31 protein-coding genes, 4 tRNA genes and 2 pseudogenes are annotated in these 42,218 nt (G+C 72.3%); 20 read left to right on the top strand and 17 right to left on the bottom strand.

The window, feature by feature from the left end; all coding sequences use genetic code 11:
- Window positions 1-299 (top strand): annotated as a pseudogene (locus G6R25_RS03915) (hypothetical protein); the annotation flags it as partial.
- 249 nt (window positions 300-548) lie between these two features.
- Window positions 549-770 carry a HipA domain-containing protein gene (locus G6R25_RS03910; RefSeq protein WP_163551849.1) on the top strand — a complete coding sequence of 74 codons (222 nt, stop codon included), beginning with the start codon at window positions 549-551 and terminating at the stop codon, window positions 768-770.
- A 62-nt stretch (window positions 771-832) separates the two neighbouring features.
- Here G6R25_RS03910 and G6R25_RS03905 read toward each other — a convergent pair whose 3' ends face one another.
- The 5 genes from G6R25_RS03905 to G6R25_RS03885 all read right to left on the bottom strand — a co-directional run bounded on the left by G6R25_RS03905 (window position 833) and on the right by G6R25_RS03885 (window position 8,154).
- Window positions 833-2,989, bottom strand: a complete 2,157-nt coding sequence (locus G6R25_RS03905; RefSeq protein WP_163551847.1) for a 3-hydroxyacyl-CoA dehydrogenase NAD-binding domain-containing protein — start codon at window positions 2,987-2,989, stop codon at window positions 833-835.
- Window positions 2,990-3,024: 35 nt separating this feature from the next.
- The gene (locus G6R25_RS03900) at window positions 3,025-4,278 is read right to left on the bottom strand and encodes a thiolase family protein (RefSeq protein WP_163551845.1); all 1,254 of its coding nucleotides are present in this window, start codon (window positions 4,276-4,278) and stop codon (window positions 3,025-3,027) included.
- A 221-nt stretch (window positions 4,279-4,499) separates the two neighbouring features.
- Window positions 4,500-6,062 carry an HRDC domain-containing protein gene (locus tag G6R25_RS03895; RefSeq protein WP_163551843.1) on the bottom strand — a complete coding sequence of 521 codons (1,563 nt, stop codon included), beginning with the start codon at window positions 6,060-6,062 and terminating at the stop codon, window positions 4,500-4,502.
- A 229-nt stretch (window positions 6,063-6,291) separates the two neighbouring features.
- Window positions 6,292-6,951 carry a DUF3000 domain-containing protein gene (locus G6R25_RS03890; protein WP_136447913.1) on the bottom strand — a complete coding sequence of 220 codons (660 nt, stop codon included), beginning with the start codon at window positions 6,949-6,951 and terminating at the stop codon, window positions 6,292-6,294.
- Window positions 6,952-7,767: 816 nt separating this feature from the next.
- Window positions 7,768-8,154, bottom strand: a complete 387-nt coding sequence (locus G6R25_RS03885) for a DUF3817 domain-containing protein (RefSeq protein ID WP_163551841.1) — start codon at window positions 8,152-8,154, stop codon at window positions 7,768-7,770.
- A 375-nt stretch (window positions 8,155-8,529) separates the two neighbouring features.
- Between G6R25_RS03885 and hemE the strand changes: the two genes are divergently transcribed.
- From hemE to G6R25_RS03865, 4 genes are all read left to right on the top strand, one after another.
- Complete coding sequence (hemE, locus tag G6R25_RS03880) at window positions 8,530-9,771, top strand: uroporphyrinogen decarboxylase (RefSeq protein WP_163551839.1); 1,242 nt, start codon at window positions 8,530-8,532, stop codon at window positions 9,769-9,771.
- 188 nt (window positions 9,772-9,959) lie between these two features.
- Window positions 9,960-11,375 (top strand): protoporphyrinogen oxidase, encoded by a 1,416-nt coding sequence (gene hemG, locus G6R25_RS03875; protein ID WP_163551857.1) that lies wholly within the window; start codon window positions 9,960-9,962, stop codon window positions 11,373-11,375.
- 51 nt (window positions 11,376-11,426) lie between these two features.
- A complete protein-coding gene (gene hemQ / locus G6R25_RS03870) occupies window positions 11,427-12,122 on the top strand; it encodes a hydrogen peroxide-dependent heme synthase (RefSeq protein ID WP_163551837.1) in 696 nt (231 codons plus the stop codon).
- A 969-nt stretch (window positions 12,123-13,091) separates the two neighbouring features.
- Window positions 13,092-14,750: a sugar transferase gene (locus G6R25_RS03865; protein WP_235947359.1), complete on the top strand. Its 1,659-nt coding sequence runs from the start codon at window positions 13,092-13,094 to the stop codon at window positions 14,748-14,750.
- Between the two features lie 25 nt (window positions 14,751-14,775).
- Here G6R25_RS03865 and cysC read toward each other — a convergent pair whose 3' ends face one another.
- Window positions 14,776-16,626: an adenylyl-sulfate kinase gene (cysC, locus tag G6R25_RS03860; protein ID WP_163551835.1), complete on the bottom strand. Its 1,851-nt coding sequence runs from the start codon at window positions 16,624-16,626 to the stop codon at window positions 14,776-14,778.
- A 35-nt stretch (window positions 16,627-16,661) separates the two neighbouring features.
- Here cysC and G6R25_RS03855 point away from each other — a divergent pair, with 35 nt between their 5' ends.
- The 3 genes from G6R25_RS03855 (at window position 16,662) to G6R25_RS03845 (ending at window position 19,835) form a co-directional block, all read left to right on the top strand.
- Window positions 16,662-17,474, top strand: coding sequence for a 3'(2'),5'-bisphosphate nucleotidase CysQ (locus tag G6R25_RS03855; protein WP_163551853.1), 813 nt, complete (start codon window positions 16,662-16,664; stop codon window positions 17,472-17,474).
- A gap of 202 nt (window positions 17,475-17,676) precedes the next feature.
- Window positions 17,677-18,591 carry a sulfate adenylyltransferase subunit CysD gene (cysD, locus tag G6R25_RS03850; RefSeq protein ID WP_163551833.1) on the top strand — a complete coding sequence of 305 codons (915 nt, stop codon included), beginning with the start codon at window positions 17,677-17,679 and terminating at the stop codon, window positions 18,589-18,591.
- Complete coding sequence (locus G6R25_RS03845; RefSeq protein ID WP_163551831.1) at window positions 18,591-19,835, top strand: sulfate adenylyltransferase subunit 1; 1,245 nt, start codon at window positions 18,591-18,593, stop codon at window positions 19,833-19,835. The genes cysD and G6R25_RS03845 overlap by 1 nt, the downstream gene beginning before the upstream one ends.
- Before the next feature lie 44 nt (window positions 19,836-19,879).
- Here G6R25_RS03845 and G6R25_RS03840 read toward each other — a convergent pair whose 3' ends face one another.
- The 3 genes from G6R25_RS03840 to G6R25_RS03830 all read right to left on the bottom strand — a co-directional run bounded on the left by G6R25_RS03840 (window position 19,880) and on the right by G6R25_RS03830 (window position 23,469).
- Window positions 19,880-22,144 (bottom strand): hypothetical protein, encoded by a 2,265-nt coding sequence (locus tag G6R25_RS03840; RefSeq protein ID WP_163551829.1) that lies wholly within the window; start codon window positions 22,142-22,144, stop codon window positions 19,880-19,882.
- A gap of 5 nt (window positions 22,145-22,149) precedes the next feature.
- The gene (locus tag G6R25_RS03835) at window positions 22,150-22,428 is read right to left on the bottom strand and encodes a hypothetical protein (RefSeq protein WP_163551827.1); all 279 of its coding nucleotides are present in this window, start codon (window positions 22,426-22,428) and stop codon (window positions 22,150-22,152) included.
- Window positions 22,429-22,614: 186 nt separating this feature from the next.
- Window positions 22,615-23,469: a pyrimidine reductase family protein gene (locus G6R25_RS03830; protein WP_163551825.1), complete on the bottom strand. Its 855-nt coding sequence runs from the start codon at window positions 23,467-23,469 to the stop codon at window positions 22,615-22,617.
- 430 nt (window positions 23,470-23,899) lie between these two features.
- On the opposite strand from G6R25_RS03830, the pseudogene zapE (G6R25_RS31235) reads away from it, so the two are divergent.
- Together zapE (G6R25_RS31235) and zapE (G6R25_RS31230) are read left to right on the top strand one after the other, a co-directional pair.
- A pseudogene (zapE, locus tag G6R25_RS31235) lies at window positions 23,900-24,229 on the top strand (AFG1/ZapE family ATPase); the annotation flags it as partial.
- A gap of 65 nt (window positions 24,230-24,294) precedes the next feature.
- On the top strand, window positions 24,295-24,663 hold the full coding sequence (zapE, locus tag G6R25_RS31230) for an AFG1/ZapE family ATPase (protein WP_336500551.1): 369 nt from the start codon (window positions 24,295-24,297) through the stop codon (window positions 24,661-24,663).
- Between the two features lie 336 nt (window positions 24,664-24,999).
- Here zapE (G6R25_RS31230) and treZ read toward each other — a convergent pair whose 3' ends face one another.
- The 3 genes from treZ to glgX form a co-directional block, all read right to left on the bottom strand.
- Entirely contained in the window at window positions 25,000-26,763 is a 1,764-nt protein-coding gene (gene treZ / locus G6R25_RS03820; protein WP_163551823.1) for a malto-oligosyltrehalose trehalohydrolase, read from the bottom strand.
- A gap of 250 nt (window positions 26,764-27,013) precedes the next feature.
- The gene (gene treY / locus G6R25_RS03815) at window positions 27,014-29,449 is read right to left on the bottom strand and encodes a malto-oligosyltrehalose synthase (protein WP_163551851.1); all 2,436 of its coding nucleotides are present in this window, start codon (window positions 29,447-29,449) and stop codon (window positions 27,014-27,016) included.
- 37 nt (window positions 29,450-29,486) lie between these two features.
- Window positions 29,487-31,697, bottom strand: coding sequence for a glycogen debranching protein GlgX (glgX, locus tag G6R25_RS03810; protein WP_163551821.1), 2,211 nt, complete (start codon window positions 31,695-31,697; stop codon window positions 29,487-29,489).
- 125 nt (window positions 31,698-31,822) lie between these two features.
- Between glgX and G6R25_RS03805 the strand changes: the two genes are divergently transcribed.
- The 4 genes from G6R25_RS03805 (at window position 31,823) to G6R25_RS03790 (ending at window position 34,537) form a co-directional block, all read left to right on the top strand.
- Window positions 31,823-32,257, top strand: a complete 435-nt coding sequence (locus tag G6R25_RS03805) for an NfeD family protein (protein WP_136447335.1) — start codon at window positions 31,823-31,825, stop codon at window positions 32,255-32,257.
- Window positions 32,258-32,349: 92 nt separating this feature from the next.
- Entirely contained in the window at window positions 32,350-33,294 is a 945-nt protein-coding gene (locus tag G6R25_RS03800) for an SPFH domain-containing protein (protein ID WP_163551819.1), read from the top strand.
- A 200-nt stretch (window positions 33,295-33,494) separates the two neighbouring features.
- Window positions 33,495-34,028, top strand: a complete 534-nt coding sequence (locus tag G6R25_RS03795) for a DUF3145 domain-containing protein (RefSeq protein ID WP_165699159.1) — start codon at window positions 33,495-33,497, stop codon at window positions 34,026-34,028.
- Window positions 34,029-34,243: 215 nt separating this feature from the next.
- Window positions 34,244-34,537, top strand: coding sequence for a DUF4193 domain-containing protein (locus G6R25_RS03790; protein ID WP_136447338.1), 294 nt, complete (start codon window positions 34,244-34,246; stop codon window positions 34,535-34,537).
- A 140-nt stretch (window positions 34,538-34,677) separates the two neighbouring features.
- On the opposite strand, the gene G6R25_RS03785 is transcribed toward G6R25_RS03790, so the two are convergent.
- Window positions 34,678-35,265, bottom strand: a complete 588-nt coding sequence (locus G6R25_RS03785) for an isochorismatase family protein (protein ID WP_163551817.1) — start codon at window positions 35,263-35,265, stop codon at window positions 34,678-34,680.
- Between the two features lie 188 nt (window positions 35,266-35,453).
- On the opposite strand from G6R25_RS03785, the gene G6R25_RS03780 reads away from it, so the two are divergent.
- Together G6R25_RS03780 and G6R25_RS03775 are read left to right on the top strand one after the other, a co-directional pair.
- Complete coding sequence (locus G6R25_RS03780; protein ID WP_163551815.1) at window positions 35,454-36,263, top strand: DUF3097 domain-containing protein; 810 nt, start codon at window positions 35,454-35,456, stop codon at window positions 36,261-36,263.
- A 106-nt stretch (window positions 36,264-36,369) separates the two neighbouring features.
- Window positions 36,370-37,218, top strand: coding sequence for an N-acetylmuramoyl-L-alanine amidase (locus G6R25_RS03775; protein WP_163551813.1), 849 nt, complete (start codon window positions 36,370-36,372; stop codon window positions 37,216-37,218).
- A gap of 159 nt (window positions 37,219-37,377) precedes the next feature.
- Here the strand turns inward: G6R25_RS03775 and G6R25_RS03770 are convergent.
- The 3 genes from G6R25_RS03770 to G6R25_RS03760 all read right to left on the bottom strand — a co-directional run bounded on the left by G6R25_RS03770 (window position 37,378) and on the right by G6R25_RS03760 (window position 37,648).
- Window positions 37,378-37,449 (bottom strand) — tRNA-Val (locus tag G6R25_RS03770).
- 12 nt (window positions 37,450-37,461) lie between these two features.
- Window positions 37,462-37,533, bottom strand: a tRNA-Cys gene (locus tag G6R25_RS03765).
- 42 nt (window positions 37,534-37,575) lie between these two features.
- Window positions 37,576-37,648: transfer RNA gene (locus G6R25_RS03760), tRNA-Gly, on the bottom strand.
- 254 nt (window positions 37,649-37,902) lie between these two features.
- On the opposite strand from G6R25_RS03760, the gene G6R25_RS03755 reads away from it, so the two are divergent.
- Window positions 37,903-38,988 (top strand): chorismate-binding protein, encoded by a 1,086-nt coding sequence (locus G6R25_RS03755; protein ID WP_473246876.1) that lies wholly within the window; start codon window positions 37,903-37,905, stop codon window positions 38,986-38,988.
- 170 nt (window positions 38,989-39,158) lie between these two features.
- On the opposite strand, the gene G6R25_RS03750 is transcribed toward G6R25_RS03755, so the two are convergent.
- Window positions 39,159-39,590, bottom strand: coding sequence for an SsgA family sporulation/cell division regulator (locus tag G6R25_RS03750; protein ID WP_009739629.1), 432 nt, complete (start codon window positions 39,588-39,590; stop codon window positions 39,159-39,161).
- 436 nt (window positions 39,591-40,026) lie between these two features.
- Between G6R25_RS03750 and G6R25_RS03745 the strand changes: the two genes are divergently transcribed.
- Window positions 40,027-40,098, top strand: a tRNA-Val gene (locus G6R25_RS03745).
- A 1,548-nt stretch (window positions 40,099-41,646) separates the two neighbouring features.
- A complete protein-coding gene (locus G6R25_RS03740; RefSeq protein ID WP_136449423.1) occupies window positions 41,647-42,216 on the top strand; it encodes an HIT family protein in 570 nt (189 codons plus the stop codon).
- Window positions 42,217-42,218 lie beyond the last annotated feature (2 nt).

The raw sequence follows: 42,218 nt of genomic DNA, 5'->3' as shown, positions 1-42,218 counted from the left end.
ACCGCAACCGGGCCCTCACATTCCTCACAACCCAGAGTAACCAGTCAGCACGGAAAGTGATCTTCGCGCGGCCCTGGGTTCGCGCGGAGGTGCTTCGGGCCTACTGTCTGAACGACGATATGATCGACCTGTTCAACGGCGGACGACGTGAGGATTTTCTGGACGCTCGACAGGGAAGGATTGATGTCATCTTGAGTGCATTCGTCAATCGGATGACTGAATGGTCTTTCGAGGACACTCCGCCGCTCGACTCCCTCGCTCTGGACGAGCTGGATGAGCTGACTGAATCGGACGAGTAGGCCAGTGACGCCGACGGAGCATCACCATGAGGTACTGCTGTACGGGGGGCATGTCGGTGTCCTCCGTCAGCGCGGCGACCATACGATGTTCACCTTCACCGAGGAGTATTTGACCGACGCGTCCCGTCCCGTCCCGTCCCGTCCCGTACTCGGGCTGCGGTTCGAGGAGGATCTCCGCGGTCGGTACGCGGCCGCGCTGCGCCTACCGCGCTGGCCTACCGCGGCCGTGACCTGTAGGCACTCCAGGAGATGGCCCGCCGGTTGGCCTTCAACGTCCTGATCGGCAACGGAGACGCGTGCCTGAAGAACTGGTCGCTGATCTACCTGGACGAACGTCGGCCGACTCTCTCGCCCGCCTACGACCTGGTCTCGACCGTCGTGTACGGCAGGCAGGGCGGGCATCTGGACGATCTTGGCCTCAGGCTCGGCGGCAGTAAGCGGTTCGACTCGGTGTTCCGCGCTCGGCGCTGACATCGGGGAATGGATCGACCGGACGCGGGCGGGGCTGACCTCGCCCCGGTAGGTCGCGGGGGTCAGCGGGGCGGGGTGGCGACGCCGGGTGGGGCGAAGCGTTCGCCGGTGACGGCCTCGCTGATGCCGGTGCGGTCCAGGTAGGGGGTGATGCCGCCAAGGTGGAACGGCCAGCCGGCGCCGAGGATCATGCATAGGTCGATGTCGGCGGCCTCGGCGACGATCTTCTCGGCGAGCATGAGATGGATCTCCTCGGCGAGCGCTCGCAGGGCGGCCTCGCGCACCTCGGTGGCCGTGGGGGGGTGGGCTCCTGTGGGGGGCTGCGCCGCGGACCGAAGCGCCGCGGCGGCCGCGGGGTCGACGATCTGGGTGTCATCCGGGCTGGTGGTGTAGACCGAGCCCCGGCCCGCCTCGACTAGGCGGGCGAGGCTCGTCGGCGCCCGGAACCGGTCCGGGAAGGTGGCGTGCAGCGTCTCTGCGACATGCAGCGCCACCGGCGGGCCGACCAGCGACAGCAGGACGAGCGGTGACATCGGCAGCCCCAGGGGATCCAGGGCGTGGTCAACCTGTTCGATCGGCGCGCCCTGCTCCGCCGCGCCCAGCACCTCGCCGAGGAAGCGGGTGAGCAGGCGGTTCACGACGAACGCCGGCGCGTCCGCGACGAGCACGGCGTCCTTCTTCAGTTTCCTGGCGACGGCCAGCGTCGTCGCGATCGTCGCGTCGTCGGTGCGGGCGGCGCGGACCACCTCGACGAGCGGCAGCACCGACACCGAGTTGAAGAAGTGCAGGCCGGCGACCCGTTCGGGATGGGTCAACCGCGCGGCCATCTCGGTGACGGACAGCGCGGAGGTGTTCGTCAGCAGCACCGTGGTGGGCGCCACCATGGCCTCCAGCTCGGCGAACACCGCCTGCTTGACCGCCAGATCCTCGAAGACGGCCTCGATGACCAGGTCCGCGTCGGCAAAGGCGTCCTTGGTCAGGGAACCGGTCACGTTCGCCTTGTATCGATTGGCCTGGTCGGCGGTGATCCGCTGGCGCAGCAGCAGGTTGTCGATCTCTCGGTGGACGTTCGCGACCCCGGCGTCGAGCCGTTCGGCGTCGATGTCGGTGAGCACGACCGGCACCTCGAGGCGGTGGGCGAAGACGAGCGCGAGCTGGGCGGCCATCAGCCCGGCTCCGACGACCCCGACCTTGGTGACCGGGCGGGCCAGCGCCGGATCGGGCCCACCGACCGGCCGCTTCGCCCGCTTCTGCACCAGGTCGAAGGCATACAGCCCGGCGGCGAGCTCATCGCTGACGGACAGGTCGGCCAGCGCCTGCGTCTCGGCGGCGAAGCCGCTGTCCCGGTCGGCCGTCTCGGCCAGCGCGATCAGGTCCAGGGCCCGGTAGGCGGCCGGCGCTGCGCCGTGCAGCTTGGCATCGGCGAGGGCCCGGCCGCGGGCGACGGCGTCGGCCCAGGCGGCGCCCCGCTGCACCGGGCGGCGCTCGGCCGCCGGGTCGATCTCCCCGCGCAGCACCCGACCCACCCAGGCCAGCGCCTCCTCCAGGAAGTCGGCCGGCTCCAGCAGCACGTCCCCGATGCCCAGGTCGAACGCCTTGGATCCGCGCAGGGTGCGGTTCTGGCTGAGCGCGTTGTCGATGATGACGGACACCGCCGCCTCGGCGCCGATCAGGTTCGGCAGCAGCTGGGTGCCGCCCCACGCCGGCACCAGGCCGAGGAACACCTCCGGGAAGGCGAGCGCGGGAATTCCCGCCGACAGCGCCCGGTAGTCGCAGTGCAGGGCCAGCTCTAGCCCGCCGCCCAGCGCCGCCCCGTTGACCAGCGCGAAGGTGGGGACCCGGCGACCGCCGAGGCGGCCTGAGGCGAGCCGGGCGAAGGCCTCATGCCCGAGCCGGCCGAGCGCGTCCAGCGACGGGCGTACCCGGTTCGCCTCGGTGATCGACGACCGGAAGCCCAGGTCCGCCCCGACGCTGAAGATGAACGGCTTGCCGGTCACGGCGACCGCGGCGACCGGGGGATCGTGCGTCTCGATCTCGGCGACGGCGGCGAGCAACGCACGCAGCCCGGCCGGGCCGAAGGTGCTCGGCCGGGTGTGGTCGTGGCCGTTGTCGAGGGTGATGAGGGCGACCGGGCCGGCCGCCTCGGGCAGCGTCACGTACCGGGCATGCGCGGCCGTGACGACCTCGTCCGGATAGTCCAGGGTCACCTCGGTGGTCATGCGGCCCCCTCCTGGGACTGGGATCTCGCGGGACGTCAGCTCGTCGCGGTCGCGGTCGCGGTGCCGCCGGTGGCCGCGGAGTTGCCCGCGGCGTCGTGGTGGGGGTTCTCCCAGACCGTGGTCGCCCCCATGCCGAGGCCCACGCACATCGCCGTCAGGCCGTAGCGGACCTCGGGATGCTCGGCGAACTGCCGGGCCAGCTGGGTCATCAGCCGCACCCCGCTGGACGCCAGCGGATGGCCCAGCGCGATCGCGCCGCCGTACCGGTTGACGCGGGGGTCGTCGTCGGCGATCCCGAAATGGTCGAGGAAGGCGAGGACCTGCACGGCGAACGCCTCGTTCAGCTCGAACAGGCCGATGTCGTCGATCGTCAGGCCGGTGCGGGCCAGCGCCTTCTGGGTCGACGGGATCGGACCGACGCCCATCACCTCGGGGGCGACGCCGGCGAACCCGTAGCCGACCAGCGTCATCTTCGCCGGCAGGCCCAGCTCGGCGGCGACCTCCACGGCGGCGAGCAGGCATCCGGTCGCGCCGTCGTTGATCCCGGCGGAGTTGCCCGCCGTGACCCGCCCGTGCGGGCGGAACGGGGTACGCAGCTCGGCCAGCCCGGCCAGGGTCGTCGTCGGGCGCGGCGGCTCGTCGGCGGTGACCAGTTCCCAGCCGCTGTCGGCGTGCCGGGCCGCCATCGGGACCAGGTCGGGCTGAATCTGACCGTTCGCGTAGGCCTTGGCGACCTTCTCCTGGGAGGCCAGGGCGTAGGCGTCGGCCCGCGCCCGGGTGATCGCCGGGTAGCGGTCGTGCACGTTCTCCGCCGTTGAGCCCATGACCAGCGCGGCCGGATCCACCAGCCGCTCGGCGACGAAGCGTGGGTTGAGGTCGGCGCCCTCGCCCATCGGATGGCGGCCCATGTGCTCCACCCCGCCCGCCACCGCGACGTCGTAGGCGCCGACCGCGATCGAGGACGCCGTCGTCGTCACCGCCGTCACGGCGCCGGCGCACATGCGGTCGACGGCGTAGCCGGGCACCGACTCCGGCAGCCCCGCCAGCACCCCGGCGATCCGGCCGATGGTCAGGCCCTGATCGCCGATCTGGGTGGTGGCCGCGATCGCCACCTCGTCGACGCGCTCTGGTGGCAGCGATGGGTTGCGGCGCAGCAGCTCCCGGATCACCCGGACGATCAGGTCGTCCGCCCGGGTCTCGGCGTAGACGCCCTTGGCCTTGCCGAACGGCGTGCGCACGCCGTCGACGAAGACCACGTCGCGGACCGAACCGCGGGCTGAACCGAACACGGTGGCCTCCCCACCGGCGGCGCTTGGCCGCCGGCACCTCGCCGCGAGACGCCGACTGCTCGCGCCGGCCCGATGGGACCGCGCTGACGGTCAGCACCGGCGCGGATACCGCCGGCACCGGCTAGCCTACGGCAGTGGTTACCGGCTGGTAGACCACTCGCGTCGTCTGCCCCCGGTGTCGCGGTACGGCCGTTGGCGCACCGCCAGCGCGGATGGGATGATCAGCCGGGGCCGGGGCCGGCTGGGGTGGATCCCCCGGGGCCCGAGCCCGGCGCGGCCGGGTCGGTGGGACCGCTGCCCGCCGGGGGGGCGCTGACCGAGGAACCACCGCCGCCGTCCGTCGCCGACGCGCCGACCGGAGAGCCGGGGGTGGCCCGCCCGGCCGCCCCGCGCACCGACCGGCCGGCGCCGGCGCGCCCACCGCGGGAACGCGGGCGATCGGCCCCGCCGGCCCCGCCGGCCCCGCCGGCCCCGCCGGCACCCCCGCCGCGCCCCGCCCGCCGCCTGCCGGCGCGTTCGGCGGCGGGCGGGGCTGCCTCGTCCGCCGGATCGGGTTCCGGGTCGGCGAGCGCGGAGTTCAGGGCCGTGCGGGTCAGCTCCCGCTGCCAGGCGCGGGCGCCGCCGGCACTCAGTGCCTCCTCCACCGCCGACTCGGTCAGCGGATCGGGCGGGGACCAGGCGATCCGCCGGGACAGCGCGGGTTCGAGGAGGTTCTCCACCGGCATGGTGTGAGCGGCGGCAATCGTGGACAGCTCCGCCCGCACCCGGGCGAGCCGGGCGGCGGCCACCGGGTCGCGCTCGGCCCACCGGTTCGGCGGGGGAAGGCCGTCGCCGCTGGGACCGGCCGGCGCCGGCAGCTCGTCGTCGGGCAGCGCCGCGGCGCTGCGCAGTGCATCCAGCCAGGTGTTCGCGGTCCGTCGGATCCGCGGGCCGGAGAAGATGGGCAGGCGGATCAGCGCCGCGGTGTCGGCGGGGGCGTTGAGGACCGCGTCCATGATGGCGCTGTCCGGCAGGACCCGGCCCGGGGCCACGTCTCGGGTGCGGGCCACCCGGTCCCGGGCGGTCCACATGGCCCGCACCGCCGCGAGCTGGCGGCGGGAACGCGCCCGGTGGATGCCGCTGGTCCGTCGCCATGGCTCGGCGCGGGGCTCGCGGGGCGGGGTCGCGACGATCCCGGTGAACTCCTGCCGGGCGAACTCGATCTTGTCCTGTTCGATGAGCTCGGCTTCGAGCGCGTCACGCAGCTCCACCAGCAGCTCGACGTCGAGCGCCGCGTAACGCAGCCAGGGCTCGGGCAGCGGCCGGGTCGACCAGTCCGCCGCGGAGTGGCCCTTCTCCAGACCGTAGCCGAGCACCCGCTCGACCATCATGCCGAGGCCGACCCGCTCGTAGCCCAGCAGTCGGCCGGCGAGCTCGGTGTCGAACAGCAGGCTTGGCCGCAGCCCGAGTTCGGCCAGGCAGGGCAGGTCCTGGCTGGCGGCGTGCAGCACCCATTCGGCGTCACCCACCGCCTCCTGGATGACGCTCAGGTCACCCAGTGGGACGGGATCGACGAGCAGCGAGCCGGCTCCTCGGCGCCGGATCTGGACCAGGTAGGCACGTTGGCTGTACCGGTACCCAGAGGCCCGCTCCGCGTCGAAGGCGACCGGGCCCGTCCCGGTCGCCAGCCGTTCGGCCGCTGCGGTGAGCTCGGCGGCGTCGACGATGACGGGAGGGACGCCGTCCACAGGCGCGAGTAGCGGGATGGGCTCGCGGGCGCTGCTGGTGCTGGGCTCTCCCTCCACCTTTGCGCTTACACCCCCGCTGACCTGCTGTGTTGGTTCAGGAACCGTCGACGTCACGATCGGCGATCGTACGTCTGAATCCTCGCGGAGGCAGCCGCGCTGTACAGCGAATCGCGCTAATTATACGCATCGTGACACCACTACCGGGTACGGTGGTCGGCTCCCGGTCCGAACGGGGTACCGCGGGTCCGGTCGGTGTGGTGGCACAACCGGGCCGCGGCCGGCGGCTTCAGCCCCGTCGCTGGGGGAGTGACACGACGCCGGACAGTGCCGGTGGCAGGCCGGCCATGGCGGCCAGGAGATCACCGAAGGCCAGCAGGTGGGCGGTTGCCCCGGCGGGACTCCACGCGGGCCGTGCCGGCTCGGAACCGGCCGGGCCCCCGTCGGCCGGGTCGTCGCCGAGCTCGGTCTCGGCCCAGTCGGGTGACCAGGAACAGCGCAGCTCGACGTCGAAGCTGTCCCCGTCGGCCCGAAGGACGCCGAACCGCCGTGACGTCGTCGTCGTCACCGCACCGCCGAGCGCGCGGAACTGTGCGCCGTGCGCGTCGAGGGACTCCCGCAGCCACGACCAGGCCACGTCGGCCAGCAGCGGATCGGCGGCGATCTCCGGATCGACGCTCGCCCGGGCGTAGCAGACGAAGCGGGTACTGCCCTGCCAGGCGGGCTGTCCGTCCGGGTCCATCAGGACGATCAGCCGCCCGGCGGCGAGGTCGGCGGCGTCGCCGGTCAGCCCGCCGGCGAGGGCAAAGGCGTAGGGCGCGAGCCGGGTCGGGGCGGCGACCTCGTGCACGCTGATCTCCGGGCGCAGCCGCGTCATCCCGTCACGCAGGGCGCCGGTGCTGGCGAGAAAGATCGGCGGGCTCGCCTCGTACGTCTGCGCCGCCCCCATGACGGCAACGTTAGGGCGTCGGCCTTGATCGCGCTGGGTGGACGCCGGAGCGTGCTGCTTCGGCCCGGTTGCGTGCGGTCGGGTGCCGATGAGGCGATGGCTGGAGCGGTGTGCCGCCGCATCCCGCAGGACCGGAACCTCCCGCGACCCGGGTGATGCCTCCGTCGGGACGGGCTCGCCGTATGCCCCGGGACAGTCCGGGGCGGCGCCGTAATCGGGACGCGGGGCGGGATTGTGCAGGCTCACGCCAGAATCCGGGCGGCGGCGCGCCCGCGATGGTCTCGCGCCGCCGCGCCGGCCTCCCTGGCCGGTCTCGGGTGCGTCGCCGGTCTGGCCGCCGGGATCTGCCCCACGGACGGGACCGGCCCCACAAGCACCGCGGCACCGCACTCTGTGCAGGCCCACTCCGGGCAGTCCGATCCGTGCCCGTCCGCGCACGGTGGCTGCTCGAACGGCCGCTCGTCACCGCACTCGGCGCAGGTGAGAACAATGTGATCGTCGGTGCCCACCCGGACCAGTTCCACTCGAACACCACTCCCCGCGCACGGCTGCTGCGTGTTGCGTACCCTCGGATGCGGCGGGCGCCTGCACCACGGATCCTGCGCCCCCGCGACTGCCGGCCGAGGCGGAACGCCGACAACGCGCACCCTCTGCCCTCATTCCGACTGGACTGACGGTGCCATGGGACGGACAGATGTCCGCGCATTCTCTCCGGCGTGTCGCGTGCGCCCGTCTCGATGGGGAGTGGGTGGGTGATCCCCTTTCGGGGGATTTGCCCCACTTCGTCGCGGGGGACATGCGTGCGCCGGTGAGGCGTCAGCTCCGGCGAGCGGTGGTCTGGGAGACCGGCCGCGTGTCCGGGCCTGCCGGTGCGGTCGGACTGCCTGCCGCGCCGGCGTCGCCCCGCAGCCAGTGCCGCTCCACGAAGAACGGCGCCACCGGCAGCACGGAGGCGATCAGGGCCAGCACGGTGCGTCGGCGGGGCCAGCGCCCGACGAACGCCAGGTAGCCGATGAGGGCGCAGTAGGCGAGGAAGAGCGTGCCGTGGATCGGGCCGAGGATCTTCACCCCCTGGGGATGGTCGGCGCCGTACTTGATCCCGGTGGCGATGAGCAGCAGGAGGAACGACGTCGCCTCGGCGAACGAGACGGCGCGGGCAGCGGTCAGGATCCGGTAGCCGCCGTGCGGGGACCTATCGGTCATCGGTGAATCCTCAATCGTCGTCGTGTGTGGTGATCGTCGTGTGGTGATTGTCGTGTCGCGGGTGGAGCGCACCGTGGCGGCGAGGTGCGCACCGCCCGGGACACGCCGACCGCTCACCTGGGCAAACAGCGGATTTCGTCACACCTGGCCCGCCTGCGGTCACACCTGGCCGGCCGGGTCGGCCGGGTCGGTCCAGGTCAGCGGGCACCGGCTGGACCAGCAACTTCTTCTACTGAAAGTAGAAGATAGCTGACGTCGGATGCCCCGATCGGCCCGGACCGTGACCACGCCGACGCCGGTCATCACCCGCCCGTGCCGATCGGGGTGTCCCCGGTCACACCGGCGCAGGTGCGGTGGACATGCAACGATCGAGTCATGTCTGTCGTCCACATCGACGCCGGGCCCGGGTCCGGGTCGGCCAGCGTCCAGACCGCGCCGAGCGGCGTCGCGGTCGCCTCGGCGCGGGTCGCGCCCCCGCGGGACGGCGACAAGCCCTATCGTCCCGGCGGGTCCGCCGGGACGATAGGGCTCCCACCCGCCGACGCCGCGTTCCGTGCCGGTGCGGCCGGCCTGCACCCCGGTGCCGCCCGCCGGCCCGGCCTCGCCACCACCGCTCCGTTCCTGCGAGCCTGCCGGCGGGACCAGCCCGAGACCACGCCGGTGTGGTTCATGCGCCAGGCCGGCCGTGTGCTGCCCGAGTACCGGGCGCTGCGCGCCGACGTGCCGATGCTCGACTCGTGTCGCGATCCGGCGATGATCACCGAGATCACCATGCAGCCGGTGCGCCGCTTCCGGCCGGACGCGGCGATCTTCTTCTCCGACATCGTCGTGCCGCTCGTCGCGATCGGTCTCGACATCGACATCGTCGCCGGAGTAGGGCCGGTCGTCGCCGAGCCCGTGCGTGACGCCGCCGCAGTCGCGACGCTGCGTGCGCTGGAGCCGGACGACGTCCCCTACGTCACGCAGGCGGTCCACAGCCTGCTCGGCGAGCTCGGCGGCACCCCGCTGATCGGATTCGCGGGCGCGCCGTTCACCCTCGCCAGCTACCTTGTCGAGGGCGGCCCGAGCCGCAACCACCTGCGCACCAAGGCGCTGATGTACGGCGAGCCGAAGCTCTGGCACGACCTGCTCGACCGGCTGGCCGTCATCACCACGGCCTTCCTGCAGGTCCAGATCGACGCCGGCGTCGACGCGGTGCAGCTGTTCGACTCCTGGGCCGGTGCGCTCAGTGAGGACGACTACCGGCGTTACGTGGCGCCGCACAGCGCGCGGGTGCTGAGCGCCTTCGCCGACGAGGTGCCGCGCATCCACTTCGGGGTCAACACCGGCGAGCTGCTCACCGCCATGGGCCAGGCGGGAGCCGACGTCGTCGGGGTCGACTGGCGGGTCCCCCTCGACGAGGCCGCGCGCCGGATCGGGCCGGGCCGGGCCGTGCAGGGCAACCTCGACCCGGCGGCGGTGTTCGCGCCCGAGCCCGTGCTCGCCGCCAAGGTCGGCGACGTCCTCACCCGTGCTGCGAAGGCGGAGGGGCACGTGTTCAACCTCGGGCACGGCGTCCTGCCCGAGACGGACCCGGGGGTCCTCGCGCACATCGTCGACCTCGTCCACGCCGGTTGAGTCACCACCGGCATCCGGCCGATGCCCGGTTGCCGGTCCACCACCATCGGGGCCGGAGTCCCCACCTGATCGAGATCCGTCGCCGAGGCGCGGCCCACCTCCGGTCGAGCGTGACGCGATGGTGAATCCTGGGGGACGGCACCAATTATCGTGAAGGGCGGCAGGTCATCGTGAAGGGCGGCAGGAACGTGCGGGTTGTCATCGTCGGTGGGGGAATCGCCGGGCTCGCCGCGGCACACGCCCTGGCCGGCCACGCTGAGGTGACCGTCCTGGAAGCGGGGGAACGCGTCGGCGGCAAGCTGCGCACCACCCCGATCGAGGGCCTGAACGTCGAGGAGGGCGCCGAGTCGTTTCTCGCCCGCGTCCCCGACGGTCTGCGGCTGGCCAGGCAGATCGGCCTCGGCCACGACATCGTGCATCCGGCGACGACCCGCGCGTCGCTGTGGATCCGGGGCCGGCTGCGGCCGATTCCGCCGAACACCATGCTCGGCGTGCCGACGGACGCGTTCGGCCTGGTCCGCTCCGGGGTGCTGTCGCCGTGGGGGCTGTTGCGCGCGGCGGCCGACCTGGTCCTGCCGCGCACCCACTTCCCCGACGACCCGACCGTGGGCGGCTTCGTCGGCGCCCGGGTCGGGCGAGAGATCGTCGACCTGCTGGTCGATCCGCTGCTCGGCGGCGTGTACGCCGGGCGAGCCGACGCGCTGTCACTGCGGGCCACCGTGCCGCAGCTCGTGCCGATTCTGGCCGAGGACCGGTCGTTGCTGCTCGGCGCCCACCGGGTGCGAGCCCGCACCGCCCCGGCCGCCTCCGCGCCGACGACGCCGCTGTTCGCCAGCCTGCGCGGCGGTCTGGGGTCGTTCGCGGCGCGGCTGGCCGAGCGGTCCGACGCGACCGTGCGCACCGGCGTGCTGGTGCGGGCCGTGGAACGCGGCGCCGAGGGCTGGCGGGTTGTCTGCGACCGGGTCGGCGGCGGTGAGAAGCCCGAGCCGCTGACGGCCGACGCAGTGATCCTCGCCGTGCCCGCCGGGGTGGCCCGCTCGCTGCTGAGCCCGCTGGCCCCGCACGCGGCCGCCCCGCTCGCCGGCGTCCCCTACGCCTCGGTCGGCCTGGTGACGCTGGTCTACCGGGACGCCACCCCACCGCCCGGCAGCGGGATCCTGGTGCCGGCACGGGCGGGCACGTCGGTGAAGGCGGCCACCTTCCTGACCACGAAGTGGCCGCATGTGGGCGCAGGCCGGCTCACGGTCGTGCGGGCGAGCGTCGGGCGTGCCGGCGCCGAGCAGGACCTGCAACGCGGCGACACCGAGCTCGCCGGCGTGGCGGCGGCGGAGATCGCCCAGATCACGGGGCTGTCGGCGCGTCCCATCGCGACCCGGGTGAGCCGGTGGGGCGGTGCGCTGCCGCAGTACCTCCCGGGCCATCTGAACCGGATCGCCAGCGTGCGCCGGGCGCTGCCGGCCGGCCTGGCACTCGCCGGCGCCGGCTACGACGGCATCGGCATCCCGGCCTGCATCCGCTCCGGGGAGGCCGCCGCCGCCGCGGTACTGCGTGCCGCCCGGACGGCGCAGGGCAGCCCGGCCGATCCGGTGGGTCCGGGAGTCTGAGGAACAACCCGGTCGGCCGGCCCGGTCGGCCGGGATGAGGAGGAGACGGGTATGCCGGAGTCCACGAAGTCCGTTCAGGAGCTCAACGCCGAGCTCCTCTACACCGGGTGGTCGGTCTTCGCCGCCGACCGCCCGCTGCCCGCCGATCGGACTTCTCTGATCGACGAGGCCGACGCCCTGCTCGAGGGGGCCCTGGCGAAGGACGTCTACACCCGCGGAACGTACGAGATCTCGGGCTACCGGGCCGACGCGGATCTGATGGTCTGGTGGACCAGTCCGGATCCCGACCTGCTGCAGGAGACCTACCAGCGGTTCCGCCAGACGGCGCTGGGCGGTCACCTACGGCCCGTGTGGTCGGCGGTCGGGCTGCACCGCCCGGCGGAGTTCAACCGCAACCACATCCCGGCGTTCGTCCGCCGGGAGGACCCACGCGCGTACATCTGCGTCTATCCGTTCAACCGGTCCCTGGAGTGGTACCTGCTGCCGGACTACGAGCGACGCGGACTGCTCGCCGAACACGGGATCATGGGCCGCGAGTTCGAGGACGTCCGGGCCAACACGGTCGCCGCGTTCGGCCTGGGCGACTACGAGTGGCTGCTCGCGTTCGAGGCCGACGAGCTGCACCGCATCGTGGACTGCATCCGCCATCTGCGGGCGAGCGCCACCCGTCGGCACACCCGGCTGGAGACCCCGTTCTACAGCGGTGCCCGGAAGTCCCTGGCCGACATCGTCGCAGCCCTGCCCTGACCGGTGTGGCGGGCGTCGCTGGCCACCGGGCTCGGCGTGCGCCCGCCCGCCAGCCCCCGCCCGGCTGGGCGATTGCAGCAGCCGGCGCCTGCCTGGGCGCCCCCACCCGTCCGGCAGACGCCGACCGTCCCGTGCTGTGCCCTCCGGCGTCGCGCAGGCGCGAGCCGCAGTACACAGTTCCTTCCCACCCCGACGGCGCCCATACGGGCCGGGCAGCCGACTGCTCCCCGGCCGGAGCCGAAGAGTCATAACGCATAGTAGCAGTACGACCACTGCTTGTATACGCAGCGTGTGGCCGGCGTGTGCTGTCCGGAATATCGATATCCACGATTGAACGCGGGAATTTCGCTACGGCGGGTTACCGGCGATCGACCTCGTCTCTGCTACCTTGAGTCGCCACAAACGGACGGATGACGCTGCCGCAACGCTTGGCGGTCACGGCGCCGCCCCGCATCTGCTCCGCGGGCCCCCGGTCGATCGGCTGAGGAGAGCCGGTAACGTGACCCGTGACCAGGAGTGCCGGCCGCGTCGGTGTCCCGCGGTCCGGTTCGCTTCGGTGTGCACCCCAGTAGAACGCCGGGCAATGCGCGAACAGCCGGCCCGTTGTCCGGGGTGGCCCACAGTCAGTGGCGGGGGAAGATCGCTGGAGGTCCGGTCGATGCATCACCGATGGTTGAGCTCACGGCCGTCTGAGCGAGGCATACCGCGAACCGCGGCAGGATTCTGTCGACCCGGACCACACCCGAGATCCGACGTGTTGTGGCGACCGTGCGGCGACCGGCGATCGGCGCAGCGCGGGGCATCAGCATGACTGCGACTATCGGAACATGCCGGACGACCCGTACAGTTCGGGCGAACCTTACGGTTCGGTCGATTGATGCGGTGTGGGCGACGGCGCGGCGCCCAGGACCGCCCTGGTGGCGTCATCCCGCGGGTCACGTACCTGGGGGGGCACGAGTGACGGAGACGATGTCGGGGGACGCCCGTGCCTCCGCCGGGTCGAACTTCGTCCCGCGGTCCCGGCCCGGCCTGGCGCCGGCCCGGCCCGACGCCGCTGCGTCGGACCCATCGGCCCCGCCATCGGGCGGCCAGCCCGTCTGGACCGGGTCCGGGTCCGGGACCGGCGGACGCCACAGCGTCGCCCGCGCACACTCGGTCGCGGCGCTCGAGACCGTGGCCTACCGTGCGCAGGTCACCTGGGAGCGCCGCTACGTGCGGCTGCTGATCCTGTTCGACGCGGCGGCCTGCGTGGTCGCCGCGGGGCTGGCGTTCTTCGTGCGGTTCGGCGACCTCGTCGACTTTGAGACCAAGCCGGTGTCGATCAAGCCGTACATCCTCATGACGGTGCTGCTGCCGGTGGCGTGGGTGCTGGCCATGTCGCTGAACCGGGCCTACGAGACCAGGTTCCTCGGCAGCGGGTCGGAGGAGTTCCGCCGGGTGGTCAACGCCGCAGCCAGGTTCACGGCCGCGCTTGCCATCATCTCCTACGCGACCAAGGCCGAGATCGCCCGCAGTTACGTCCTCATCGCGTTCCCCGCGGCGACCGTGTTGTCGGTGGCCGGTCGGGTCATCGGGCGCGGCATCCTGCATCGGATGCGCCGTGCCGGGCGTTGCCTGCACCGGGTCCTCGTCGTCGGTGCCGGCGAGTCCGCCGCCACCCTGGTCCGCCTGGCCCAGCGCGACCCGACGTCGGGCTGGTCTGTGGTCGGCGTGGTGCTCGACCGCTCGCCCGGCCGGCACAGCCACGACCGGCCCGAGCGCAGCGGATTCGACCTGCTCGGGGTGCCGATCGTGGGCACCTCGGAGATCCTGCACACCGCGATCACCGCCACCCACGCCACCACCGTCGCGATCTGCCCGCAGATGGACGGTGAGACCCTGCGCCGGGTGCTGTGGACGCTGGAGGGCAGCGACGTCGACGTGCTCGTCTCCTCCGCGCTGACCGACGTGACCGGCCCGCGGATCTCGATTCGCCCGGTGGCCGGGCTGCCCCTGCTGCACATCGACGAGCCGGAGCTCACTGGGACCCGCCGGGTCATGAAGGGCGTGTTCGACCGCTGCGTCGCCGGCACGGTGATCCTGCTGTTCCTGCCGGTCCTGCTCAGCCTGGGGCTCGCGGTCCGGCTGACCAGCCGCGGGCCGGCGCTGTTCAAGCAGACCCGGGTCGGCCGCGGCGGCGAGCACTTCACGATGTTCAAGTTCCGGTCGATGTACGTCGACGCGGAGGCGCGCAAGGCCGAGCTGGAGTCGCACAACGAGCGCGCCGAGGGCCTGCTGTTCAAGATGCGTGACGACCCTCGGGTCACCCGGGTCGGGAAGTTCCTGCGCAAATGGTCCCTCGATGAACTGCCGCAGCTGATCAACGTGCTGAACGGCGGCATGTCGCTGGTCGGCCCGCGCCCGCCGCTGCCCTCGGAGGTCGCCCGTTACGAGGACGACGTGCACCGCCGGCTGATGGTGAAGCCAGGCCTGACCGGCCTGTGGCAGATCAGCGGCCGGTCGGATCTGGAGTGGGACGAGTCGGTCCGCCTCGACCTGCGCTACGTGGAGAACTGGTCGCTCGCGATGGACTTCGTCATCCTCTGGCGGACCGTCTTCGCCGTCCTTCGCCGCGAAGGCGCCTACTGACCCGCGGGCCCCGCGCAAGGTTGCACTACGTGAGGTCGATCCAGCCGGCGACGCGCAGGTGGTCGAGGACGCGGTCGACGGCCTCGTCACCGGAGAGCTCCGCCGTGTTCACCGTGACGTCGGCGTCGGCGGGTTGCTCGTACGGGTCCGACACACCGGTGAACGCGGGGATGACGCCGGCTCGAGCCTTGGCGTACAGGCCCTTGCGGTCGCGCGCCTCACAGACCTCCAGCGGCGTCGCGACGTGGACCAGGACGAAGCCGCCGCCGGCCGTGCGGACCATCTCGCGGACCTGCGCGCGCACCGCCGCGTAGGGGGCGATCGGCGCGCAGACCGCGGTGCCGCCGGCCCCCGCCACCGCAGCGGCGACGAACCCGATGCGGCGCACGTTCGTGTCCCGGTCCGCGGGGGAGAAGCCCAGGCCCTGCGACAGCTGGGTGCGCACCACATCGCCGTCGAGCAGGGTTATCCGCCGCCCGCCCTGCTCGAGCAGCCGGCAGACCAGCAGCCCGGCCAGGGTCGACTTCCCGGAACCGGACAGCCCCGTGAAGAAGATGGTCAGCCCGCGCTGCGAACGTGGGGGGATCGCCCGGGCGAGCTCCGCGGCCACCGCGGGCGGGGTCAGCTCGGCGGGGATCGGACCGCCGGCGTCGAGCAGCGAGGCCAGTTCCTGGCGGCCCGGTGCGCCGATGGCCGGGCCGATCAGGCTGCCGGACAGTCCGTAGTTGCTGGCCAGATGCGCGCGCTGGGCGTCGAGCCGGGCCAGGTCCTCGGTGTCGCCGTTTGGCGACGGCTCGCCGCCCGTAGCGCCGATGTCCGTTTCGAGTGGAATCCCCACACGCGACAGGCTCGCCGATTCGATGCCGACTGGCCCGGTGCCGACCGGCCCGGTGGGCGGTGGGCGGCGTGCGCGGCCGGCGGGTGGCAGGACCGTCGCGCTCATACCGGGTTCCCGAGGGGTGGCCAGCAGCGGCGAGGGGATCGCCGGGACGAGGACCAGCAGGCTGCGGCGGCGCGGCTGGTGGTCGGCACCCGGGCGGTGATAGGGGTCGGGCGCCGGCTCATGCCGGCGGCCGGCGGCACCCGCCGCGATCGCGTCGGAGGCCACCGCGTCGGAGGCCAGGGTCGCCTCGCTCGGGCGCAGCGGCGCGTCGACGGCGTCGAGCGCGGCCTGCAGGCAACGGACCCGCAGGTGGTGCCCGGCATCCGCCGGGTCGGCGCCGCCCACCGGGGCGAGCACCACGCACCGCTTGCCCTGCCTGGTCAGGGCCCTGATACGCCCCACATCCGCGGTATGCAGCAGGCCGTCGGCCCAGACCGCCCACGTCGCCCCCGCTCCCACCTGCGGGCCGGTCCAACCTCGGGCGCGCAGCTCGGCGCGCAGCTGGTCCGGGGTCAGCCGCAGCGCGGGATGGTCCGGGTGGTGGGGCAGGCGCAGCCCTTCCAGGGCGCCGACCAGGCGCACGGGGGACCCGGCTGGAGACGGCAGCAGCGTGCGCAGATGCAGGGCGGCGATCATCACTCCTTCCAGGTCACGGAGGGCAACGGTCACACCTGCCGCCAGCGGGTCGGCTGCGGCAGCCGGGACGGCGAGGGTCGGGACCGGCACGCCGGCGACCTCCTGTTCCGCCGGGTAGCCGGGATTCGGGCCGAAGGCGCCGACGAGCAGCAGTTCCAGCTCGGCGAGTTGCAGCGGCGTCAGGGTGAGTGACGGCCAGCCGAGCGAGGCCGTCACCAGCTCCGCGGCGTGCTGCGGTGTCACCAGCGCGAGCAGTGCATCGGCGGTGGAAGGTCCGCCCGCGGGGCCGGCGGCCCGCGCTGGGCCCGGCTTCGGGACGCGGTGGGGATCGGGATCGGGATGGGAGGTGGCGCTCACACCCGCGACCGTAACGGGTGACAGACTCCGTCCCGATGAACACCGACGACACCCGCCGGCCGGCCACCGTCCCCGTCGACATCGCGACCGACGAACTCGACGACGACGTCCTGGCCCGGCGACTGGCCACGGATGCCGGCAAACTGCTGCTCAGGATTCGGGAGGAGGTCGGGTTCGCCGCTCCCGCCACCCTGCGCGACGCCGGTGACGCGCGTTCCCATCAACTTCTGATCCGGGCACTGACCCGCCACCGCCCGCAGGATGCGGTGCTGTCCGAGGAGGGTGTCGACGACCCGGCCCGGCTGTCCGCCGAGCGGGTCTGGATCGTCGACCCGCTCGACGGCACCCGCGAGTTCGCCGAGCCCGGGCGGACGGACTGGGCGGTGCACGTAGCGTTGTGGCGCGCCGGCGAGCTCATCGCCGGGGCCGTCGCCCTGCCGGCGCTGAACGTGACGCTGTCGGGCGGCGGCGGCGGCCAGCCGGCCCGGCCCGCCGCGGCGCGCCCGCCACGGATCGTCGCCAGTCGCACCCGGGCGCCCCGCCTCGTCGGGGAGGTAGCCGAGGCCCTGGGCGCCAGCGTCGTCCCCATGGGGTCGGCCGGTGCGAAGGCCGCCGCGGTCATCCGCGGCCAGGCGGAGATCTACCTGCATGCCGGCGGGCAGTACGAGTGGGACTCGGCGGCCCCGGTGGCGGTCGCGCGGGCGACGGGGCTGCACACGAGCCGCCTCGACGGCACCCCGCTGCGGTACAACCAGCCCGACCCGTCACTGCCCGACCTGGTCATCTGTGATGCGACCCTGGCCCCGGCGGTGCTCGCGGCGATTCGGGCGGCCGATCCGCAGCGGTGAGGCCACCTGCGGTGGCCGCCCGGTGCCGACGGTGGTCCGGGTGTGCACGGACCGCGATCATTGGTTCTGGCGTCGTGTCGCGGGTGTGGGGCATTGGGAGAATTGGGCCTTGGGTGAGCTGGTTAACGTCGGTGAAACTGTCGGCGGGGCGGTCGGGTCGGCTATTTTGGACGGATACATCGGCGAGACGAGGGGTTTTCGCGTGCCTGTCACGGGTTACGAGCTCACCCACCTGCAGATGCTCGAGGCCGAGGCCGTCCACATCTTCCGCGAGGTGGCGGCGGAGTTCGAGCGTCCCGCGCTGCTGTTCAGCGGCGGGAAGGACTCGATCGTCATGCTGCGGGTGGCCGAGAAGGCGTTCTGGCCCGCGAAGCTGCCCTTCCCGTTGCTGCACATCGACACCGGCCACAACTTTGACGAGGTGCTGGCGTTCCGGGACCGCCGCGCGACCGAGCTCGGCGCCCGCCTGGTGGTCGGCTCCGTGCAGGCGGCGATCGACGGCGGCGAGCTCACCGAGGACACCCGGCCCGGGGCGTCGCGCAACCAGCTGCAGACGCCGGTGCTGCTCGACTCGATCACGGACAACCGGTTCGACGCCGTGTTCGGCGGCGCCCGGCGCGACGAGGAGAAGGCCCGGGCCAAGGAGCGGGTTTACTCCTTCCGCGACGAGTTCGGCCAGTGGGATCCCAAGAACCAGCGTCCCGAGCTGTGGTCGCTCTACAACGGCCGGCACCGCCCCGGCGAGCACATCCGGGTTTTCCCGCTGTCGAACTGGACCGAGCTGGACATCTGGCGCTACATTGCCCAGGAGTGCCTGGAGATCCCCTCGATCTACTACGCGCACAGCCGCGAGATCTTCGAGCGTGACGGCATGCTGCTCGCGGTCACCCCGCTGACCCAGCCGCGCGTCGGCGAGGTCGTGGTGCCGCGCCAGGTCCGCTACCGCACGGTCGGTGACATCACCTGCACCGGCGCGGTCGAGTCGACTGCGGCGACCGTCGACGAGGTCATCGCCGAGGTCGCGGCGACGCGGATCACCGAGCGGGGCGCGACCCGCGCCGACGACCGGGTCAGCGAGGCGGCGATGGAGGACCGGAAGCGGGAGGGGTACTTCTGATGGCCGAGCTGCTGCGCGTCGCAACCGCGGGGTCGGTCGACGACGGGAAGTCGACGTTGATCGGCCGGCTCCTCTTCGACACGAAGTCGCTGTTCACCGACCAGCTCGCCGCCGTCGAGCGGACCAGCCGGGAGCGCGGCGACGGCTACGTCGACCTCGCGCTGCTCACCGACGGTCTGCGGGCCGAGCGGGAGCAGGGCATCACCATCGACGTCGCCTACCGCTACTTCGCCACCCCGCGGCGGTCGTTCATCCTCGCGGACACCCCCGGGCACGTGCAGTACACCCGCAACATGGTCACCGGTGCCTCGACCGCCGACCTCGCGCTGCTGCTCGTGGACGCGCGCAAGGGCATCGTCGAGCAGACCCGCCGGCACGCGTTCCTGGCGTCGCTGCTGCGGGTACCCCACCTGGTGCTCTGCGTGAACAAGATGGATCTCGTCGACTTCGATCGAGAAGTCTTCGAGAAGATCAAGGAAGATTTCCGGCGCTTCGCCGCGAAGCTGGAGATCGTCGACGTCACGACGATCCCGGTGTCCGCGCTGACCGGTGACAACGTGGTGTCCCGCTCGCCGAGCACGCCCTGGTACGACGGCAGTTCGTTGCTGCACCACCTGGAGGAGCTGCACATCGCCTCCGACCGCAACCTGATCGACGTGCGGTTTCCGGTGCAGTGGGTGGTCCGGCCGCGCAGTGAGGAGCTGCAGGACTACCGCGGCTACGCCGGCCAGGTCGCCGGCGGCGTGATCAAGCCCGGCGACGACGTCATCGTGCTGCCGTCCGGGCTGACGTCGCGGGTCGCGGGGATCGACACCTACGACGGGCCGGTCGACGAGGCGTTCCCCCCGATGTCGGTCACCGTCCGCCTGGAGGACGACCTCGACGTCTCCCGCGGGGACATGATCGCGCGGCCGAACAACCAGCCCACGGTCGGGCAGGACCTCCACCTCATGGTCTCCTGGATGGTCGACGCGCCCCTGCGCCGGCGCGCCCGGGTCGGGATCAAGCACACCACCCGGTCGGTGCGGGCGATGGTCACCGACGTCTCCTACCGCGTCGACATCGACACGCTGCACCGCGACGAGGCCGTCGACTCGCTGGGCCTCAACGACATCGGCCGGATCGCCCTGCGGACGACCTCGCCACTGTGCTATGATCCGTACCGCCGTAACCGTAACACGGGCAGTGTGCTGCTCATCGACGAGATGAGCGGAACCACCCTCGGCGCCGGGATGATCCTCTAATCGAGCGGTGGACCCGCCCGTTCTCCCGCCGGATTGTCGGATGGTCAACCGTTCGGCCGCAGTGCTTCGTCCGGCGGGATCCGCGCCTCGCCGAGCGCCGCTGCCCCGGCGAGGATGGGCAGCCGGTCGTTGTTGGCGACCAGTGCCGGACTCTCCAGCCAGGCCAGGTACGCGCCTCGTTGGGCCGGGGTCATCGCCGCGGCCGGTCGGGGATTGCCCGCCGCGTCGAGGAAATCCGTCGCCGGACCGGTGATGTATCCGTCGGCGTGCGGATCCCCGGTGTACACCCGGCGCCGCCCGTCGCTGCCGGTCACCGTGATCGGTCGTAGCGGGTCCCCGGCGCGGCGAGCCCACAGCAGGCGGGCGCTCGCCTCGTAGGTCGCGGCCCACTGCGAGCCGACCCGCGATGCCTCCCGCAGCCGGGCGAGGATCCACGCCGGTCGGGCGGTGGACACGTCGCGGTAGCGCTCCCGGACGAGGGCCTCGACCATGTCCACCGTGATCCCGACACCGAGATGGACGAAGGTGGCGGCCGGATCGGTCGGGTCGGTCGGGTCGATCGACGTGGCCACCGTGCCGAGCAGGTCGAGGATCACCGCCTGCCGCCGGCGGTGGGCTGACCCGGCTTGCGCATGCTCGCGTAGCACCGCGTCGGCGGCGTCGCCGAGGGCGCCGGTGAAGAACGCCTGCGCCCGAGCACCCCGCAGGTAGCCCAGCGTCCGCGGGCTCGACGGGTAGCCGCCGGCCCCGGTGTTCCAGCCCCGCGTGCGCCCCGCCACCCGCTCGTCGAGCCCGATCGCGTAGGCTGCGGCGTCCAGACCGAGCAGCCCGGCGAGCGTCCCGCCACGCAGGCATTCCCGCAGCAACGCCGGCCACCCCGCGACCGGGACCTCCCGGGCGGCGGGTGCGGCCGTCGGTGGGGAGACCGGCCCGGGAACGACCGCCGTCACCGCGTCGTACATCTCCTCCCGGTACGTCCGCAGCGCGGGGACGAGGGCGGCGCGCAGATGCAGCGGCAGTGCCGACCCGTCGGCGGCGTTGACGGCGCCGGCGAGGCGGGCGACGAAGTCCGCCGAGCCGAGTGGATCCGCCCGCCGCGCCGCCAGACCGCCGGCCGCGGCGATCAGCCCGGACCAGGCCCGCCCGGTCGCGTCGTCGAGCCCGACGGCCACCGGCAGACCCAGCTCCGCGATGGCGGCGCCACCCAGGACCGCCTCGACGTACCGCGTGGCGAACCGGGCCGCCAGCGCCGGTTCGGCGGCGATCGCGGCCAGCAACGCGCCCCGGTACCCGCGGTCCGCTGTCGCGCTGAGCACCGTGCCCACGACCCGACCGGGCGCCGGCGCGGGGGCGGGGGTCGGTCCACGCGGGGCCGCGGCGGCGGTCGGCGGTGCCCCGGGCTCCGGTGGCCCGATCCCGGGGCCGAAGGCCAGCCGGCCCAGCCGGTCGAGCAACGCGCCGTCGACGCGGCCGGCCGCCAGCAACGGGGTCAGCAGCACGGTCTCGGCGTGGTCGAGGCGTCCCCGGGTGTTGAACCGGCCCAGCCAGGAGTCGTCGAGCGACCGGCCGCGGGTGTAGGCGGCAAACGTCCGGCCGAGAACGCCCTCGGCGTCCCGCCGGTCCACCCCGGACGGCGGTGCCGGCCGGTTGACCATCGGCCCGCGGGCCCGTCCGGAGACGATGGTGAGCAGCTGCGCGAGCCCGGCCGGCCCGAGCGCGTCGTAGAAGCCGGCGATGAAGTCGGGGTCGTCGGCTCGCGCGCCCAACCGGTCCAGCGCTTCCTGCAGGCTGGCCGATGGTGCTCCGCTGCCGGACAGCAGTGACCGGGCCGTGGCTCGGCCTGCGGGTCGGCCAGCGGCGAGCGCTGCCGCTCCTGCGCGCGCAGTGCCGGGAACGACCTCGGTCTCGCCCTTGGCGATGGCCCCGGTGTCGAGGACGGGTCGGACGTCGAGGAGCGCCGGTGCGCGGTGCACGGCCGGCAAGATGACTACTGCCGTCGCCACGAGTGACCGCCCCGCGTCGTCGGCGCCCTCCGCGAGCGCGAGCCGGCGGCGCAGCATCGCGGCGTCGGCATCGAGCTCGTCGCCGAGTCGGGCCAGTCGAGCCGCCCAGCCAGCCGGGCCGCCCACCTGCGCCAAGGCGTGGGCGACCGTCCGCGCCCCGGAGTGCAGGGCCTCGCCGGCAGCCCGCACCGCGGCCGCAAGCGGGCGGAGCCGGACGGGATCGAAGACCACCCGGTCCCCGCCCACGCCGGGCCCGGGGGGTAGGGCCACAGCGGCGAGGTGGACGCCGGCACCGAGGCTCGCCACCGGTGTCAGCCGATCGCCCGCGGCGGGGCACCGGGCGCCGTCGACGCTGCGCTCGGGCCCGAGCGGGCCTGCTCGCACACCAGCAGGCAACGGTCGAGCAGGGCGGTCGCCTCGGCGGCGAGGTGCCGCATCCGGCCGGCCCACAGCTGCGCCGCCCGGCCGTCCCACGCGCCGGCGCCGGCGGCCGCGACCCGGTCCAGGGCGGCCGTCACCTCCCGCCGGGTGCGCGCCACCGTGGCGAGCGCGCCGGCCGCCGTCGCCCGGGTTTCATCGGGGATCGTCATCGCATACCACCGCCGTCGGGTCAGGTTCGGTGCGGCGACGCTAACAACGCGGCGGTGGGTCGCGCTGCTCCTCATCGGATCCTGTGGACGACGGCTGTGGGAATCGCCGACCTGTGGATAAAACGCGGCCACCGCCGGCTCCGCTTCGCCGGGCATGGACGGTCTCGGGCGCGGAACTCGACGTCGCTACGAGTCGCGCGGGCCGCGCAGGTAGCGCAGGAAGAGGTTGCCGTCCTCGATGAGCGCCTGAACCAGGCGCATCGTGGTCGGTTCGGGCCACGGCGGGCCCTCCACGATGCCCATCCGACCGGGCCCGGCCAGCAGCGGCGCCACGGTCAGGCACAGCTCGTCGAGCAGGCCGGCACCGGCCAGCTGGGCGTGCAGCAACGGGCCGCCCTCCGCGAGCACTCGGGTCATCCCCCGTTCGGCCAGGGCCGCGAGGGCCGACGCCGGGTCGACGGTCGAGTCACCGCAGATGACGACCTCGGCCACCGCCGCGAGCGCCTGCCGCTTGGCCGATGGGGCGGCGTCGCAGGTGAGCACGACGGGGCGGACCTCGGCGTCGAACAGCCGGGCGCCGGGGTCGAGGCCCGCGGTCGCGGTGACCACAGCGATCGGGGGGACCGCGGCGAGCCCAGCGGCCCGCCGCCGGTCCCGCCGTTCGGGCGTGACGATCACCGGCCCGTAGTTCTCATGGCGGACGGTGCCGGCGCCGACGAGCACGACGTCGCTGAGCCAGCGAAGCAGCTGGAAGACCCGCCTGTCCGCGTCGCCGCCCAGCGGTCCGGACCGGCCGCCCACCTCCGCGGCCCCGTCGACGGAACTGACGAAGTTCGCTCGAACGTAACTGGTCTGCCCCGCGCCGGGCGGGTAGGCATAGGCCTCGTCGAGGTCGACTTCGGCCGCCTTCGCGACGACCTCGCCGCCGACGGTCGGATCGTCCGCCGCCGCGGCGATGGCACCGCCGGCACCCGGCGTGGCGAGCGGCGCGGGCGTGCCTGGCCTGTCGGAGCAGCCGGGAACCGGCAGGATGCGTCGCACCGAGCCGACTGTAGCCGTCCGGCCTGCTCGCCCCGACCGGTCCGGGCACTGTGAGTTCGGTCCCGGCGGCGTGCGGCGGGCGGCCCGTCCCGGACTGCTTCGTAGGCTGGTGAGGTGGTGCAGCGCCTCGTCGACCGGAGGCCGCAGGTGCGGCCGGACGATCTGATCGCCGCGCTCGTCCCGCCGCCGCGCTTCGACGCCGTCCGTTTCGCCGGCTATCTGCCCGACCCCGCGGAGCCGAGCCAGAGCGCCGCGGTCACCGCCCTGTCCGCGTTCGCCGACCGGGTGAACGCGACTCCCGGCGGAGGAGGCCGTTGCGCCGCCGGCGCCCGGGGCGCCTGGTCGGGGCTGTTCGGGCGGAGGGCTCGCGGGGCCCGATCGGGTGGTGCAGGCCGTGAGGCGGGGACGGCCCTGCCGGGGGTGTACCTCGATGGCGGGTTCGGCGTCGGCAAGACCCACCTGCTCGCCTCGCTGTGGCACTCGGTGGCGGGCCCGAAGGCATACGGCACCTTCGTCGAGCTCACCTCCCTGGTGGGGGCGCTCGGCTTCGCGGCGACCGTGGAGGCTGCGGCTGGTTGCCATCGACGAGTTCGAGCTCGACGATCCGGGCGACACGGTGCTCATGTCGACCCTGCTGACCCGCCTCGCCGACGCGGGTGTCGCGCTGGCCGCGACGAGCAACACCCAGCCGGAGGATCTCGGCGCCGGCCGGTTCGCCGCCGCCGATTTCCTGCGCGAGATCCAGGGCCTGGCCGCCCGCTTCGACGTCCTGCGCATCGACGGCAGCGACTACCGTCACCGGGGACTGCCGGCACCGCCCGCACCATGCCCGGCCGCCGAGGTCGCGGCGTTTGCCGCCGCCTTCGAGGGGGGGCGAGCGAGGACGGGTTCGCCGCGCTGTGCGCGCATCTGGCGGGGCTGCACCCGTCGCGCTATGGGGCGCTCGTCGACGGGGGGCTGGTCGCCTTGCACGGCGTGGCGCCGGTCGCCGACCAGGCCGTGGCGCTGCGGTTCGTCGCGTTCGCCGACCGGCTCTACGACCGGTCGATTCCGATCGTCGCCTCGGGCGTCGGGCTGGGGGAGTTGTTCGGCGCGGAGCTGCTCGCCGGGCCGCATCGTAAGAAGTACCAGCGGGCGGTGTCGCGTCTCGCGGCGCTCGCCCGCGACGGCGCCCGCCTCACCGCCGCCGCCTGAACGCTGCTCCCGCCTGAACCCCGCCGGCTGTGCCGGCTGCACGCCCGCGTCCGGCTCGACCGGGAAGATCAACTAGAAGTCTTGCGCTTTCCCCAGGGATGGCGGCCTCGCAGCAGTCCGGAGCCGGCGGTCCGGCGGCGCCGGACGGACATCGGGGACCGGACCGCCGCGATCGTCGGCTGATCCTGCGACGATGGACGCATGGGAACCTACGTCGTGCTGCTCGTCATGGTGTTGCTGGTGGGACTGGCGGTGCTCGGCGGGCTGTATTTCCTGCTGTCCCGGGACCGTGTCCGCCGCTGACCGCCGCTGACCGGCGACGTCGGGCGGCGCCGCTCAGCCGGCCGGCGGCAGCAGTCGGGTGATGACGACGGACTCGCCGTCGAGCTCGACGCGGCCCGGCATGTAGGTGAAGCCGGGCGCCGAGGCCGCCGGCGCGTCGAAGGGCACCCCGTCGAGCGGCACCGCCTGCCGCTGCGACGACAGGTTGACGACGATCGCCACGTCCCCGCGGCGCACCACCAGCCAGCGGGCCTGTTCGTCGTAGGGGCACTCCACCGACGACCACGCCGGGTCCGTCAGCGCCGGCAGCTTGCGGCGCAGCCCGATGAGCCGGCGGTGCCAGTCCAGCAGGCTGCCGTGGCCCGGGCGGGTCGGCTCGGACCAGTCCAGCTTCGACCGCTCGAACGTCGCCGGGTCCTGCGGGTCGGGGACGTCGTCGGGCCCCCAGCCGTGCTCGGCGAACTCGGCGCGCCGCCCCTCGCGCACCGCGTCGCCGAGACCGGGCGCGGTGTGGTCGGTGAAGTACTGCCAGGGGGTGTGCGCCCCCCATTCCTCCCCCATGAACAGCATCGGGGTCAGCGCCGAGGTCAGCAGCAGGGCCGCGCCGATGCGCAGCAGACCGTCGTTGAGCTGCGCCGACGACCGGTCGCCCACCGCCCGGTTGCCGATCTGGTCGTGGTTCTGCAGGAACGTGACGAACCGGTAGGCCGCCGTCGTCGGCGGCATCGGCCGGCCGTGGGAGCGGCCGCGGAACGTCGAGTAGCCGCCCTCGTGCACGAAACCCTTCGTCAGCGCGTGGGCGAGCGTCTCGATCGACCCGAAGTCGATGTAGTAGCCCTGCCGTTCGCCGGACAGCGTCGCCCACAGCGCGTGGTGGGCGTCGTCGCACCACTGGCCGTCCAGGCCGTACCCGCCGGCCTCGGGGGCGACGACCAGCTTGGGATCGTTGAGGTCGGATTCGGCGACGACGAACAGCGGCCGGCGCACCTGCGCCCCGAGCCGGTGCACCGACTCGGCGATCTCCTCGAGCAGGTGCATCGCCCGACTGTCCTGGAAGGCGTGCACGGCGTCCAGGCGCAGCCCGTCGCAGTGGAAGTCCCGTAGCCAGGACAACGTGCTGTCGAGGATGAACGCGCGGACATCGTCGGAGCCGGGGGCGTCGAGGTTGACCGCCGGCCCCCACGGGGTGATGTACCGGTCGGTGAAGTACGGCCCGAACTGCGCCAGGTAGTTTCCGTCCGGGCCGAGGTGGTTGTAGACGACATCCATGATCACGCCGATGCCGCGGGCGTGCGCCGCGTCGACGAACCGCTTCAGCCCGTCCGGCCCGCCGTAGGGCTCGTGCACGGCGAACAGGCCGACCCCGTCGTAGCCCCAGCCGTGGTGCCCCGGGAAGGCGTTGACCGGCAGCAGCTCGACGGCGTCGATGCCGAGCTCGGCGAGGTGGTCGAGCTTGCCGATCGCGGCGTCGAAGGTGCCCTCGGGGGTGAACGTCCCGACGTGCAGCTCGTAGAGCACGCTGCCGGCCAGCGCGATGCCGCGCCAGCTCGCGTCCGACCAGTGGAACGTCGAGTGGTCGACCAGCCGGGATCGGCCGTGCACCCCCGCCGGCTGCCAGACCGAGCGGGGATCGGGCAGTTCCTCGCTGCCCCCGTCGAGTACGAACGCGTAGTCCGTGCCGTGCTTCGCGGAGGGGACGTTCACCCACCACCAGCCCCGCCGCCCGGCGGACATCTCATGGGTGGCGTCGCCGGCGGAGTCCGCCACGACCAGGCTGACCGTCTTCGCGTCCGGGGCCCACAGCCGGAAGGTGCTCATAGCTCCTGTCTACCTTCCACCGCCGCCTGACATGCCGTGTCCGTGACAACGGCCCCCACCGAAGGTGCCCGCACGACCCGGTTTCACCGGGTGAAAAGGCCCCCTGTGACCAGCCTCATGGCGGCGGGCGCACCAGGTGGGATCCGTGATCGGCCTCGTGGCGCATGCCCCGGCCCCGCCCCGTGTAGACGCCCGGCGGCGGCGGAGGTCGGTTCGCCGGAGGGGCCCGTTCGCGCCGGCCGGTGCCGGATCAGGAGCGGATGAGGAGGCTGACGGGGAAGTCGCGCAGCAGGCGCAGAACGTAGGCGGTGCCGCCGTCGTGGCGGCGGCCGGTCAGGACGTCGGTCCAGCGGCCCTCGGGCAGCGGGATGGTGGTGTCGCGCCAGCCGCCGCTGCGGCGCAGGCCGAGGACCAGGCGGGGCGCCACGGTGACCACCGACTCGGAGCGGGCGAAGGCGACCGCGTTCTCCGCGGCCGAGCCCGACGCCCACAGGGGGCGGTAGGTGGCCCGGTCGCCGAACCACTCGGGGTGCTCGCGGCGGGTTCGCAGCGTCCGGGTGACGACGAGCAGCTTCGCGGCGCCGGAGTCGTCGAGCACCGGTGGGCGCCGCGGCGTGCCGGTGTCCACGCCGGGCTCGGCGAGCAGCTTCGTCCGGTCGCCGTAGTTGACCGGGCGGCGGTTGTCCGGGTCGACCAGGGACAGGTCCCACAGCTCCTGGCCCTGGTACAGGTCCGGGACACCCGGGACGGTGAGCTGGAGCAGCTTCTGGGCCAGCGAGTTCTGCCGGCCGAGCTCGACGAGGGTGCCGATGTAGCCGGTGAGCACGGCGAGGAACTCCTCGTCCTCCAGCACCGACTCGATGTAGTTCGTCAGCGCGGCCTCGTAGGCGGGGTCCTGGTCGGTCCAGCTGGTGTAGACCTTCGCCTCGCGGACGGCCTTGAGCATGTACTGGGTCGCCCGCTCGGTGGGCAGCGGCCAGGCGCCGACGAGGGTCTGCAGCAGGAAGTAGGCGGTGGAGCGGTCCGGCCAGCCCTGCTCGGTGTCACGGTGACGTTCGCCGAGGCGGACCAGGCTGCCTGCGACCTCCGCCCAGCCGCGTGGATCCTCGGAGAGGACGGCGAGGCGGGCGCGGACGTCCTCGGAGCGCTTCGTGTCGTGCGTCGACAGGGTGGTCATCGTCAGCGGCCAGCTCCGCTGCACCGCCAGGTTCGCCTCGTGGAACTCGGTGACGGCGCTGCGCGGATGCCCGGTGGTGAACGCCGGGAAGCGCGCCGGGTCGCCGCCGACCTCGTTGAGGGCGATGAGCCGGGAGTAGCGGTAGAACGCCGTGTCCTCGATGCCCTTGGCCATCACCGGGCCGCACGTCTGCTGGAAACGCGTGACGAACTCGGGCGGACCGCCCAGGGCCAGGTCCTCGATCAGGTCGACCTCGGCGGAACGACCGGGCAGGTAGGACCGGGCCTGCTCGCAGGCCCGCACCACGTGGCCGCGGGCCTCCAGGCTCGGCGTGCCGTCCGGGCGGATGTAGGCCCGGTAGACGTCGAAGGCGGCCAGCACCTCGCACAGCGCTTCCCGCAGCCCGGTGCGGGTGAGGTCCGCGCGGGCCTCTCGGGCTTCCCCGAGGGCGAGCGCGGTCAGCCGGTCCACCTCGGGTTGCAGCACGCCGGCGAGCACGTCGAGCTTGGCGGCCCGCGCCTCGGCCTCGTAGTCGGGATCGGCGCGGGTGATCTCCTGGTAGAGCACGGCGAGTGGATGCCCGGCGACGGGGTCGAGGAACAGCCGGGTCAGCCGGGCGATTCCCTCGTAGCCGGTGGTGCCGTCGCAGGCCCAGGTGTCGGGCAGGGCCTCGTCATGCTCCAGGATCTTCTCGACGACGGTCCACACCCCGCCGGAGGCGTCGGCGAGCCGACGCAGGTAGCCCTCCGGGTCGGCCAGGCCGTCCGGATGGTCGATGCGCAACCCTTCGAACGTGCCCGCCCGGACCTGTTCGATGAGCAGCCGGTGGGTCGCGGCGAAGACGTCGGGTTCCTCCTGGCGCAGCCCGGCGAGGGTCGTGATGTCGAAGAAACGGCGGTAGTTCAGCTCGCTCGCGGCGACCCGCCACCAGCACAGCCGGTAGTACTGGGCGTCCAGGGTGGCGGCGACGTCGTCGGGGTCGGCGGTGCCGGGCGAGGTCGGCAGCACGTGGTCGTAGTAGACGACGACCCACGCGCCCTCGGTGTCCTGCTCGACGGAGATCTCCCCGGCGGCCAGGCAGTCCGCGAGGCCCGCGCCGAGGATCGGGACCAGCACCCGGCCCGGGTTGTCGGGCGCGGCCCAGTCGATGTCGAACCAGGAGGCGTAGGGGGATTCGGGCCCCTCGCGCAGCACCGACCACCAGGCCGAGTTCGCCGTCTCCGGGGTGACGGACATGTGGTTCGGGACGACGTCGACGACGATCCCGAGGCCGGCCTTGCGGCAGGCGGCGGTCAGCCGGCGCAGGCCGCCCGTCCCGCCGAGCTCGGGGTTGATCTGGCCGTGCTCGACGAGGTCGTAGCCGTGCGTCGAGCCGGGGGCGGCCTCCAGCACCGGCGACAGGTACAGGTGCGACACGCCGAGCGTGGCCAGGTAGGGAACGATCACGGCCGCGTCGGTGAAGGAGAAGTCGAGGTTGAGCTGGAGCCGGTAGGTCGAGGTCGGCACCACCCGCTCGACTCTGGGCCCGCCCGGTGGGGGGGTGGGCTCAGTCGACACGGCGCAGCACGACCGTCGAACGGGCGTCGATCTCGATCGGGTCGCCGGTCTTGACCACCTTGCCCACGTCGGCGGGGTCCAGGGCCGGGTGGGCCGGGGGGATGACCTCCAGAGTGGCGTCGATCTCCGCGGTGGACTTGCGGGTGTCGACGACCATCTCCCAGGACGCCCCGAAGCTCGGTGCCGGCACGCGGAAGGCGACGGGCTCGTAGTGCGCGTTGAAGTACAGCAGGAAGGAGTCGTCGGAAATCGGCTGGCCGAGCGCGTCCGGGTCCGGGATGCCGTCACCGTTGAGGTAGACGCCCAGGGAACGGGCGGTGCCGGACTCCCAGTCGATGTCGGACATCTCGGTGCCGTCCGGCCGCAGCCAGACGATGTCCTTCTTGGCCGGGTCGTCGGTCACGGCCGGGTCGTCGCCCGCGGCGCCGCGGGCCGTGGCGCCCTGCCCGCGCAGGGAGATCCCCTGGAAGAACCGGCGGCGCCGGAAGATCAGGTGATCTTTGCGCAGCCTGGACAGCAGGCCGACGAACTCGACCAGGTCGGCGTTGCGCTCGGTGTCCGCCCAGTCCAGCCAGGAGAGCGGGTTGTCCTGACAGTAGGCGTTGTTGTTGTCGTGTTGGGTGCGCCCCATCTCGTCTCCGGCGACCAGCATCGGCACCCCCTGGGACAGCAGTAGCGTCGTGAGCAGGTTACGGGTTTGCGTGGTCCGTAGAAGCAATACGTCCGGGTCGTCGGTCGGCCCCTCGACTCCGCAGTTCCAGGAGCGGTTGTCGTCCGATCCGTCCCGGTTGTCCTCCCCGTTGGCCTCGTTGTGCTTGTCGTTGTACGAGACGAGGTCGCGCAGTGTGAAGCCGTCGTGGGCGGTGATGAAGTTGATCGACGCCCAGGGGCGCCGCCCGCTGTTCTCGTACAGGTCGCTCGACCCGGTCAGCCGGGAGGCGAACTCGGCGATGCCATGGTCCTGGCCGCGCCAGAAGTCACGGACGGTGTCGCGGTACTTACCGTTCCACTCCGTCCACAGCGGGGGGAAGTTCCCGACCTGGTAGCCGCCCTCGCCGAGGTCCCACGGCTCGGCGATCAGCTTGACCTGGGAGACGACCGGGTCCTGCTGGACCAGGTCGAAGAACGACGACAGCCGGTCGACGTCGTAGAACTCCCGTGCCAGCGTCGCGGCCAGGTCGAAGCGGAAGCCGTCGACGTGCATGTCCGTCACCCAGTACCGCAGCGAGTCCATGATTAGCTGTAGGACGTGGGGGTGGCGTACCCGCAGGCTGTTGCCGGTGCCCGTGTAGTCCATGTAGTAGTGGGGGTCGTCGTCCACGAGCCGGTAGTAGGCGGCGTTGTCGATGCCGCGGAAGCACAGCATCGGCCCCATGTGGTTGCCCTCGGCGGTGTGGTTGTAGACGATGTCGAGGATCACCTCGATCCCGGCCTCGTGCAGGTTCTTGACCATGCCCTTGAACTCCTGCACCTGCCGGCCGTGCCCGCCGGAGGCGGAGTAGTCGTTGTGCGGGGCGAGGAAGGCGATCGAGTTGTAGCCCCAGTAGTTGCGCAGGTTCTTGCTGACCAGGTGCTCGTCGTGGACGAACTGGTGCACGGGCAGCAGTTCGATCGCGGTGACGCCGAGCTTGCGGTAATGGTCGATCATCAAGGGGTGGGCGATACCGGCGTAGGTGCCGCGGTACTCCTCGGGCAGCCCGGGATGGTTCTTGGTGAGCCCGCGGACGTGGGCCTCGTAGAACACCGACTCGTTGTAGGGCGTGCGCGGCGGACGGTCGCCGTTCCAGTCGAAGAACGGGCTGATCACGACCGACTTCATCATGTGCGGGCCGGAGTCGGCGTCGTTGACGCCGTCCGGGTCGCCGAAGGTGTATGGGAACACCGCCTGGTCCCAGGCGACCTCGCCGTCAACGGCCTTCGCGTACGGGTCGAGCAGCAGCTTGTGCGGGTTGCAGCGGGTGCCGTGGGCCGGGTCGTAGGGGCCGTGGACCCGGTAGCCGTAGCGCTGCCCCGTGGGCAGGTAGGCGTGCCAGACGAAGGCGTCGACCTCCTTCAGATCGACCCGGTCCTCCTGGCCCGCATCGTCGAACAGGCAGAGCTGGACCCGGTCGGCGATCTCTGAGAAGAGCGCGAAGTTCGTCCCCGACCCGTCATATGTGGCGCCCAGGGGATAAGGGCTGCCCGGCCATACCTGCGACATACGAACGAAGCCTACGGCCAGGAGGGACGCTCTGATTCGGGGGCGCACGAAATGTGAGGTCAGAGCCTCGACGATCATTGAGGTTTCATTGATCGGTTGCTGATGGCCGGGCCTAGCATGGAGTCATGGCCGACTGGGCGATCTGGGTCGTCGTCGCCGGCGCTCTGCTCGTCGGCGAGCTGTTCACGCTGGACCTGACGCTGGTGATGTTCTCGCTGGCGGCGTTGGTGGGCGCGGCCGTCGCGCTGCTGGGCGTCGACGCGGCCTGGCAGATCGCCGGGTTCGTCGTGGCGGCCGGCGGCCTCGGCCTCGGGCTTCGTCCGGTGGCCCGCCGGCACCTGCAGCGAACCCCCGAACTGCGCACCGGCACGGACGCGCTGGTGGGGGAGCGGGCGCTGGTGCTGGAGCGGGTGGACGGGGAGGGCGGCCGGGTGAAGATCAAGGGGGAGGTCTGGTCGGCCCGGTCGTACCCGACCACGACCGTGCTGGAGGTCGGCAGCGAGGGGCGCGTCCTGCGCATCGACGGAGCGACCGCCATCGTGCACCGATTCGAGATCTGACTCCGCGGCCCGGCGTCCCCGGCGTCCCCGGGGTCCCCGGGGTCGGTGGGGTCACGGCAAGGCCCACGGGCCCGACAGAGAAGGGGTACGTCATGGCAGGTGTCATCGTCGCCGTGGTGGTCGCGGCGGTAGTTTTGATCTTTTTGGTGCGGGCGGTGCGCATCGTCCCGCAGGCGCGGGCGATGGTGGTGGAACGCCTCGGTCGGTACCACCGCACCCTCACTCCGGGGCTGGCGATCGTGGTCCCGTTCGTCGACCGGGTGCGCGACCGCATCGACCTGCGCGAGCAGGTGGTCAGCTTTCCGCCGCAGCCGGTGATCACCGAGGACAACCTCGTGGTCGGGATCGACACGGTGATCTACTTCCAGGTCACCGATCCACGGGCGGCCACCTACGAGATCGCCAACGTCATCCGCGCCATCGAGCAGCTCACCGTCACCACGCTGCGCAACGTCATCGGCGGGCTGAACCTGGAGGCCACCCTCACCTCCCGCGACCAGATCAACGGGCAGTTGCGCGGCGTGCTCGACGAGGCCACCGGCAAGTGGGGCATCCGGGTCAACCGGGTGGAGCTGAAGGCCATCGACCCGCCACGTTCCATCCAGGACTCGATGGAGAAGCAGATGCGGGCCGAGCGGGACCGCCGCGCGGCGATCCTGACCGCCGAAGGTGTCAAGCAGAGCGAGATCCTGCGGGCCGAAGGGGAGAAGCAGGCGGCGATCCTGCGGGCCGAAGGCGAGCGTGAGGCGCAGATCCTCACCGCCGAGGGCGAGGCGAAGGCCATCGGAACCGTCTTCCGGGCGATCCACGAGGGCGACGCCGATCAGAAGCTGCTGGCCTACCAGTACCTGCAGACGCTGCCGCAGATCGCCCAGGGGCAGGCGAGCAAGCTGTGGATCGTGCCGAGCGAACTGACCGGCGCGCTCAGCGGCCTCGGTGGCCTGCTGGGCGCCGCCGCACCCGCACCCGCCGCTGCACCCGCCAGCGGCGGACCCAACGGGGCCGCACCGCAGCGGCCGGAGCCTGCCTCGGGTTGAGCTATCCGGATGAACCACCCCCCGGTCGGGGAGGGTGGTTGCTCCGGGCCGGTCTTCCGCCCAATTAGTCTTCCTTCCGGAAGGGGGTGGGGCTAGTCCGCGGAGCCGGACCATGGGACGATTTCGGCAAGCTATCCGGGGGCGAGTCGACAGGCGCAGGGGAAGGCGTTCCTCGTCGACGGAGGTCCCGCGTGGTCGCAATGTCCTCGACAGCTCGTGAGCTGTCATCCGGCTCGTCGTCCTTCGCCGTGCCGGGCAAGCTGGCGGTGCTCGCCTGTCCGCCGGCGCTGTGCCCGCACCTGGAGTTCGGCGCGTCCGGAGTGTTGTCGTCGCCTGTGTCGCTGACCTGGACGGCGCAGCCCGGCATGCCCGGATTCCTCTTCGCCGGGCTGGAGTGGCGCGCGTCCCCGGGCACGGCGGGCCGGGTCGCCGGTGCGCTGCGCCGGCTTGGGCACGTCACCTTCGAAACCGTCGAGGGGCCCTCACCCGGGTGTGACGCCGAGCGCTATTCCTATACCCCCGATCTCGGCCTGCACCGGGCCGCGATCGCCGCGAACGGCGATGTGGTGGTCGGCGAGGCCGCCCTGCGGGCGCTGCTGGAACGGGGCGAGGCTCGCGAGACCCTCGCCCGGGGCCTGCACCGCCTGCTCGGGACGGCCTGGGACGATGTCCTCGAGCCACTGCGCCGAGGCGCCCACGGAGCCCCGGTCACCTGGCTGCGGCGCACCGGCTAAACGACCCGCGCAGCCCGGCCCGCAGCCGTGTCGGGCCGCACCGGGTTGGGTGGCGCTGCGGATGGTCAGGGCCGCGCGACGCATCGACGCGGAGATGGTTGCGAGGGTGTGGCGAAGCCCACACCAGGGTAGCGCGGGTCTGACGGGCACATACCCCGGCGGTCGTGCGTTGTGGCTTGCGCACGACCACGCACAACCTTTCTGGGAGTTATTCAGTGGCCACCGATTACGACACACCTCGTACGGCTGACATAGAGGACGCCTCGGAGCAGAGCCTCGAGGCCCTCAAGGCGCGGCGGGCGGACGCGGCGACTGATCTCGGTGACGATGTTGATCCGTTCGAGACCGAGCTCGGCCTGCCGGGTGCCGACCTGGCCGGAGAGGAACTCAATGTCCGGGTGCTTCCGCGGCAGGCCGACGAGTTCACCTGCACGCAGTGCTACCTCGTCCACCACCGTAGTCAGCTCGTGGACGAGCGCCGCATGATCTGCCGAGACTGCGCGGCCTGAGGAGCCGCGTTCGGATAGTTCCACCGCATGGCCTCTGGCGTGGGCTCGCGACACGCCACGGCCGTGGCGGCGGCATGTCCGCCGGCAGCACCCCGTCGCCGATCAGTCGCGACGCACCCTGCGCGACCGGCCAGGATGCCTCAGGCGACGAGCACGCCTGCGTCCCGCATCGCCGCCACCGCCCGTTCGTCGTCGCCTGGGTGGAGGTTGACGAATCTGGTGTGGGCCAGCGGCAGCAGTACCGTCAGGCCCAGTAGGCGTGCGTCCAGCGCGCTTTCCCGGACGCAGTGGTCGCCGGCCAGGCCGACCATGACGAGCGTCGAGACGCCCAGTCGAACGAGCCGCTCTTCGAGCACGGTCGCTGACCGATGCCCCGAGGCCGGGTCGCGCACAGAGAAGGCGGAGTAGCCGTCGGCCCCGTCCACCCCTTTGCGGATCACCTCGCCGGTCACGACCAGATCGGGGTGGAACCCGGCGCCGGTCGTGCCCGCCACGCAGTGCGGCGGCCAGACACCGCCGTCGGTCACAAAGTGCGGGGTGCGCGCGGGATGCCAGTCCTGGCTGTAGAATACCGGGGACCCGGCGTCCACCGCGGCGGAGACCTCGGCGTTCACCCCGTCGATGATCTTCTCGCCGCCGGCGACATAGAGACTACCCGCCGGGTCGGCGAAGTCGTTCTGAACGTCCACGACCAGCAGGGCGACTCTCGGTCCGTAGCGTGCGGTCACCGTGGTGCCTCCCGTTGCTCCAGACAGCTCCTCCACTCGCGCCACCAGGCCGGGGTCGGACCGACCGGACCACCGCGAGCCAGCGCTGGGCCAGGGGCGCCGTGTGCGGATATGCCCCCACTGTCGTATCTCGACACGCCCGCGTCGATATCCCTGATCATGACGATCTGGCGGCCTAGGTTCGGAGCATGCGCAGCCGCGACTATAGCCGGGATGTCCTGGCACCCGCCGCCCGCACTCGCCCGGCTCCGCCGCCGGAGGTCGAGCTCGAACCCGACCTGGTGGTCGAGGAGGTCGCGACCGGTTTCTGCGGCGCCGTGGTCGGCGCCGAGCACAGCGCGGTGACGTTGGAGGACCGGCACGGCGCCCGTCGGGTGTTCCCGCTCGAACCCGGCGCCTTTCTGCTGGAGGGGCGCCGGGTCACGCTCGTGCGGCCTCGCCGCGCGGCGCCCGCCGCCCCCTCGCGTACCGCCTCCGGCTCGCTCGTCGTCGCCGGTCACCGGGCCCGGGTCGCCCGTGCCAGCCGCATCTACGTGGAGGGTGTGCACGACGCCGCCCTCGTCGAGCGGGTGTGGGGCGACGACCTGCGCATCGAGGGGGTGGTGGTGGAGAGCCTCGATGGCGTCGACGAGCTGCCCGCCGTGGTCGAGACCTTCCGGCCGGGGCCCGGCCGGCGGCTGGGCGTCCTCGTCGACCATCTCGTCCCCGGATCGAAGGAGAGCCGCATCGCGGCCGCCGTCGTCGGCGAGCATGTGCTGGTCACCGGGCATCCCTACATCGACATCTGGCAGGCGGTGAAGCCGGCGTCGATCGGCATCCGGGCCTGGCCGACGGTGCCCCGCGGGGAGCCGTGGAAGGAGGGGGTGTGCCGGGCGCTGGGCGCCGCTGAGCCCGGCGACCTGTGGCGCCGGGTGCTCGCGTCCGTCGACAGCTACACCGACCTGGAGGTGGGCCTGCTTGGCGCCGTGGAGCGACTGATCGACTTTGTCACGGCCTGACGGCTGCCCGCGTTGTCCCGCGCCGCCCCGTTCGGGCCGGATTCGGGCGTTCGCATACGGTGAGTGCGGACGGGGCAGCTCGACCCCTTCGTGGGCGGGAGACACGATGCCGGTGTGGATCAGGCCGACGCTTGTCCAAGCCGTCTGCGTGGTTGCCGTCGCCCTGGTGGCCGGGTTCGGTCTGCGGTTCGCGTTGACCGGCTCGGACGGGAACGGCGTCGGTGCCTCCACGCCCGGTGTCTCGCCCACCGTCGTCGCCGCGACGGCGCTCGCCGGCCGCACCATCGTGCTCGACCCGGGGCACAACGGCGGGAACAGCCGGGCGGCCACAGCCATCAGCCGGCCGGTGCCCGCCGGGGGCTTCGACAAGGAGTGTGACACCGTCGGTGCCGAGACCGACGGTGGCTATCCGGAGCACGCCTTCACGTTCGATCTCGCCCAGCGGGCGGCCGTGATCCTGCGCTCGCGCGGCGCCAGGGTCGTGCTGACCCGACCGGACGACGACGGGGTGGGCCCGTGCGTCGACGAGCGGGCGAGGATCGGCAACGACGCCGCAGCGGCCGCGGTTGTCTCCATCCACGCGGACGGGGGGCCCGCCCAGGGCCGCGGGTTCCACGTGATCGCGCCCGCGCTGAGCCCCGACCGGACCAACGCGGCGATCCTCGCCTCGTCGAGCCGGCTCGCGGGGACCCTGCGGTCGGCGTTCGGCCATACCACCGGCCAGCCACTGGCCGACTATCTGGGAAAGGAGGGGATGACGATCCGGTCCGATCTCGGTGGGCTGAACCTCTCCCGCGTCCCGAAGGTGTTCCTCGAATGCGGAAACATGCGCAACCGGACCGACGCCGCGGAAATCATCGATCCAGTCTGGCGGGCCCGGGCGGCGAGTGGCCTCGCCGACGGTGTGACCGCGTTCCTCCTGGCCGAGGGTGCACCGTCGGCGGTGCCGCGCTGAGGTGGCCGGTGGTGGACGTGCCGCAATAGGATTGCCTGTGCCGCAGCGGATCCGCGCGGGCGGGCGTCTCCCGGGCCGGCGGTGCAGCCACGCACGGACATGAAAACGGCCACTCCGCGGAGTGGCCGTTCGAAGCAGATGAAACGCTGTTCTGCGGGGTGGGCGATACTGGGATTGAACCAGTGACCTCTACCGTGTCAAGGTAGCGCTCTCCCACTGAGCTAATCGCCCGCAATGGATCAGAGGCGGAGGCGGGAATCGAACCCGCGTACAGGGCTTTGCAGGCCCTTGCCTAAACCACTCGGCCACTCCGCCGCGGGAGGCCGCTGGTACGGACCTCAAGCCCCTCTGTTCCCGAGCGGACGACGGGATTCGAACCCGCGACCCTCACCTTGGCAAGGTGATGCTCTACCAACTGAGCCACGTCCGCGCTGCACCGGCGTTTCCGGCGGTGCAGCTAGCACTCTAGCGGACGAACGGCCTCTGCGTCGAATGGCCCGCCAGACGTCGCGAGAATGTTGCGTTGGGTCAAGGTGCCCCACGTGAACATCGGGTTTCGCCCACGGCACGTCCACCACGCCGGTCGACGCTCGCGCCGGCCCGCTCCGAGGCCCCCCTCGCACCGTCGCCGGCCGGCGGGTCGTGGGGGAAGGCGGTAACATGATCGGAATGAGCCGGACGAACGTGGGCGCTCCGGAACCGATCGCCCGCGGGTCCACGGCGGTCCCGCGGTCCAGGTCACCCTCGTACCTGCTCGCCGGCGACCGGCTCGCCACGGGAGTCGTGGAAATCAGTGACGATCCCACGGTGTTGGAACGCGGTGGTTTCTGGGCCGTGGTCGTCGACTTCGAGGGAGCGCTGCGCTGCGTCCGGTTCGCCGACGTGCGTTCGGTGCCCGCCGCCGGTCCCGCGGCCCTGCGCCGCGGCCCGTGGCGTGGCCCGGACCCGCGGTCCTGGACGACCAGCCTCGATCACGCCGCCTACGTGGCGGGCGCGGTCGCCATCCGGGAGCGCATCGCCGCCGGTGACGTCTACGAGGTGAACCTCTGCCGGCTGCTGTCTGCGCCGCTGCCCCCCGCCGGTCCCGGTGGCGGACCGGTCGAACCCGACCCCGCCGCGCTCGCCGCGGTCCTCGCGGCCGGGAATCCGGCCCCGTACGCGCTCGCGCTGGACGTTCCCGAGGCAGGCCTGCGGATCGCGGGGGCCTCGCCGGAGCTGTTCCTCGAGCGGGACGGCGATGTCGTGCGCTCCGGGCCCATCAAGGGCACCGGGCGGACCGTGCGCGATCTTCGGGACAAGGACGTCACCGAGAACATCATGATCGTTGATCTGGTGCGCAACGACCTCGGGCGGGTGGCCCGGACCGGCAGTGTCACCGTGCCGGCTCTGTGCGCCGTCGAACATCATCCGGGCCTGGTCCACCTCGTGTCGACGGTGCGCGCCCGGCTACGGCCCGGGATGGGTTGGCCGGAGTTGCTGGCCGCCACCTGTCCGCCCGGCTCGGTCTCCGGGGCGCCCAAGTCGAGCGCGCTGCGGATCATTCGCGAGCTGGAGCCGGGGCCGCGCGGTCCCTACTGCGGCGGGATCGGCTGGGCGGACGCCGACAGCGGCCGAGGATGGCTCTCGGTCGGCATCCGCACCTTCTGGTTCGATGCGGACCGGCTGTGGTTCGGCACCGGCGCCGCCGTGACCTGGGGCAGCGACCCGCAGGGGGAGTGGCGCGAGACCGAGCTCAAAGCCCACCGGCTGGTGGGGTTGGCGAGCAACTGAGACGAGGGGGAGCTCCATTCACGCGCAGCATCCACCCGCCCGGCCAGGCGGGTGGATGCTGCGCGTGAATGGGATCCAGAACTGCCTCAGGTACAGGAGGCGATCCCCCTGTCGATACAGTGCCCGCACCGGCCTGCCGGGGTCGGGCTACGATCCCGACCCCGGTGAGATCACCGCTCGGGGCCGCCCCAGATCAGTAGGGCGAGTTCCGCATCAAGATCGATGATGTCGCTCTCGCCGCCGAGGGGCACAGCGGAATACGTCCGTCGCAGGAAGGCCAGCACTTCGGAACGCGGCATCTCGAACAGCGCGTGCCCCGAAGGACTGGACAGGGACAGGCAGACGATCCGCCCACCGGACTGGGCGGCCGGCCACACCTGCACGTCACCGTCCCCGGCCGGACGGCGGACGCCGTCGCTCAGGAGTTGGCGTGCGAAGGTCCACTCCACGACCTCGTCGGCTCCCGTGCGGAAGCCGATGCTGATCGCATACGGGTCGGCCGGCTCGTACCGGACCGTCGCGGCGACCGGCACCGGAGCGCCGCCGGGGACGACGAGTCGAAGGGCGAGTTCGGCGGTGATCGAATCGTGACGAATAGTCATCGGGCGGCCTCTCATGGTGCGTGGTGCGGGCGAGCACCCGTGTAACGGGATAGTTCCCTCTCCGAGTCCCGTTGGAAACAAGATTATGCCAAGACAACATCCGTTACGGCAGTTCGGACGAGTTGACTGGCCCGGAAGGGTGAACCTTTCCCGGGTAGATCCTAGATCGGTCGGCCGCTAGGTGTACCCCCGCCGCGGGCGGGCGGATGATTACCATCCGTAGCGTCCGAATGTCCCCCCGAGCATCAGGCCAACCTGCCAAGGCCGTTCCACCTTGGGCCTTCCCCGTCCGGGTGGTTCTCAACCTCGGCCAGTCGCGGCGAACCTGGCCCAGTCCGGCCACCGGGCGGGACGGCGGACATCGGCGTATCCGTCCACCGGGACCCCCTGCGCCGGCCCGGATCGGCGCCGTGTAGGGTAGTTCCATCACCTGCAAGGGCGTATAGCTCAGTGGTAGAGCGCTGCCTTCACACGGCAGAGGTCCGTGGTTCGAAACCACGTACGCCCACGCGATCTGCCTTGTCATGCTGCGCCCCCGGTGGGGGCTTGCAGAGGTTCCGCGCAATATCTGCCCGGGGGGGCGATCCCCCGGACCCCCCGGGTTTGTGGGGGTGGGGAATCTCGTTCTTTGAAGTGGTTTGGGGCGGTCTGGGGTGGCGTTGAGGGCATGGGGCGCCTTGGGGGGTCGGGCCAGGTTGCGGCAGGTGAGGTGGGGCGGTAAGGCGTGGGGAGCGCGCTGTCCTGGGAGCGTCGGGCGGCGGCTAGATCGGTGGGATCGGCGTTGGGCGAGGGTCTGAACGGAAACGGTCCGAGGGGGCGCGGGAAGCGTCCGGTGCGGGTGGTTCGTGCTCATGCTCGCGCCTTTGAGATGTGGCCGTTGGTGATCCGCAGCTGTTTCCCCTTTGGTGTCGGTTTCTGCGGCTGATTTACCTCGCCGCCTCGGCGGGCTCGCTCGCGGCGGGCCTGCGGTGGCGGGCCACTTCAAGATCCTTTCTCTTGTGGTGGGCCGGCTCCCTACCAGCGCAAATGCCGCTTTTTTCGCGATCCGGGCGCCCTGGCTGCGGGTCGGCCGGACCGGAATAATCTCCTCGCGACCCCACTTTGGTGCCATACCGGTGGGGGTGCTCGACATCGGGCCCGCGGACGGGGCGCCCACGTCGTCTCGAACGTCGTCCGACGGGCGGTGACAACGAGTGAGTATCGGCCGGAGCTGATGGCAGCGGTCCGACCGTCTGGCGGGCCGCCCGACGGTCGATTTCCCGGTCCGGGTAGCCGAGAAGAGTGGCCCAAATGCCGGAAGGTCCTCCGGGTTTGGGCGGCCATTTCCGCCTGGCTGGGCTACCCCGGGTGGTCTGGGGCGGACGGTGCCCCCTGGGACGGTGCCCCCTGGTCGCCGGCCGGCCGATGATCCCCGTGGCCGCCGTCTGTCCAGCTCCTGGCGGTGGAAGGCGAGGCGAGCCGATTGCGGCGGCCGATGAGGTACCGGTTGGCCCATCGTTGATCGTCATCGCTGTGCATCCCGCCCCTTCGGTGAGTTGCTCGGTGTGCCTACGAGTTCAGGTCCGGCCCGGCGATGTGCGCCCGGTTATTTCCGGGCGGCATGAGACCCGCCCTGTACAGATCGGCTTAACACCCGCTGCCCTGATCGGGCAGGGCGTAGCGGGTCCCTTTGTCGGCGCGACGTCTCGCAGGGGGTTGCGCCGGGCGATCTTTCCCGGGCGCGGTTCCCTTCGGGTGCGTCGCCGTGGCGACCGGGACGCCGTGGTTCGAAACCAAATACGCCACTCGGGGGAGACTGGCGGCGACCCCCCCACGCCGTCAGTCTCCCTCTTCCTCTGTGGGCGCGCACCTGCGCGTGAGCGTCATCGCCCTCGCCGGGGCCGCCTCATCGGTCGACGTCCTGATAAATTGGCGGGATGTTGGCCACCCTTCGAGGCGGATCGTCCGATGAAGGTGGCGGGGTTCGCGTCGCCTGGCCTGCTGTCTCCCGCCCAGCCGGCACTACCTGCGGGATCCCCCGCCCCGGCCGGGGCGACGCGGCCGCGGTGACAGCCCGGTGACCGCCCAGGTCTCGCCCGACGGGGTTCCGCTCGAGGAGCAGGCCGGGGTCGGCGGCCCCGACGCCTTCCAGCGTCTTTACACGCCCCACCGGATGGCCTACATCAAGGGCGAAGGTCGCGGCCGCGACGATGAATGCCCCTTCTGCTCCATCGTTGACATGTCCGACGAGGATGGGCTGGTGGTCGCCCGTGGGAAAGCCGTCTACGCGGTTCTCAACCTCTATCCCTACAATGCCGGGCATCTGCTGATCGTGCCTTACCGGCACGTCGCCGACTATGCCGAGATGAGTTCCGAGGAAATCGTCGAGATGGCCTTTTTCGTGCAGCGTGCTCTGCGCGCGCTGCGCACCGCCAGCGGGGCCCACGGTTTCAACACGGGCATGAACCTCGGGCACGTTGCCGGCGCCGGAATCGCCTCCCACGTGCACCAGCACGTGGTGCCCCGGTGGGGCGGCGACACGAACTTCATGCCCGTGGTGGGGGTGACCCGAGTGCTGCCCGCCCTGCTCGGGCAGACCCGGGAGATGCTCGCCGACGCCTGGGCAGGCGCGGCCCCGGCCGAGTAGCC

The sequence above is a fragment of the Candidatus Frankia alpina genome (assembly GCF_902806485.1).
In the GTDB taxonomy this organism is placed as follows: domain Bacteria; phylum Actinomycetota; class Actinomycetes; order Frankiales; family Frankiaceae; genus Frankia; species Frankia alpina.
This window is presented reverse-complemented; position numbering and strand designations above follow the sequence as displayed.

What these genes read in the sequence shown, in the direction of transcription:
- G6R25_RS03885 (WP_163551841.1), bottom strand. Translation starts at nt 8,154, where the DNA reads ATGACCGATAGGTCCCCGCACGGCGGCTACCGGATCCTGACCGCTGCC.
- G6R25_RS03835 (WP_163551827.1), bottom strand. Translation starts at nt 22,428, where the DNA reads ATGACGATCCCCGATGAAACCCGGGCGACGGCGGCCGGCGCGCTCGCC.
- zapE (WP_336500551.1), top strand. Translation starts at nt 24,295, where the DNA reads ATGCCCGGCCGCCGAGGTCGCGGCGTTTGCCGCCGCCTTCGAGGGGGG.
- treZ (WP_163551823.1), bottom strand. Translation starts at nt 26,763, where the DNA reads ATGAGCACCTTCCGGCTGTGGGCCCCGGACGCGAAGACGGTCAGCCTG.
- G6R25_RS03800 (WP_163551819.1), top strand. Translation starts at nt 32,350, where the DNA reads ATGGCAGGTGTCATCGTCGCCGTGGTGGTCGCGGCGGTAGTTTTGATC.
- G6R25_RS03890 (WP_136447913.1), bottom strand. Translation starts at nt 6,951, where the DNA reads ATGGGGGCGGCGCAGACGTACGAGGCGAGCCCGCCGATCTTTCTCGCC.
- G6R25_RS03780 (WP_163551815.1), top strand. Translation starts at nt 35,454, where the DNA reads ATGCGCAGCCGCGACTATAGCCGGGATGTCCTGGCACCCGCCGCCCGC.
- G6R25_RS03845 (WP_163551831.1), top strand. Translation starts at nt 18,591, where the DNA reads ATGGCCGAGCTGCTGCGCGTCGCAACCGCGGGGTCGGTCGACGACGGG.
- hemQ (WP_163551837.1), top strand. Translation starts at nt 11,427, where the DNA reads ATGCCGGAGTCCACGAAGTCCGTTCAGGAGCTCAACGCCGAGCTCCTC.
- G6R25_RS03775 (WP_163551813.1), top strand. Translation starts at nt 36,370, where the DNA reads ATGCCGGTGTGGATCAGGCCGACGCTTGTCCAAGCCGTCTGCGTGGTT.
- G6R25_RS03855 (WP_163551853.1), top strand. Translation starts at nt 16,662, where the DNA reads ATGAACACCGACGACACCCGCCGGCCGGCCACCGTCCCCGTCGACATC.
- glgX (WP_163551821.1), bottom strand. Translation starts at nt 31,697, where the DNA reads ATGTCGCAGGTATGGCCGGGCAGCCCTTATCCCCTGGGCGCCACATAT.
- G6R25_RS03805 (WP_136447335.1), top strand. Translation starts at nt 31,823, where the DNA reads ATGGCCGACTGGGCGATCTGGGTCGTCGTCGCCGGCGCTCTGCTCGTC.
- G6R25_RS03795 (WP_165699159.1), top strand. Translation starts at nt 33,495, where the DNA reads ATGTCCTCGACAGCTCGTGAGCTGTCATCCGGCTCGTCGTCCTTCGCC.
- G6R25_RS03910 (WP_163551849.1), top strand. Translation starts at nt 549, where the DNA reads ATGGCCCGCCGGTTGGCCTTCAACGTCCTGATCGGCAACGGAGACGCG.
- G6R25_RS03750 (WP_009739629.1), bottom strand. Translation starts at nt 39,590, where the DNA reads ATGACTATTCGTCACGATTCGATCACCGCCGAACTCGCCCTTCGACTC.
- G6R25_RS03905 (WP_163551847.1), bottom strand. Translation starts at nt 2,989, where the DNA reads ATGACCACCGAGGTGACCCTGGACTATCCGGACGAGGTCGTCACGGCC.
- hemE (WP_163551839.1), top strand. Translation starts at nt 8,530, where the DNA reads ATGTCTGTCGTCCACATCGACGCCGGGCCCGGGTCCGGGTCGGCCAGC.
- G6R25_RS03865 (WP_235947359.1), top strand. Translation starts at nt 13,092, where the DNA reads ATGTCGGGGGACGCCCGTGCCTCCGCCGGGTCGAACTTCGTCCCGCGG.